Annotated in this window: 32 protein-coding genes (2 of these 32 cut by a window edge); 23 read left to right on the top strand and 9 right to left on the bottom strand. The window is 47.0% G+C overall.

Annotated elements, in window-relative coordinates:
- From DWZ67_RS11310 to DWZ67_RS11295, 3 genes are all read right to left on the bottom strand, one after another.
- Positions 1–3,686, bottom strand: the 5' portion of a protein-coding gene (locus DWZ67_RS11310) for a two-component regulator propeller domain-containing protein (RefSeq protein WP_120138853.1). The gene continues 358 nt to the left of window position 1, outside the view; 3,686 of the gene's 4,044 nt are visible here — the first part of the coding sequence; its start codon is at positions 3,684–3,686; its stop codon lies off the left edge, out of view.
- 173 nt (positions 3,687–3,859) lie between these two features.
- Entirely contained in the window at positions 3,860–7,564 is a 3,705-nt protein-coding gene (gene purL, locus DWZ67_RS11305; protein WP_120138851.1) for a phosphoribosylformylglycinamidine synthase, read from the bottom strand.
- Between the two features lie 187 nt (positions 7,565–7,751).
- Entirely contained in the window at positions 7,752–10,004 is a 2,253-nt protein-coding gene (locus DWZ67_RS11295; RefSeq protein ID WP_120138849.1) for a family 20 glycosylhydrolase, read from the bottom strand.
- 141 nt (positions 10,005–10,145) lie between these two features.
- Here DWZ67_RS11295 and DWZ67_RS11290 point away from each other — a divergent pair, with 141 nt between their 5' ends.
- The 9 genes from DWZ67_RS11290 (at position 10,146) to DWZ67_RS11250 (ending at position 18,783) form a co-directional block, all read left to right on the top strand.
- Complete coding sequence (locus DWZ67_RS11290) at positions 10,146–10,799, top strand: LysE family translocator (RefSeq protein ID WP_008663916.1); 654 nt, start codon at positions 10,146–10,148, stop codon at positions 10,797–10,799.
- A 51-nt stretch (positions 10,800–10,850) separates the two neighbouring features.
- Positions 10,851–11,396 carry a DUF4924 family protein gene (locus DWZ67_RS11285; RefSeq protein ID WP_009036564.1) on the top strand — a complete coding sequence of 182 codons (546 nt, stop codon included), beginning with the start codon at positions 10,851–10,853 and terminating at the stop codon, positions 11,394–11,396.
- Between the two features lie 74 nt (positions 11,397–11,470).
- Entirely contained in the window at positions 11,471–12,325 is an 855-nt protein-coding gene (gene rfbD / locus DWZ67_RS11280; RefSeq protein WP_009036565.1) for a dTDP-4-dehydrorhamnose reductase, read from the top strand.
- Between the two features lie 21 nt (positions 12,326–12,346).
- On the top strand, positions 12,347–13,921 hold the full coding sequence (locus tag DWZ67_RS11275; RefSeq protein WP_005835727.1) for a peptide chain release factor 3: 1,575 nt from the start codon (positions 12,347–12,349) through the stop codon (positions 13,919–13,921).
- Between the two features lie 221 nt (positions 13,922–14,142).
- Complete coding sequence (locus tag DWZ67_RS20590) at positions 14,143–14,277, top strand: hypothetical protein (RefSeq protein WP_005826323.1); 135 nt, start codon at positions 14,143–14,145, stop codon at positions 14,275–14,277.
- 451 nt (positions 14,278–14,728) lie between these two features.
- Complete coding sequence (locus DWZ67_RS11265) at positions 14,729–15,220, top strand: HU family DNA-binding protein (RefSeq protein WP_005835731.1); 492 nt, start codon at positions 14,729–14,731, stop codon at positions 15,218–15,220.
- Positions 15,221–15,412: 192 nt separating this feature from the next.
- A complete protein-coding gene (locus tag DWZ67_RS11260; RefSeq protein WP_005835732.1) occupies positions 15,413–15,670 on the top strand; it encodes an OadG family protein in 258 nt (85 codons plus the stop codon).
- Between the two features lie 39 nt (positions 15,671–15,709).
- A complete protein-coding gene (locus DWZ67_RS11255) occupies positions 15,710–17,548 on the top strand; it encodes a biotin/lipoyl-containing protein (protein ID WP_005826327.1) in 1,839 nt (612 codons plus the stop codon).
- Positions 17,548–18,783, top strand: coding sequence for a sodium ion-translocating decarboxylase subunit beta (locus tag DWZ67_RS11250; RefSeq protein ID WP_005826328.1), 1,236 nt, complete (start codon positions 17,548–17,550; stop codon positions 18,781–18,783). The genes DWZ67_RS11255 and DWZ67_RS11250 overlap by 1 nt, the downstream gene beginning before the upstream one ends.
- 89 nt (positions 18,784–18,872) lie before the next feature.
- Here DWZ67_RS11250 and DWZ67_RS11245 read toward each other — a convergent pair whose 3' ends face one another.
- The 6 genes from DWZ67_RS11245 to DWZ67_RS11220 form a co-directional block, all read right to left on the bottom strand.
- Complete coding sequence (locus DWZ67_RS11245) at positions 18,873–20,147, bottom strand: TolC family protein (protein ID WP_120138847.1); 1,275 nt, start codon at positions 20,145–20,147, stop codon at positions 18,873–18,875.
- Positions 20,148–20,181: 34 nt separating this feature from the next.
- A complete protein-coding gene (locus DWZ67_RS11240; RefSeq protein WP_009036568.1) occupies positions 20,182–23,211 on the bottom strand; it encodes an efflux RND transporter permease subunit in 3,030 nt (1,009 codons plus the stop codon).
- A 50-nt stretch (positions 23,212–23,261) separates the two neighbouring features.
- The gene (locus DWZ67_RS11235; protein ID WP_009036569.1) at positions 23,262–24,314 is read right to left on the bottom strand and encodes an efflux RND transporter periplasmic adaptor subunit; all 1,053 of its coding nucleotides are present in this window, start codon (positions 24,312–24,314) and stop codon (positions 23,262–23,264) included.
- Between the two features lie 157 nt (positions 24,315–24,471).
- Positions 24,472–26,790 carry a family 65 glycosyl hydrolase domain-containing protein gene (locus DWZ67_RS11230; protein ID WP_009036570.1) on the bottom strand — a complete coding sequence of 773 codons (2,319 nt, stop codon included), beginning with the start codon at positions 26,788–26,790 and terminating at the stop codon, positions 24,472–24,474.
- A 224-nt stretch (positions 26,791–27,014) separates the two neighbouring features.
- Complete coding sequence (locus tag DWZ67_RS11225; RefSeq protein ID WP_009036571.1) at positions 27,015–28,382, bottom strand: MFS transporter; 1,368 nt, start codon at positions 28,380–28,382, stop codon at positions 27,015–27,017.
- Positions 28,383–28,401: 19 nt separating this feature from the next.
- Complete coding sequence (locus tag DWZ67_RS11220) at positions 28,402–29,406, bottom strand: LacI family DNA-binding transcriptional regulator (RefSeq protein ID WP_009036572.1); 1,005 nt, start codon at positions 29,404–29,406, stop codon at positions 28,402–28,404.
- Positions 29,407–29,574: 168 nt separating this feature from the next.
- Between DWZ67_RS11220 and DWZ67_RS11215 the strand changes: the two genes are divergently transcribed.
- The 14 genes from DWZ67_RS11215 to DWZ67_RS11145 all read left to right on the top strand — a co-directional run.
- On the top strand, positions 29,575–33,522 hold the full coding sequence (locus tag DWZ67_RS11215) for a two-component regulator propeller domain-containing protein (RefSeq protein WP_034528576.1): 3,948 nt from the start codon (positions 29,575–29,577) through the stop codon (positions 33,520–33,522).
- 232 nt (positions 33,523–33,754) lie between these two features.
- Complete coding sequence (locus DWZ67_RS11210; RefSeq protein ID WP_034528579.1) at positions 33,755–36,823, top strand: SusC/RagA family TonB-linked outer membrane protein; 3,069 nt, start codon at positions 33,755–33,757, stop codon at positions 36,821–36,823.
- A gap of 36 nt (positions 36,824–36,859) precedes the next feature.
- The gene (locus DWZ67_RS11205; RefSeq protein ID WP_227238581.1) at positions 36,860–38,458 is read left to right on the top strand and encodes a RagB/SusD family nutrient uptake outer membrane protein; all 1,599 of its coding nucleotides are present in this window, start codon (positions 36,860–36,862) and stop codon (positions 38,456–38,458) included.
- An 18-nt stretch (positions 38,459–38,476) separates the two neighbouring features.
- Positions 38,477–39,646 (top strand): SusE domain-containing protein, encoded by a 1,170-nt coding sequence (locus tag DWZ67_RS11200; protein WP_009036576.1) that lies wholly within the window; start codon positions 38,477–38,479, stop codon positions 39,644–39,646.
- A gap of 28 nt (positions 39,647–39,674) precedes the next feature.
- Positions 39,675–40,784: an arabinogalactan endo-beta-1,4-galactanase gene (locus DWZ67_RS11195; protein ID WP_009036577.1), complete on the top strand. Its 1,110-nt coding sequence runs from the start codon at positions 39,675–39,677 to the stop codon at positions 40,782–40,784.
- 77 nt (positions 40,785–40,861) lie between these two features.
- Positions 40,862–42,037 carry an arabinogalactan endo-beta-1,4-galactanase gene (locus tag DWZ67_RS11190; protein ID WP_009036578.1) on the top strand — a complete coding sequence of 392 codons (1,176 nt, stop codon included), beginning with the start codon at positions 40,862–40,864 and terminating at the stop codon, positions 42,035–42,037.
- Between the two features lie 28 nt (positions 42,038–42,065).
- Positions 42,066–44,543: a glycoside hydrolase family 2 TIM barrel-domain containing protein gene (locus tag DWZ67_RS11185; RefSeq protein ID WP_009036579.1), complete on the top strand. Its 2,478-nt coding sequence runs from the start codon at positions 42,066–42,068 to the stop codon at positions 44,541–44,543.
- 719 nt (positions 44,544–45,262) lie between these two features.
- The gene (locus DWZ67_RS11180) at positions 45,263–48,292 is read left to right on the top strand and encodes a SusC/RagA family TonB-linked outer membrane protein (RefSeq protein WP_009036581.1); all 3,030 of its coding nucleotides are present in this window, start codon (positions 45,263–45,265) and stop codon (positions 48,290–48,292) included.
- A gap of 20 nt (positions 48,293–48,312) precedes the next feature.
- Complete coding sequence (susD, locus tag DWZ67_RS11175; protein WP_009036582.1) at positions 48,313–49,989, top strand: starch-binding outer membrane lipoprotein SusD; 1,677 nt, start codon at positions 48,313–48,315, stop codon at positions 49,987–49,989.
- 39 nt (positions 49,990–50,028) lie between these two features.
- Positions 50,029–51,201, top strand: a complete 1,173-nt coding sequence (locus tag DWZ67_RS11170) for a SusF/SusE family outer membrane protein (protein WP_009036583.1) — start codon at positions 50,029–50,031, stop codon at positions 51,199–51,201.
- A 34-nt stretch (positions 51,202–51,235) separates the two neighbouring features.
- Positions 51,236–52,693, top strand: a complete 1,458-nt coding sequence (locus DWZ67_RS11165) for a DUF5115 domain-containing protein (RefSeq protein WP_009036584.1) — start codon at positions 51,236–51,238, stop codon at positions 52,691–52,693.
- A 100-nt stretch (positions 52,694–52,793) separates the two neighbouring features.
- On the top strand, positions 52,794–53,894 hold the full coding sequence (locus DWZ67_RS11160) for a glycosyl hydrolase 53 family protein (protein ID WP_016273191.1): 1,101 nt from the start codon (positions 52,794–52,796) through the stop codon (positions 53,892–53,894).
- A 69-nt stretch (positions 53,895–53,963) separates the two neighbouring features.
- Positions 53,964–55,853: a glycoside hydrolase family 13 protein gene (locus DWZ67_RS11155; RefSeq protein ID WP_009036586.1), complete on the top strand. Its 1,890-nt coding sequence runs from the start codon at positions 53,964–53,966 to the stop codon at positions 55,851–55,853.
- Between the two features lie 727 nt (positions 55,854–56,580).
- A protein-coding gene (locus DWZ67_RS11145; RefSeq protein WP_009036587.1) for an AAA family ATPase crosses the window boundary here: on the top strand, positions 56,581–57,671 show its 5' portion. The gene runs 670 nt beyond the window's last position; only the first 1,091 of its 1,761 coding nucleotides appear in the window; its start codon is at positions 56,581–56,583; the stop codon falls past the right edge of the window.

Below are 57,671 nucleotides of genomic sequence, written 5' to 3'. Positions count from 1 at the left end.
TTGGAGCAGTTGATGCAATCCGTATTGTTCTTCTCGTCGTTCAGGTCCAGGCTGGCATATTTGTGGCGCAACAGTGCCCGGTTAGTCAGCAGGTTGGCAATGTTTGCCCGCAATATACCGATATTGAAGGGTTTCACAATATATTCATCCGCTCCGCTTTGCAGCCCCTCGATGATATTCTTGTCGGTATTCAGTGCTGTGAGCAGGATGATGGGGATATGTGATGTCTCGATGTCGTTCTTCAGGATATGACACAATTCGTCTCCTCTCATTTCCGGCATCATGATGTCTGAAATGACGAGGTTGGGCATATACTCCTTGACAATGGTCAGTGCTTCTTTTCCATTGGAGCATACTTGTATGTTGTATTGTTCAGACAATGTTCTACGCAGATATTCCCTTAATTCGTCATTGTCCTCTACAATAAGAATTTTCTGGTGGTTACTGTTGTTTTGTGACTGTTGCTGCGTCTTGTCGTAGATGCCACTGGAAGCAGGGGACGATGTAGTAGAGGCATTGATAGGCACTCCGGAGGCCGAATAAACAATCCGTTCGTTTTTGGGTTGAGGGCGTTGGATTGCTTTGCGGAAATGCTTGTTCCCTTTGGGGAACGTGATTTTGATGCAAGAGCCTTTCCCTTCCATGCTGCTGAAGTTGAGCTTTCCTTTATGTAAGCGTACAAGTTTCCCTACCAGAAGTAGTCCGATGCCGCTGCCGGTAACTTTGGAATTGATAGCATTACTGCCACGGAAATGCATCTTGAACAGCTTTTTCTGTTCTGAAGCCGGAATTCCGATACCGGTATCTTTCACCTCAATACTCCAGGTATCTTCTGTCTCGGAAGTAAAGACATGTACATTGCCGCCGTCCGGTGTATATTTCAGTGCGTTGGATATGATATTTTTCAAAATGGAATCCATCTTGTCCTTATCTAACCATACGTTCAGATAACGGAAGCTGCTTTCGTAGGTTAGGTTGATGTGTTTTATGTTTGCGTATGAACGGAAAGCATCGATCGTCTCTTCCATATATGTGCTCAGTTCGTATTCGGATACGTATAGACTTCCGGAATAGGTGTCTGCGCGTTCGAAATTAATAAGGTTGGTGGTCAGGCGCAACAAGGCATTTACGTTTCGCAGGGCTGTATTGATGTTACTCTGTCCGCTGGAAGTCAGTTGCTCGCGTTCGGTGATTTCTTCCAAGGGTGCTTTGATGAGCGTCAGTGGAGTACGTATATCATGCGCCGTATTGACGAAGAAGCGTATTTTCTCATCGGATTCTTTCCGCTGTTTTCTCAAGACTATTATTCGTAGAGTGATGCTTGCAATGGATATGATAATCACTGCATAGAGTATCAGCGCCCAGAAACTGAGCCAGAGGGGTTGCTCGATAATGATGTCCATACTGCGTTCCTCCAGGACAATACGACGGTCTTCGTTGGAGATGGCACGTACGCGGAGGGTATAGTTGCCCGGACTCAGGTTGGTAAAACGGATGACGTTTTCCTCTCCCGGACGGCTCCAACCCTCATAGAAGCCTTCCAGTTTCCAGGAGTACAGAATTAGGGAAGGATAGTCATAGTTGATGTCTGAGACCTGCAATGAGAAGATGTTCTGGTTGTACTTCAAACGCAAGGTTTTTGTCTCGTCAATATCCAGAATAAGTGGAGAACCTTCATCCTTGGGATAAACGGTCTGATAGAATACCCGCAGGTCACTGAATACCATTTTGAACTTATAGTCGCGAGGCAGGATCATGTCTTTGTTGAATTCTATGGCTCCATCCGTACTGCCGAAAATGAAATTGCCGTTTTTCCTCAAGGTGCCTGAGGCTGCGTTGAAATGGTCAGACTTCAGTCCTTGTTCTTTGGTCCAGTTATGGAATGTCTCTTCGACAGGATAGAAGGTGGACAGACCGTGTTCTGTACTCAGAAAGATATTTCCTTTACCGTCAGACAATAGTGTATAGATATTATTGGAAATCAAGGCGCAGTTGTCTCTATGATAATGTCTGAATGTGTTTTTGGTCGTATCATATACCAGTAAACCGGCATTGTTGGTACCGATATACAGCATTCCGTCGGAAGCTTGGCATAGGGAGTAGATGTAGTAGGATTCTACCGGCATCTGGATATAGGTATACTTACCGGTTGCTTTTTCCAACAGGTACAAGCCGGTGGAAGTGCCTATCCACATATGTGTGGAGTCTTTCTCTATGATGGCAGTGATACCATTCAAGCCCGGGAAATGGCGTATATTTTTTCTGGAATAATCTATTTCTTTTAAGTTATAATACCCTCCGGACCAGATGTTTCCTGAAGAATCTTTCATAATGGAACGGATATACTTGTCCGGCCGGATATTCAGATTACTGAATAAAGACGGAGTAAAGAACTCTGTGGACAGTAGTTTCTTGTTGATCTGGTAGATGCCGGAACTATATCCTCCGGCCCAGATGATGCCGGGCTCCACTTCGCACAATGAGATGAAGATATGGTTTTTACTATGGCTTGCGGTGTCGAAACTGCTGAGAAAAGAATGCCATTGTTTCGTCTTGCTATAATAAAGGCTGATGCCGTTATTGGTGGCAAACCATAAATCGCCGTCATGGTCTTCAATGATGGCATTTACCTGGTCATTGATGAGTGACTGTTTATTGCCGATAGAGTGTTTTATCCATTGATAATCGGCATATCGGTTGTTGCGTACAGTTATACCAATGGGATAATTAGCCATCCAGATGCGTTGTTCACTGTCAATGTAGATATCATTGATGGTATTTCCGTTCATTGAGTTGTACCGGTTATAGTCAGCAACAATGTATGGTATAGATTCATAGGTATCGGTATTCATTTTGTAGACACCGGCCCCGTCTGTAGCTATGAGGATTTCATTGTTATTGTAGGCACGGATACAGTTAATACTAACGTCCATCAGTCCGGATGGGATATGCATGACTTTGTGCTCATTCAGGTCATAGGTAAATATTCCCCGTTGGAAAGTACCGATAAAAACCTTGTGAGACGGTTTATGATAGTATAGTTCGTTGATTTGTATCTTCAAGGTGTCCAATTGGTTGCAGGGACTGAGGGTGAGGGTGTTGTTGGCCAGCTCAGCATAATGTATGCCGATGTCGGTCCCGATGAAGAAGTGGGTCGAATCAATCTGTGCGATATCAGTAATTCGTTCTCCTATTTCGTTTTGAATGAATGTCACCTTCTGGGTATTGCTGTCGTACAGATATAGGGCATCTTCATTGCAAAGCCATATTACGCTGTTGGCATCCACAAAACCGTAACTGATAGGGGTTGGACGTCCTTTCACTTCGCTTTCGGGTAGCTTGTATACCAGGACAAAACGGTCGTGTTTTGTATCATAGCGGAACACGCGTCCTTTCTTGCCAATTTCCCATATGGTTCCTTTGGCATCCACATAGAGCCAGTTCAGGTTCATCATGGAATTCACTTCCTCATCTCCATCCATCAGTTTGTACGGCTTGAATTCTTTTCCGTTGTATCGGTCGATGCCGTCGTGGGTAAGAAACCACATGTAACCTTTGGGTCCCTTTTGAATAGCATATACCCGTCTGTTGCTCAAACCGTCTTCCACACCGATGTATTTGTATGTTTGTGCAATGCCTATAATTGGCAATAATAGTAGTATGCAGAAAAAGAAGTACTTTTTCATAATTGTCGAGCGGTTTTTTTGAATGTTGTACTGAGGGAGAGTTGAAAATAAACACAAAAATAATGCTTTTGTTTGAGAAAAGCAAAAAAAGAAAGCGAAGAATAGAAATGTAACAAGCGCGGGATTATTCATAACCCGCGCTTGTTACATTTCTATAAAAAAGGAAGTTCAGTTCATTTTTTATTGGCTTCCACCCACTTGCGTGCATTGACAAATGCTTCTACCCAAGGAGTGATTTGGTCGCTGTTTACGCGGTCTGCGGGGTAGCAACCGTTCTGCCAGGGGAAGATGGCACGTTCCAAGTGGGGCATCATGGCCAGATGACGTCCGTCGGCACTTGCCAATCCGGCTATGGAATAATCTGAGCCGTTGGGGTTGGAAGGGTATTCGTCGTATGAGTATTTCAGCACGACGTTGTATTTGTCCTCGTCGTATGGCAAGGAGAATTTTCCTTCACCGTGAGCTACCCAGATACCCAGTTTGCTTCCACTCAGTGAGCCGAGCATTACGCTGCGGTTGGTGGGGACAGTAACACCGAGGAATCTGGATTCAAACTTGTGTGAGTCGTTATGAAGCATCTTGCCGTTTTTCTTGTGCTCGGGATTGATAAGATTAAGTTCCATCATGAGCTGGCAGCCGTTGCAGACACCCAGTGAAAGCGTATCCTCGCGTGCATAATATTTGTCGAGCGCCTCTTTCGCTTTCGGATTGAACAGGAAAGCACCGGCCCAACCCTTGGCAGAACCGAGGACGTCGGAGTTGGAGAAACCACCGCAGTAAACAATCATGTTTACATCTTCCAACGTTTCGCGACCGCTGATAAGGTCGGTCATGGTAACGTCCTTCACATCGAAGCCTGCCAGATAGAGTGAGTAGGCCATTTCGCGTTCGCCGTTGGTTCCTTTTTCACGGATGATGGCGGCGCGGATACCGGAAGGTGTGCGGCGGTCCGGGTCGATGCCGTATTGTGAGAACTTACCTTTGAAGTCCGGCATGAAGGCGAATTCCACCGGTTGCATCTTGTAGTTCTCGAAACGCTTCTTGGCACAGCCGTTCATGGACTGCTTACGGTCAAGGAGATAAGAAGTAGAGTACCATACATCACGCATATAGTCTATGCCAAACTGATAAGTAGCATCGCCTTTTGATACAAGAATATGGCGTTCGTCTGTCGGTTTGCCGAGCTTCACGTAACCTACGCCTGCATCTTCCAGGATTTGTTTCACTGCTTCCTTATGCTTGTCGCTCACCTGGATGACGATACCCGGGTTCTCTGCAAACAAAATCTTGATAAGGTCTTGCTCCTTGATTTTATCCAGGTTGATTTCCATACCGCCTTCCACATTGGCAAAGCACATTTCAAGCAGTGTAGTGATAAGACCACCGGCAGAAATATCATGTCCGGCAAGAATCAGTCCCTTGTTGACCAGCTCCTGCACGGCAAGGAAAGCATCGCGGAAGTATTCGGCATCTTGCACGCTGGGAACTTCGTCACCTACCTTGCCCAGGGTCTGAGCAAAGGCGGAACCGCCGAGTTTCAGGTTGTCGAAACTGAAGTCTATATGATAAATGGTAGTCTTTTCATTGTTAACCAGCACCGGAGATACGACTTTCTTGACGTCGGAAACTTCTCCACCGGCAGAAACAATTACCGTGCCCGGAGAAATAACTTTGCTGCCGTCGGGGTATTTCTGTGTCATGGAAAGAGAGTCTTTACCAGTCGGTACATTGATTTGCAGGGAACAGCAGAAGTCACTCAATGCCTTTACTGCCGTGTACAGACGGGCATCTTCACCTTCTTGCGAACGGCAAGGCCACATCCAGTTGGCAGAAAGGGAAACGCTGTCCAGACCTTCGGCAAGCGGTGCCCAAACCAAGTTGGTCAATGCTTCGCTGACGGAAAGAACGGAGCCGGCTGCCGGGTCGGCAAGTGCCGCCTGGGGAGCATGGCCCAGAGAGGTTGCGATACCCTTTTCGCCGCGATAGTCCAAAGCTACCACACCACAATCGCTCAGAGGCAACTGCAATTCACCCTGGCACTGCTGGCGGGCAATCTTGCCTGTTACAGAACGGTCTACCTTGTTTGTCAACCAGTCTTTACAAGCCACAGCTTCCAGTTGGAGCACATTGGTGAGGTATTCATGTAGTTGGGAAAGTTCGTATTGGGGCATTTCGTAGTGACGTTCCACGGTCTTGTCCACCATATAGGTCTTGGGGGAAGATCCGAACATCTGTTCTACGGCGAGGTCAAACGGACGTACACCATCAGCTTGCTGGAAGGCAAAGCGATGGTCACCGGTGGTTTCACCTACTACGTACATCGGAGCGCGTTCGCGTTCGGCTACCTTGCGTACATGTTCGATGGCCTCTTCCTGAATCAGCAAGCCCATGCGTTCCTGGCTTTCGTTGGCAATGATTTCCTTGGCGGACAGAGTCGTGTCACCGATGGGCAACTTGCTCATGTCAATCAGACCGCCGCATTCCTCTACCAATTCAGACAGACAGTTTACATGTCCGGCAGAGCCGTGGTCGTGAATGGAAACCACCGGATTGGTCTCTTCCTCACAAAGTGCGCGTACCACGTTGTAGGCGCGTTTCTGCATTTCGGCGTTGGCGCGTTGTACGGCATTCAGCTCAATGCCACTGCTGTAGCGTCCGGTATCTACAGAAGACACGGAGCCACCGCCCAAACCGATGCGATAATTGTCTCCACCGATGACAACCACTTTGTTGCCGGCTTCCGGTGTACCTTTCAAACAGTCACGCTGGGTACCGTAGCCTACGCCTCCGGCAAGCATAATCACTTTGTCGTAACCATAGACTTCATCTTTTTCCTTATGTTCGAAAGTGAGCACGGAACCGCAGATTAGCGGTTGGCCGAATTTGTTTCCGAAATCACTGGCACCATTGGAGGCCTTGATTAGTATTTGTTCGGGAGTCTGATACAGCCATTTGCGTACCGGCAGAATCTCTTCCCAGGGACGTCCTTCTTCCGCACGGGGGTAGGAGGTCATGTAAACGGCAGTTCCGGCAATCGGCCAAGAACCCTTACCGCCGCCCATACGGTCACGGATTTCACCGCCTGTACCGGTAGACGCACCGTTGAACGGTTCTACGGTAGTGGGAAAGTTATGTGTTTCCGCTTTGAGGGAGATGACACTCTTGATGTCTTTTACTTGGAAATAGTCGGGCTTGGAGTGGTCTGCCGGAGCAAACTGTTCGATAACCGGACCTTCGGCAAAGGCTACATTGTCTTTGTAGGCAGAGATAATCTTGTTGGGATTCTCTTGGGTGGTCTTCTTTATCATTTGGAAAAGTGAAGATTCCTGTTCCACTCCATCGATGATGAATGTTCCGCCGAAGATTTTGTGACGGCAGTGCTCGGAGTTGATTTGCGCGAAGCCGAATACTTCGGAGTCTGTCAGAGGGCGCCCGAGATCTTTCTCTACCTTCTTGAGGTAATCCATTTCCTCTTTGGAAAGTGCCAGACCTTCATTCTCATTGTATGCCTCCAGGTCTTTGATGTGTACAATCGGTTCCGGTTGCCGGTTGGTTGTAAATACATTCTGGTCCAGCCCCTTGTACATGCGTTGCAGCATCGGGTCATGGTCTGCATTCTCATCTTTTACGGGGAAGTACTCCTCGATGCGGATAATTCCGTCCAGTCCCATGTTCTGGGTGATTTCTACGGCGTTTGTACTCCACGGAGTAATCATCTCACGGCGCGGGCCGACGAAATGTCCTTTCAGGTTGTCTTCACTTTCGGGGGTGGCTTCTCCAAAAAGCCAGCAGAGTTTGTCACTGTCTGCCTGGGGGAGTTCATGATTACATTCTACGGCAATCACGCTCTTGGATGGGGTTCTGAAAAAAAGAATCATAGTTATATTTACGATTTTACGATTTACGATTTTACGATTGAAGTTACTTTTTTGAGTATCTTCATCTTTTCTTCTTGGGGACAAAGATACGCAAAATCGGTGGGGAGGAGAAAAAAAGAAAACAAAAAACGCATGCAATTTTACTTGCATGCGTTTTTTTGTTCTGTTTTATAAAGCCGGATGTGTATTATTGTATGACGATTTCATCCGTAAATAAGAATTGCTTCTTCCCTTGTATGGCGTGGAAACGTACATACCGTGCTTCAGTAGGGGTGCCGGTCCAGCCGAAATCTCTGAAAATCACGTCTTTTCCGGCCTCCTCCTCGCTGCAAGTATCACTGCCCAGCAGGGTGAATTCTTTGCCGTCCACTGATGCCCACACTTCTACTTTGGCTGGAAGAAAAACCTGTGGGGTACGGATTTGCATGAAGTTGGCCATGACCCGGTGTATAGCGGTCACTTCGCCCAAGTCGATGGTAGCATCCAAATCATTGGGGCAGAATCCCTGCCAACGTCCGTCCATATAGCTTTTACCGCCACGTAGTCCGTCAAGTAGTCCGGTATCGCCACCGCCTTTATACACATCTTTGTTCTGGTAGTATCCGCCATCCGGCGCATAGGTTATCTTTTTGCCTATGCCTTTGTGGTAGTCGGTGCGCAGCTCGAGGCTTTTGCCGAGTGGCTTATTTCCGTCGAAAAGACGGGCTGTCAGCAATATCGAATCTTTTACGGCAAATGGCTTTTTGTATAATTTGGAAGATGCGGTCGGTTCGGAGCCGTCTGTTGTATAGCGGATGTCAATCGGATATTTTTCAGAGGTGAGGGAGAGCATGATTCTCTTCTTGGCATAGTCAACGGTCTGGCTGGTCTGCACTAGTTCGGACAGGGTGAACGGGTTGTAGCCTTTTGCCTTGATATGGCGTATTTCGTTGTTGATACGTCTCTTGAAACTTTCCGGATGCTTGTTCTTTACGGGAGTCCAGCCTACTTCTGCCAGGGCGATGATACGCGGATATATCATGTATTCGGCATGCTCGTAGGTGGGCAGATATTCTGCCCACACATTGCCTTGCACACCTAATATATATTTGCAGATATCTGTTCCCAATGAATCGGGAGCCGGGTCGTAGGAGTAGGTCTGTCCGATGGGGACGCAGGCGCCAAACGCCAGAGGCTGTGTCTCAGGGTCATCCTGGTAGTGGTCCAGATAGCAGTGGCTCTCCGGTGTCATGATGGCATAATGCCCCATGCGGGCGGCGGCAATGCCACCCTCCGTACCTCGCCACGACATGACAGTTGCATTGGGGGCCAGACCTCCATCCAGTATCTCATCCCAGCCGATGATTTCACGCCCTTTGTCGTTGAGGTACTTCTCTATGCGGGCTATCATATAGCTTTGCAGCTCACTTTCATCTTTGAGTCCTTCTTCCTTCATGCGCTTCTGGCATTTGGGGCATGTCTTCCAGTGGCGTCTGCTGGCTTCATCGCCTCCAATATGGATATACCGGGAAGGAAACAGCCGTATCACTTCATCCAGCACGTCTTCGAAGAACTTGAAGGTCTCTTCGTTACCGATACAGACTTCGCCGGATGTATAAGGCTTGCCGGTGCAGGACAATTGCGGATAGGCAGCCAGCACTTCTCCTGAGTGTCCCGGCATTTCTATTTCGGGGATAACGGTGACATGCCTCAAGCGGGCGTATTCTAAAACTTCGCGTACATCTGCTTCCGTATAGTAGCCTCCATAGGCTCCTTCTTCATTCTTCTCGCAGAAGCGGTGGTCGTATTTCCCCCAATCCTGCAGATTGGCGGCTTTTCTCCAGGCTGCGAATTCCGTCAGGCGAGGGTAGCCCGGAATCTCCAGCCGCCATCCGGCACCGTCGGTCAGATGCCAATGCAGGCGGTTGATTTTGTAGGTGGCTATCAGGTCTATTTGCTTTTTGACATAATCCGTGTTGAAAAAGTGCCTTGAAACATCCAGATGCAGCCCACGATAGGGAAATCTGGGTTCGTCCTTGATGGTCGTGACTGGCAGTTCCTTTCCGTTACGGGCTAGTTGTGCCAGGGTTTGCAGGCCATAGAAAGCACCTGCTGCGGAGGAAGCCTGGATATTTACGCCTTGTTTGCTGACAGTCAGGTTGTAGCCTTCGGCAGCGATTGGATTATCCGTTGCGTCCGTTACTTCTATCGTTACAAAAGGGTTCTTGTCGACAAGCTTCATGGGGATGGCAAAGTCCGGCAGATAGGCCAGCAGGTCATCCATGTCTGGTTCTGTCAGATTGGTTGAAAAAGTTACCGTGGATGGCAGTTTGATTGTTTTTGACGTGGTTTGGGTGTACTGCGGATATGGAATCACATCGAGTTCCACGGGAGTTTCGCATGCCGTCAGTAGCAAGACGGTCATGGAAACGAGTGCTAAAGGTCTTTTAAATCGTTTCATTTTGGGGGGATTGTTAAGTTCGGGGGTAAATATACGGAATAATATGCAAAATGGATAATCTTTACTTCTTAAAATCCTTTTCCGTCGAAAAAACGTTAACACTATTCGTTCGTCTCATAAAAAAGTCCGATATTTGCAGCCATGATTCAGATAGAGACCATATTTGACATATTGTGGAAGGGGTTCATTATCGGCGTCATTGTGTCCGCGCCATTGGGTCCTGTAGGAGTATTGTGTATTCAGCGTACTTTGAATAAAGGACGGTGGTATGGTTTCGTAACGGGGATAGGAGCTTCGCTAAGCGATATTGCATATGCCTTGCTGACGGGCTACGGGATGAGTTTCGTTTTTGATTATGTCAACAAGAACATCTTTTACCTGCAGCTTTTCGGAAGCATTCTTCTGTTGGCATTTGGCATTTATACGTTCCGCAGCAATCCGGTACAGTCCATCCGGCCGGTATCCACCAATAAGGGTTCCTATTTCCATAACTTCATAACGGCATTTGCCGTCACACTTTCCAATCCACTGATTATTTTCCTTTTTGTAGGTCTTTTTGCTCGCTTTGCTTTTGTAAGTGAGGGTGTGCTGGTGTTCGAGGCCGTTACCGGATACCTGGCCATCGCATTGGGTGCTTTGGCTTGGTGGTTTGGCATAACCTTTTTTGTCAATAAGGTCCGTACACAATTCAACCTGCGAGGTATCTGGATACTGAACCGTATTATCGGGAGCATTGTCATTGTGGTGTCTGTGCTGGGACTGGTGTTTACGCTGATGGGTGAATCACTGTATTGAGTGGAAAGGTGAAAGTGGGAAGGTGAAAAATCATAATTCATACATTTTATCGTGAAGATTGCGCAACAACTGAAAGAGAAGAATATAGCCGAATACCTTATATATATGTGGCAGGTGGAGGACTTGCTCCGTGCCAACGGCTGTGACATAGACCGGATACGCCAGAACATCATCTTGCGCTATCCGGAGGAGGAACGGCCTGCGCTGGAAGAATGGTATGGAAACCTGGCAGGTATGATGCGTGCGGAAGGCGTAACGGAAAAAGGGCATCTGCAAATCAACCGTAATGTCATTCTGAATCTGACGGAGCTGCATGGCGAATTGCTGGCTTCTACGAAATATCCGTTCTATAATGCGGCTTATTTCAAGGCACTGCCTTTTATCGTGGAACTGCGTCAGAAGAACGGCCGGAAAGAGGAGTCTGAGGTAGACACTTGTTTCGAGGCGCTTTATGGAGTGCTGCTGTTACGCTTGCAGAAGAAGGAAATCAGTCAGGGCACGGCAAAGGCTATGGAGGCCATCAGTGGTTTCATCTCGTTGCTTGCCAACTATTATGACAAGGAGAAGCGGGGAGAACTGGAGTTGATGGATAATTGATAGTGGATGATTGATAATTATGAAGGAAAATATTGTTCATCGTAACATTCTATATATAAGTGTAACTTTATTAAATGAATATTCTGATAACCGGTGCCAACGGTCAACTTGGCAATGAAATGCGAGTGTTGTCGAAAGAAAACGGACAACATGCTTATTTTTTCACTGACGTGCAGGAATTGGACATTTGCGACGAACAAGCTGTGCACGGTTTTGTGAAGGACAACCGGATAGATGTAATCGTGAATTGCGCTGCTTATACGGCGGTGGACAAGGCGGAGGACAATCAGGAATTTTGCGACAAGCTGAATCATGTCGCGCCGGGCTATCTGGCTGCTGCTGCCGAAGCTTGCGGTGCTGCATTGATACAAGTGTCCACCGACTATGTCTTCGACGGAACCGGACACACCCCCTATACGGAAGAGGCGGCTACTTGTCCCAATTCAGTATATGGTTTTACCAAACTGGCAGGTGAGCAGGCGGTGATGAAGCATTGCAGCCGTGCCATGATTATCCGTACAGCATGGCTCTATTCCATTTACGGGAATAATTTTGTGAAGACGATGCTTCGTCTGGGACGTGAGCGAGAGACGCTGGGGGTTGTCTTCGACCAGATAGGCACACCGACATATGCCAATGATTTGGCACGTGCCATTTTTGCGGCTGTCAACCGGGGGATTGTTCCCGGTATCTATCATTTCAGCAACGAGGGTGTGTGCTCGTGGTATGATTTCACGTTGGCTATCCATCGCCTGGCCGGCATAAAGACCTGCAAGGTAAGCCCGCTGCATACGGATGAGTTTCCTGCCAAGGCGCCGCGTCCGCATTATTCCGTGTTGGACAAGACAAAGATAAAGAAGACATTCGGCATCGATATACCCCATTGGGAGGCGAGCCTTGCCGTCTGCATGAAGAATTTGGAAGAGTGATTATTACTGACTAATTGATATATGGCCAATAACAACGAAATAGAGAGACGGAGAACGTTTGCGATTATCGCGCATCCGGATGCCGGTAAGACATCATTGACCGAGAAGCTGTTGCTTTTTGGTGGACAAATCCAGGTGGCGGGTGCCGTAAAGAGCAATAAGATAAAGAAGACGGCAACGTCGGACTGGATGGATATTGAAAAACAGCGTGGTATTTCCGTTACCACTTCTGTAATGGAGTTCGACTACCATGACTACAAGGTCAACATCCTCGATACTCCGGGTCACCAGGACTTTGCCGAAGATACCTACCGCACGCTGACGGCTGTGGATAGCGTTATCATCGTGGTGGACGGTGCGAAAGGTGTGGAAACGCAGACACGCAAGCTGATGGAGGTCTGCCGTATGCGTAATACGCCGGTGATTATCTTCATCAACAAGATGGACCGTGAAGCCAAAGACCCGTTCGACCTGCTGGACGAACTGGAGGAGGAACTGCACATCCACGTGCGTCCCTTGACGTGGCCTATCGAGAGCGGTGTCCGTTTCAAGGGTGTCTACAATATCTACGAGCATAACCTCAACCTCTACCAGCCCAGCAAGCAGGTAGTGACGGAGAAGGTGGAAGTGGACATCCATACCGAGGAATTGGACAACCGGATTGGTGCCCAGCTGGCCGATAAGCTGCGTGGCGAACTGGAACTGATAGACGGTGTTTATCCCGAATTCGATAAGGAGGAATATCTGAAGGGTGAGCTGGCTCCTGTGTTCTTCGGTTCGGCACTGAATAATTTCGGTGTGCAGGAACTGCTGGATTGCTTTGTGGAGATTGCTCCCAGTCCCCGTTCCGTGAAGGCGGAAGAACGTGAGGTGGAGCCGGAAGAACCTAAATTTACCGGATTCATCTTCAAGATAACCGCCAATATCGACCCGAATCACCGTTCATGTATCGCTTTCTGCAAAATCTGCTCCGGGAAGTTTGTACGCAATGCCCCGTACTTGCATGTACGTCATGGCAAGACGATGCGTTTCTCGTCGCCTACGCAGTTCATGGCGCAGCGCAAGACAACTGTCGATGAGGCTTGGGCGGGAGATATTATCGGCCTGCCGGATAACGGTACGTTTAAGATTGGCGATACGCTGACCGAAGGCGAGGCGCTTCACTTCAAGGGGCTTCCGAGTTTCTCTCCGGAGATGTTCAAGTACATTGAGAATGCCGACCCGATGAAGCAGAAACAGCTTGCCAAGGGTATCGACCAGTTGATGGACGAAGGTGTGGCGCAGTTGTTCGTCAACCAGTTCAACGGGCGTAAGATTATCGGTACGGTGGGGCAGTTGCAGTTCGAGGTCATCCAGTATCGTCTGGAGAACGAATACAGTGCGAAGTGCCGTTGGGAGCCGCTCAGTCTGTATAAAGCCTGCTGGATTGAGAGCGATGATGCGGCTGAACTGGAAGCCTTCAAGAAGCGCAAATACCAGTACATGGCGAAAGACCGCGAGGGTAGGGATGTGTTCCTGGCGGACAGCGGATATGTGTTGCAGATGGCGCAGATGGACTTCAAGCATATCAAGTTCCACTTTACGAGCGAGTTCTAAGCTATACGATTTTTGCTGACTCACGGCTATAAATGATGCAAGTCGAAGAAAAAGAGGAGGTACAAAGTAATGAAAAACTTTGTACCTCTTTATTTATTGTGGGAAGAAAGTGTTACCTTTGTTTCTGCAACGATTAATATGCATTGATTATGAAAACTGTTGAAGTAAGCTCGTTCCTTACCGATTTTACACCTTACTTATTATAAACACAAAATTTCAAGATGAAACATACCTTCCTTTTTCTCCTGCTGATTCTCCTTCTGGGGCTGACAGCCTGCTCGAAACCTGCCGATAGAACTTTGGTGTATAGTGTGGTGAAAACCTATCAGGATTTGTATAATGCGGTAACAAAGTAAAATCAGCCAAACACGTAGAGAGGCACATTCTCTCTATGTGTTTATTCTTTCTTTTCACTGGCATAAACTCATAAATGATGTCATATTGCAAAGAATAACTTATAACAATTACCTTGTAGAGATAGGAAGATACAGGTGGCTTCATTATCAGGGGTTTGCGTGTGTCGCTTGTAGAGATTATCACCTTATTCCTCTTATTTAAGCTTTATTTCCCCCCTTCTTCTTGTAGAGATATGGTTTTTGTAATCCTTTGTTTTTGAGTGATTTGTGAAAATCGGTTGTAGATGCCATTTTCTTGTTTTCCCTTGTTTCCCACCCTAACTTTGCAACATCGAATTTGAGAAAAGCAGACGGCTGAATCGTTGAGGCCTCACGATGAAAACTTCTGCTTCTCGGGTGAGACAAGAGAAACAGAATATACCTATTATTAATCATTTAAAACATTACGATTATGGCATTTTTTAAAAGAGTTCAAAAAAAAGTAAACGATTTGTGGTATCCTCAATCAGTAACCTGGGGCAAGGCGGTTACTACCCGTGAAGTGGCAGATGAACTGTCTTTCATTTCTACCGTGACCCGTGGTGACACGTATGCGGTGATGGAGAACTTGGGGCGTGTATTGAGCAATTTCATGGGGCAGGGACGTACTGTGAAGATAGACGGTATAGGCACTTTCTACTATACTGCTACCTCTACCAAAAGAGGGGTGCCGACGGCTGAGGAGGTAAGCGCTTCGCTGATAAACGGAGTACGTGTCCGTTTCCTGCCCGAAGTGGAGCGTAATAGTGGCAATCAGGTGACTACCCGCAGCATGGTGAATACAAAGATTGTTTGGAAAGAGTGGGGTAAGACTTCTACCTCCACCGGTACTACTCCCGGCGACAATACCGGTGGAACCCCCGGCGGCAACGACGGCGACCAGGGTGAGAATCCGTTGGGCTGATTCTCCTTCCTTGAAAGCAATTGATGACTGACACCGTTTTATGCTAAAAGTTTCCTGTACCGCCTCATTGGTTGTGCGGGAAGCTTTACTTTTTAGCATCTTTTATCATTCTTCTCTGCCTTTCTTTAATGGATTATCGCTAATTTCGAGCGATTTTTCGTAAATTCGGCTGAATAACTAATAATTTATAATATGGAAAACTTGAATACAGCACTTTTGCTGATGGTGGTAGGTATGGCAACAGTCTTCGCTATCCTGCTGATTGTTATTAACTTAGGAAAATCTCTTATTGCATTGGTGAATAAATATGCGCCCGAAGAGGTGACACCGGCTAAAGCTGCGGCAAATGGTCCCGCACCTGTCCCCGGTAATATTCTGGCAGCTATCAGTGCAGCCGTAACAGTAGTGACACAAGGTAAGGGTAAAGTTGCTAAGGTAGAAAAAATCTGAAATAATAATCTTATATAAAAACACACCGAATAATTTAGTATGAAAAAGGAAATTAAGTTCAGTTTGGTATTCAGGGACATGTGGCAGAGTGCCGGAAAATATGTACCCCGTGTTGACCAACTGGTGAAAGTAGCTCCCGCCATCATTGAGATGGGTTGTTTTGCGCGCGTGGAAACCAATGGTGGAGGTTTTGAACAAGTAAATCTGCTGTTTGGGGAGAATCCGAATAAAGCCGTGCGCGAGTGGACGAAGCCGTTCCATGAAGCCGGTATCCAGACCCACATGTTGGACCGTGCCCTGAATGGCCTCCGCATGAGTCCCGTGCCCGCCGATGTGCGCAAGCTGTTCTATAAGGTGAAGAAAGCGCAAGGTACGGACATCACGCGTACTTTCTGCGGTCTGAACGATACCCGCAATATCATTCCTTCTATTGGCTATGCACACGATGCCGGAATGATTTCCCAATGCTCGCTCTGCATCACCCATTCACCCATCCATACCGTAGAATACTACACGGAGATGGCACTGAAGCTTATCAAGGCAGGTGCCGACGAAATCTGCATCAAGGATATGGCAGGTATCGGACGTCCGGTTTCTTTGGGCAAGATTGTGGCCAATATCAAGGCGGCGCATCCCGATATTCCTATCCAGTATCATAGTCATGCGGGTCCCGGTTTCAATATGGCAAGTATTCTTGAAGTGTGCGAAGCGGGTTGCGACTATATCGACGTAGGCATGGAGCCGCTTTCCTGGGGTACGGGACATGCCGACTTGCTCAGTGTGCAGGCCATGCTGAAGGATGCAGGCTTCCAGGTGCCCGAAGTCAATATGGAGGCATATATGAAGGTACGCGCACTCATCCAGGAGTTTATGGACGACTTCCTTGGCTTGTACATCAGCCCGCGCAACCGCCTGATGAACTCCCTGCTGATTGGTCCCGGACTGCCGGGTGGCATGATGGGCAGTCTGATGGCAGACTTGGAATCCAATCTGGAGTCCATCAACAAATACAAGGCAAAACGCAACCTGCCCTTCATGAAGCAGGATGAACTGCTCATCAAGTTGTTCAACGAAGTGGCATATGTTTGGCCGCGCGTGGGTTATCCCCCGTTGGTGACTCCGTTCAGCCAGTACGTCAAGAACCTTTCCATGATGAACGTCATTGCTATGGAGAAAGGCAAGGAACGCTGGGGTATGATTGCCGATGACATTTGGGATATGCTGTTGGGCAAGGCAGGTAAGCTGCCGGGTCAGCTGGCTCCCGAAATCATAGAGAAGGCCGAACGCGAAGGACGCAAGTTCTTCACCGGCAATCCGCAGGACAACTATCCCGATGCTCTGGACAAGTACCGCAAGCTGATGAAGGAGAACAAGTGGGAACTGGGCGAGGACGACGAAGAGCTCTTCGAATACGCCATGCACCCGGCTCAATACGAGGCTTACAAGAGTGGCAAGGCCAAGCAGGACTTCCTGGAGGATGTGGAGAAACGCCGTGCCGAACGTGACAAGTCTCCGCTGGACGATGCCAAACCCAAGACGCTCACTGTGCAGGTGGACGGTCAGGCTTACCGCGTGACGGTGGCATACGGTGACATCGACCTGCCCGCTTCGGCCACCGAAAAGGTGACAGCTCCCCCCGTAGGCGAAGGTCAGGACGTTCCGGCTCCGCTCGAAGGCAAGTTCTTCCTGACAAAGAATGCGCAGGAAACCCCGTTGAAAGTGGGTGACAAGGTGAAGAGTGGCGACCTCCTCTGCTATATCGAAGCTATGAAGACATACAATGCCATCCGCGCAGACTTTGATGGAACGGTTGTTGCCATCTGTGTCAATCCGGGTGACTCTGTTTCTGAAGATGATGTATTAATGAAGATAGGATAATGGAAGATATATTTGCAAAACTCTATGATATGACGGCCTTCAGTAACATCATTGCTGATCCGTCGTTCCTCGTGATGTATGCCATCGCTTTCATCCTGCTTTATTTAGGTATCAAGAAACACTATGAACCATTGTTGTTGGTACCCATCGCTTTCGGTGTGCTCATTGCCAACTTTCCCGGCGGCGAGATGGGGGTGATTCAGGCAGATGAAAACGGAATGGTCATGGTAGGCGGGGTGATGAAGAATATTTGGGAGATGCCGTTGCACGAGATTGCGCACGACCTCGGACTGATGAACTTCATTTATTATATGCTGATTAAGACCGGCTTTCTGCCGCCTGTTATCTTTATGGGTGTGGGTGCGCTGACAGACTTCGGTCCGATGCTCCGTAACTTGCGTCTCTCCATATTCGGTGCGGCTGCGCAGTTAGGTATTTTCACCGTACTGCTTTGTGCTGTGATGATAGGGTTCACTCCGCAGGAAGCAGGTGCGTTGGGCATTATCGGTGGTGCCGATGGTCCTACGGCTATCTTTACTACCATCAAGCTGGCTCCCCATCTGTTGGGACCGATTGCCATTGCTGCTTATTCTTATATGGCGCTGGTACCGGTCATCATTCCGATGGTGGTGAAGCTGTTCTGTACCAAGAAGGAATTGATGATTAACATGAAGGAGCAGGAGAAGCTGTATCCTTCGAAAACCGAGATTAAGAATCTGCGTGTATTGAAGATTATCTTCCCGATTGCAGTGACTACGATTGTTGCTTTATTTGTGCCCACAGCAGTACCTTTGATTGGTATGTTGATGTTCGGTAACTTGATTAAGGAAATCGGTTCGGATACAAGCCGCTTGTTTGATGCTGCTGCTAATAGTATCATGAATGCAGCTACCATCTTCTTAGGATTGAGCGTTGGCGCCACGATGACCAGTGAGGCATTCCTGAATTGGACGACTATCGGTATTGTGATTGGTGGTTTCCTGGCATTTGCATTGTCCATTACGGGAGGTATTTTCTTTGTGAAGCTGTTCAACCTATTCAGCAAGAAGAAGATCAATCCGCTGATTGGTGCTACCGGCCTGAGTGCCGTACCCATGGCAAGCCGTGTCTGCAATGAAATAGCAACGAAGTATGACCCGAAAAACCATGTGCTGAATTACTGTATGTCCAGTAATATCTCCGGCGTAATCGGCTCGGCTGTTGCGGCGGGTGTGCTGATTTCATTCCTGGGATAAACGGTCAGTAGGAAAAATATAAAGAAACTCCGGTATGGCTTTGTAAAGCTATGCCGGAGTTTTTTGTATGTTTTTCTTTGAGGGGCATTTCATTCACTAACCACCTTCCAATATTCAGCCATCGCCATCTTCTCCGCCAGATACGCATCAATCAGGTTGGTGTGTGCCTGCGTCCACGAGAGTTGTGCGGACAACACATCTGCCATGCTGGCTTTTCCTTCATTATAAGAGAAGGTGACAAGGCCCAGATTCTCTTCGGCGAGTATCATATTCTCCCGGGCCGTCTTGACTTGCTGTTCAGTTTCCGTCAGTTTTGTGGTGGCTGCGGAGAGCTCTTCCAGAATATTGTCCGTTACATAGCTTTGTTGCAGCTTCTGTATGCCGATATAGGCTTTCTGTTGGCGGTTTGTCTTGAAGCGGGCTCCCCAACGGAAGATGGGGATGCTGACATTGACTCCTACGACGGGAGTATGAGGTACATCCTGCCCCATATAGGTGATTCCCGTATCCCAACCGGTAGCGAGGAACATGTTGACTTGTGGGTTGTAGCGGCTGAGGGCGGCATGCCGTTGCGCTTCACTGCGGGCGATGTTCACGGAGGTACTGGCATATTCTGCCCGGCGAAGCAGCACATCATCCAGGCCCAGAGGTATGATGGAGGCAGTCGGTATATCTATTTCGGCTATGCTGTCTATGGGAGCGTCCGGTTCCGAGCCCATAAGGATATTCAGTTTTTGCAGGGCAAGGGTATGGTTTTGGCGTGCCTTGATGTACTGCAATTCGGCCTCCTTACGCCGGGTGGAAATCATCAGCAAGTCTGTGCGGCTGATGGCACCGTCATCAAAGCGGTCTTGGATGATGTCGTACTGCTGTTGTACAATATCCTGAAAGGTAGCCGCGGCTTTCAGACCGGCACGGGCGGCAGAGGCATTCCAATAGACGGCGTCACTTTGATAGTGTATCTGGTCGAGGGTCAGCTCTGTGGTAAGTTGGTCCAGTGCCTCTTCGGCTTGCGCCACTTTCTTTTGGGCTATTAGGGAACCTCCGGTATAAAGCGGCTGCGTCAAGGTGGCAAGTGCCTGATAGGTATAAGGGTGGTAGTCTCCTTTCGGACTGTTCCATTGGTCCAGATGATTGAGATTGGCGGTACCCTCGGCAGTGATGTCAATCTGGGGCAGGAAACCGGTGGAGGCAATCTTGCGTGCCTCGGTACTGGCGAATGTTTTCAGATGCTGTTGTTTCAGAATCTGGCTGTATGCTTCTACCTTGTCGCGGTATTCTTCGCGGCTCAGATATGCTTGTTGTGCCCCGGCATTCAGTCCTGAGCACAGTAATGATAGAATAAGTATATTTGTTTTCATCATTCAATTGGTAAACTGTAAATTGTTGAATGTTCTCTCACTTGATTTTATGAATGGCGCAATAAGCCACCGGCAGCACGAATAGTGTCAATGCCGAGGCTACCAGCAAACCACCCATGATGGTTGCCGCCATGCCGCCGAACATGGCGTCGAACAATAACGGCAACATTCCCAGGATAGTGGTACCCGATGCCATGGCCACCGGGACAATACGGGTGGTCGTTGCACTGATAACGGCTTCACGCGGTGCTTTTCCGGCAGCGGTTTCCGTATCAATCTGGTCCACCAGCACGATGGCATTCTTGATATTCATTCCAATCAGCCCCAGCAAGCCGAGGATGGAGAAGAAGTCGAATGATTTCCCCAATACCACCAGTCCCAGTACAATACCTATAAAGATAAGCGGCAGCATCAGCAGGATAACAATCGGCTTCCGGTAGCTGCGGAACAGAAACAGCAAGGTGACGAACATAAGGAAGAATGTCAGCGGCAGGTTAGCTGCCAGTGCGGCATTGCTTTCTGCCTGGCTTTCCTGCTCTCCGAAGTATTTCATGGTGTAACCTTCGGGCACATCAATCTCTTCTTGCACTTGCTTCCATATACGGTTGAAGGCGGCAATGGCATTCACACCGCGGCGTGGGTCGGCCTGCGCCATCATCACCATCTGCCGGTTGTAGTCTTTCACATTGGAGAACTTGTACTGGAAGTCGAACCGGCTGACGACTTGTTCCAGAGTGGTTGTTTCGCGTGCAGTGCCGAATACGGGGAGTGTACGCAAGTCGTTGATGCGGAAAGAGTCGATAGTTTTATCCTTCAACAGAACGGGAAGTACCTGGTCTCCTTCCCTGTATTCCCCAAGTGTCATGCCGTTCGTACCGATCTGGATACTCTGTGCCATGCTTTGACGGGAGATACCCAACGGTTGTGCACGCTCCTGACTGTAAACGGGATGCCATACCGGTATCTTATTGCCCCAGGAGTTGCGCACGTTGATAAGTTCGCCGTCACGGTGCATGATGTCCAGAGCCTTGTTGGTCAACATGACCAGCGTATCCGTGTTATTGCCGATGAACCCGATTTCAATGGCGGCATCTACAGCAGGAGAGAGTTTGAACAACATGGTACGGGTGATGGCATTGGGATAGTTGGCCTTCATGTAGGCATCAAGGTTCTCTTCCTGCTTCTTGGTATATTTGCTGTCCGTTACTTCCACCAGGATATTGGCGAAGTTAGGTTTGGGACCGACGGAAGTGGAGGCCAGATAGTAACGCAACGGTGTGCTGCCGAATGTGACGGATACCCGTTTCACTTCCGGCTGCTGCATCAGATGCGCTTCCACCTTTTTCATTTCGGTTTCTACTTCGCGGATGCTGTACCCGTCCGGATAGAATACATCTGCCCGAAAGTAGGGCTTGTCCAGAGAAGGGAAGAAGTTCTGGGGCATCAGCCCCATGACGATGAGGGAGAGGATGAACAGTGCTGTAATGCTTCCAAGGGTCAACGCCTTCTTGCGTATCAGTGTGCTGAGGATGGAGGCGAATTTATGGTAGAAAGGCTTGTCGTATGGGTCCTTGCTACCATCTTTAGCCTTTGCTTTCAGTATGAAGTTGCCGAATGTAGTGGTTTGTGTCAACGCCAGCACCCAACTTAATCCCAGGGAAATGGCCAACACTACGAATAGCGGTTTCACGATTTCGGCTACGGAAGAGGGAGCCAGATACAGTGGCAGAAACGAACAGATGGCAATGAACGTTGCTCCCAGCAATCCCCATTGGGGACCGGTGGCACCGTCTATCAGCGCTTTTCGGCGGTCGATGCCGCGGGCAATGGCAATTTGGGCATTATCTGTCACCACGATGGCATTGTCCACCAGCATTCCCATGGCTATGATGAATCCGGCGAGGGAGGTCCGGTTCAGACCTACGCCAAGAAACGACATAATGAGCAGTGTGCCTCCGATAGAGAATATAAGGGAAGAGCCAATCAGTACTCCTGCACGCATGCCCATCACCAGCATGATGATTACAATCACAATCAGGATGGATTCTATCAGATTGATGATGAACCCGTTGTTGGCTTCTTTGGCAATCACGTTTTCGGGATACAGACTTTCCAGTTCCAGCCCCACGGGGATGAGGGGCATGAGTTCGGCAAGCCTCCGGTCTACCAGTTCACCGGTTTTTACCACATCCTTTGTCGGGTCGGTGGAGATGCCGATACCGATGGCGCGCTTTCCGTTGACGTGCATGATATTGCCGGGAGGTTCCATGTATCCCTTTTCAATGATGGCGATGTCACCCAGCTTGACTTGTCCGCCGGAGGTAGTGATAACCTGGTTGCGGATATCATCGACAGTCGTGTAGGTACCGTTGGCCACAATGCGTAACTGTTGTTCTCCGGCGCTGATTTCACCCGTATTGATAATCTGGTTCTGCGATTGTAGCAGGCTGGCCAGCTGCTTGGGGTCGATACCCATTCCTGCCAGCTTGTTTACGGAGATGAATATATGGATGACCTCTGTCTGTGTACCGAAAAGGGCTACCTTCATCACACCGTCTGCCGTGATGACTTGTGTCTTGATTCGTTCCGCCCAGTTTCTCATTTCTTCATAAGAGAAACCGTCGTCACCCACCAGGCCGTAATAGATGCCGAAAACGTCTCCAAAATCATCCGAGACGGTCGGTACAGAAGAGCCTGCGGGCAGTTGGGGCTGTATATTGAGCACTTTACGCCGCAGTTCGTCCCACTTCTGCGGAATGGATGCGGCAGAGAGTGACGGTTGCAGTTCGAAGGTTATCTTGGAGAGTCCGTACATAGACTCTGACTTTATCTTGTAGACGCCGCTCATCGACTGTATTTCTCGGGAGATGGGTTCGGTGACGAGCCGTTCCACTTCTGCCGGCTCCGCTCCCGGGTAGCGTGTCATGATGACTGCCGACTTGATGACGAAAGGTGCGTCTTCCTTCTTTCCCAACCTGCCGAATGACAGTATACCGCCGATAAGCAGCACAGCCAGAAAGAAGTAGACTATCTTCGTGTTGTCTAATGAATATTGGGCTAGATTCATAATGAATATTTTTTAGATAAATGGGGAATGTAATGTGCCAATGTGATTAATCACATTAGTACCTTTATTGCTTCTCCTTCTGTCAGCTGGTATACTCCGGCCGTCACAACGGTTTCTCCCGGTTCCAACCCTTTAGAAATAAGCAGGTTTGCCTCTCCCGTTGGAGAATAAACGGTCACTTCGCGGCGACTGACTTTATTACCTTCCACCACCCATACATACGTTTTCCGGTTTTCACTGTCGCCAAATACGGCGCTTAACGGTACATTCATCAGCTTTTCTTCCAGAAAGGGAGCGACATCCGATGCCAGCTTTATTTTGCATGTGAATCCCGGTTTTACGTCATAACGTGTACGGTCAAAGTGCGGGTCGTCAATTGTTATTGTCACCGGAATACCCGTCCCTGCTGTGGAGATGTCAAGATACTCTTCCAGTCTGGCATCGAAAGCCTCTGTGGGGTAGCTGTCGAACACCACCTTGAACTTTACGTCTTTGGCACGGAGCAGATAGAGATAATCATCCGGTACGGTGAACTTGATTCGTAGCTTCTGTGTATTTACCAGCTGTACAACCCCTTCTCCTGCATTGACACGCTGATAGTTCTCTACCAGCCGTTTTTCGATGGAACCCTCGAAAGGGGCTGTCAGCCGCGTATCCCGCATATTGTTGCCGGACAACTCGTAAGTGGATTTTGCTTTCTGATAGTTGGCTACGCTGATTTCGTATTCCTGCACGGAGATAGCCTGGCGGCCAAGCAGCCGTTTGTTACGTTCCACTTGTGCGGCAGCTGTTTCGTAGGCAGCCTTGTCGGCTGCATATTGCAGGGAGATGTCGCGTGGGTCGATGGCGGCAATCAGTTGCCCCTTTTTTACCCGCTGTCCCTCTACAACCGGGAGGCTGATGATTTGTCCGCTGACGCGGAAGGCAAGTCTCACATATTCCACGGCTTCCACTATTCCGGAGAAGTCTTTGCGGATAACCGACTGTGAACTGACTTGCGCAGTCTTCACCGGTCGGATAAGGGTATTGCTACCCTTTTGTTTTTGCCCGCACGACGTGATGAGCAACGCCATGACCAGGGCGAAAAGAAACATCTTTTTCATTGGTAAACAAGTATATAGTTATTCGTTCAGGTATATATAAAAACATAAAACCGGGAAAACAACCAAATGTTCTCCCGGTTATAGGATAAATGATGATTTAATGTGCCAATGTGCTAATTGGCTGCGCAATGTTTATGCTGCGCTATCACGCCGCAGGTCATTGGCACATTGGCATATTAATTTTCAATTCCGTCCCCCGTTCCAGCGTATATGGGTGTCCGTAGACTTGTATGTCCACTTTGCTGCCTGCTGTAAGCGAGATTTCGATTTCTTTTCCTACCCGTATGTGAAGTGTGTTTTTCAGATAATTCACCTTGAATGAATAGCTGTCCCATTTTTGCGGTATGACAGGGGAGAAACACAACGTCTCCTTCAGCACCTGCATACCTGCAAATCCGCGTACAATGGCCAGCCAGCTGCCGGGCATACTGGTTATGTGCAGACCTTGGTCTGCTTCGTTGTTGTAGTCGTCCAGGTCAAGCCGTGTGGCATGCAGGAAAAGCTGGTAAGCTTTTTCCACTTTGCCGATGCGTGCAGCCAGGATGGAATGGATGTGGGGAGAAAGGGAGGATTCGTGTACGGTCATCGGCTCATAGAACTCGAAATTGCGGCGGACGGTTTCCGTGTCAAAATAGAAATAATAGAGGTAAAGTCCGAGCAACACGTCACTCTGCTTGATGTAGCAAGAGCGCAGAATGCGGTCCCATGACCAATGTTGGTTGATGGGGCGTTCTTCGGCAGGAATGTTATCTGTACTTTCCAGTACTTTATCCATATAGCCGTCATTTTGGATAAAAATACCCCGTTCCTTGTCTTCCGGCAGATACATGTGTTCGATGATGTCTCTCCACCGGGCACTTTCCTTCACTTGGTCGAGATTGGTGATGCGGCGTATGTGGGCATATTCATCTGGATATTGCTGTGCCACCATTTCCAGAAAACGGAGGGTCATCTTGAGGCACTGTATACAGGAATAGTTAGTGTACCAGTTGTTGTCCACATTGTTTTCGTATTCATCCGGGCCGGTAACCCCCAGTATGACATATTTCTGTTTGGGTTGGGAGAAGGATACCCGTTGTCTCCAGAAACGGCTGACGGCAATCATTACTTCCAGGCCATATTTAGCGATATAGTCCATATTGCCCGTCAGCGCTGCATGCTGAACGATGGCATAGACAATGATATTGTTACGGTGGATTTCCTCGAAGGTTATTTCCCACTCACTGTGGCATTCCTCTCCATTGTTGGTTACCTGCGGAAACAACGCTGCACCGTCCTTGAAACCCAGTTTACGGGCGTTTTCGATGGCTTTGGGAAGCTGGTTGTACCGATATGCCAGCAAGTTCTTTGCAATCTCTTTGGGAGTGGAGAGCAGAAAAAACGGTACACAACACAGTTCCGTGTTCCAATAAGTATTTCCGCCATATTTTTCTCCGGTGAATCCTTTGGGGCCGATGTTCAGGCGCGGATCATCTCCCCGGTAAGTCTGATACAGCTGGAATATGTTGTACCGGATACCTTGTTGTGCTTCCGGGTCCCCTTCGATGACGACATCCGTTTCGTCCCAGATTTCCTGCCAGGCCCTTCGATGCTCTTCTACCAGCGTATTCCAGCCTATGCTCTTGGCTTCGCGTGCCTCGGTCATGGAGTGCTCCACCAATTCACTCCGTTCGTGGTAAAGAGAAGAAGCGATGGCGGTGTATTTGATGAGTGTCACGTTGTCTCCGGGTTTTACGTCGGCACCTACGCTGAAACCGGTCTGCTTTTCCTTTTCTATCCGTATGGGGTTGGCAGTGGTTTCCTTGTTGTTTTTGAAGAATTGGTAAGTCATGGCGTAGCACACTTGTGCATCTTCCCGGCGGGTCTGTGTCCAGAGATAGGCACAGCTGCTGGTAGAACCGGAACGCAGTATGTTCCATATTTTCAGGTTTGGCAGGTCGGCATCGTCTACTATATTCCCGTCAAGGATGGGCACGAGTGAGATTCTGCCGGTATAGTTGATGGAAGACACGCTGTACTTGATGAGACAGAGGTTGGGTCTTGCCATATTTGTGATATGCTCTACATGGATGTGGAGCTGGTTTCCGCGAGGAGACGTCACTTCCATGTCCCGGTAGGAGATACCTTCCTTCATATCCAGGCGGCGGTTGAAGCTGTCGACATCCCAGCCTGCCAAATCGAGTTCCTCATCGATGAGGCGCAGGTTGATGCGGCTCCAGTCAGCAGCCTTGGGTATACGGGTGTAATATGGGGGAAATCCGTTCTTCCACCATCCTACGCGGGTTTTGTCCAGGAAAGTGATGCCGGCCACAAATGAACCACGGTAACTGTCACTGCTGTAAGGCTCCTCAAAATACCCCCGTTGCCCGAAACGTCCGTTTCCGAGACTGAATATACTTTCCGACATCCGTTGACGGTCGGGGTGGAATTGGTCTTCGATGATGTTCCATTCATCGGTCTTGAGGTATTTTTTCATGGCGACGTGTTTTCTGTAGTTATCGCCGTAAAGATACGCAATATGCGGAAATAAAAGAGAAGAGTGAGGACAAAAATAGTGAAAGGGGAAGGGAGGGGATTAAAAAAGATAATATAGCACACAGATGACACAGATAAGGCAGATGAACATGGATAAGTTTGTCTAATAATCCATGTTCATCTGCCTTATCTGTGTCATCTGTGTGCAGAAGTAGGAGCTTGGTTCTATTTCTCTCCCTTAGTCTCTTTAATTAAATATACACAGAAAGCACCTATTATCAGCATCACTCCTGCCAATACAAGCATATTGATTTCGGGGGGCAGTACTCCTTTCGGAGTAAACAAGGACAGAATACTGCCGCCCAAAGCTGCCGCAATAATCTGTGGAATACAGATGGTACCATTGAAAAGACCTAAGTAGGTACCCATATGTCCTCCGCTCAGTGCATTGGTCAAGATGGTGAACGGCAGTGCCAGCATGGCAGCCCATGCACAACCTATCAGCAGGAAGGAAATGAACAACATATACGGATTATGCATAAAATAGGTGGAAATGAAACCTATACCTCCCAGAACAAGGCTGAGTGAGTAGACGCGGCGGCGGTCCTTGAACATCGGTATGCAGATGGCCCAAAGCACAGAGCCGATGGCTTGCACGGCAAACAGTACGCCTACCCAGTCGGCGGCATTCTGATATTGCAGGCTCTTGGTGTCGAGTACTATTTTGGTCACACCATCTACCAGGTGCTCCACTGTAGGGGCGTCAAAAGCATTGGCAGCGATACTGCCGTTGGTATAGGTCCACATGAACATAAAGGCAAACCAGCAGAAGAACTGTACCAGTCCGATAGTCCAGAATGCTTTCGGAGCCTTGATGAGCAGCTTCAGCATGTTGGTCTTTTCATGTTCCTCTTCTTCGGTGATGCCGTGATACTCTGCATATTCGGCAGGCGGCATCTCTTTTACTTTGATCGAAGTGTAGATGACGCAGAAGATAAGGATGGCTGCTCCGATGTAGAATGAGTAAATCACCGAGTCGGGGATTACTCCTTGGGGAGCTGTATTGCTGATGCCAATCCATGCAAAGATGAACGGGAAGAGATAGCCTACCAGGCTGCCTGCATTGCAGAGAAAACTCTGGATGGAGTAGGCGAGCCCTTTTTGTTTCTCATTCACCATGTCACCCACCATCATTTTGAAGGGTTGCATGGCCATATTGATGGAGGTATCGAGGAACATCAGCGATACCAGTCCGAAAATCATGGCTGTACTTACTGCCATGCCGAAGCTTCCGGCATTGGGTAGCAGGCACATGACGAGTACGGCCACCAACGAACCTATAAACAGATAAGGGATGCGCCGTCCGAAGCGTGTCCAGGTCTTGTCACTGGCGGCTCCCACAATGGGTTGTACAATGATACCTGCCAACGGCGGCAGTATCCAGAAATAGCTCAAATTATGCGGGTCTGCACCCAAAGTGGAAAAGATACGGCTGATGTTTGCACTCTGCAAAGCATATGCAATCTGTACGCCGAAAAAACCAAAGCTGATGTTCCACAGCTTCCAGAAACTTAAATCGGGTTTTACTTTCATGATGGTTTAATATGTTTTATTATTTCGTTGTTCCTCTTATCACCAGATTGGTACGTACTATCTTGTTGTTGCTTTTCTCTTCTCCCTCCAGCCTTCCGGTCAGAATGCTGAAAGCGCTTTTACCTACTTCCTCGCCATGCTGCTCCACGGTAGTCAGCTTCGGGTCGGTGCTTTGCGCAATGGCTCCGTCGGTGAATCCGCAGATGGATACTTCGTCGGGAACTTTTACGCCGACCAGTTTGCAGGCATACAGTATGCCCGAAGCTGTCTCGTCGTTGATGGCAAAGAAACCGTCAGGGCGGTCTTCGCTTTCCAGCAGGTCGGGAGTGATGGAGATGGCGCGTTCACGGGTGTCGCACAACAGAATCATGCTGTCGTCCACCGGAATTTTATACTTCTTCATGGCATCCAGGTAGCCGTTCCGGCGATTTTTGGTAATCTCCAGGTGGGGAGCCGCACCATAGAAAAGGATACGCTTGCATCCGGTCTGTATCATGTATTCCACGGCGGCAAAGGAGCCGGCATAGTCGTCCACCACCACTCGCTCGGTTTTCAGTCCCGTGCAGATACGGTCGTAAAAGACGATGGGAATGTCGTTGTTCAGCAGTTCCTGGTAATGGTCGTATTGGGAAGTGTCCTTGGCAAGTGAAGCGATGACTCCGCAGACACGGGCGGCAAGGAAAGAATGCACAATCTTCACTTCCTGCTCGTACGATTCGCTGCTCTGCGCCACTATGATATTATATCCGGCATCTGCCGCCGCTTTCTCAATTCCGCTCAATACGCAGGAAAAGAAGTGGTGTACCAGCTGGGGAACAATGACGCCGATGGTATTGCTGCGGCTTGCGCGGAGGTTTACAGCCAGTACATTGGGCTTGTAGTTATGTTCGCGCGCATAGGCATGTACAAGGTCACGAGTTTCCTTGCTGATGTCCGGATTGTCTTTCAGCGCTCTTGACACGGTGGAAGGAGAGACATTCAGCGCCCGGGCAATATCCTTGATGGTAATCTGCGGTTTATTCATGGTATAGTTTTGAGGACAAAGATAAGGTAAACTTCCCTAATCCGATTGCAAAAATAACGTAATATGGTAAATTGTGCTTATTCGTTGAGGTTTATCGGGTTGTAAGTTTGTGCAAACGATTGCGGTTTCTTATCTTTGTCCGGACCTTTAATGAATATAACCTTGAGTATGTACAAATATATTCTTTTTGTTTTTATACTTTTACAGACTGTCCTTCCTTGCCATATGTGGGCACAGAAGCCCGATTACCGGTTGTTTCAGAATATCAGTTTAGGGACAGAGGCATCTGTCATCAGCTGTTTTCTGCAAGATACACAAGGACTGATATGGATAGGTTCGGATAAAGGTCTGTTCAGCTATGACGGCTATTCCACCCAACCGCATTTCATTTTTGGCGAACGTAGCAATACGCGTATTTATTGCGGAGAAGTAGTAGACAGTACCTATCTTTATCTGGGAGCAGACAACGGGTTATTGATATACAATTACCGGACAGATACTTATGAGGAACCGGGAATTGATTTTCCGACGGACATCCGTACACTGGTGATGTACGATGGGTTGCTGTGGTTGGGCACACTGAACGGGCTGTATACGTATCATCCACAGACCCGTGAGATTTCTTCCGTAAAAGAAGGTATCCCTCATCAGACAATTTACTCTCTTATCCATTCTTCAGACCATCAGCTTTACATTGGTACCTATAATGGCTGTTGCCGCTATACATCCGTTACCGGACGTTTTGAAATGATAGAACTACCTGCTAGCAGGAATAAAAGTAATCTGTTTGTAAACTCTTTGTTGGAAGATGCGGTGAGGAAATGTATTTGGATAGGTACGGAAGGATGTCTTTTCAAATATACTCCTGCCGACGGGCAAATACAGAGAATTGATGCTTTTCATGACAATTCTGTCAAATCAATGGCTTTGGATGGATATGGGCAATTGTTGGTGGGGACAGACAATGGACTGTACATATACGGAGAAGATTCACCTTTACAGCATATCGTGCATGATTCGCGGAACCTCCAGTCACTGTCCAACAACATTGTATGGACTGTTTATGCGGATTGTGAACGGAATATCTGGCTGGGGACGGACTATGGCATATCCATGGCACGTTGTAAAGAGACATTACGCTATGTTCCCATATCGCGGATTACCGGGACGGGGGAAGGAAACCAGTTTTATTCCATGTTGCGTGATGTGCATGGTAATTTTTGGTTTGGGGGAACAAATGGACTTATCCGTTTCACGTTTTCTGAGGAGGAAAGGCCGGAAGGCCGGGTGCCGGGAAAGGGCAGGGATGTTACCTGGTACAAGATGGGAGATAAGAATTTTCCTTTGACCCATAACCGGGTACGACAGTTGTATGAAGACCGGGACGGATACCTTTGGGTGGCAACAGACGGGAGCATCAGCCGCTATGATGAGGAAAGCCGCCAGTTTATACCTTATAGTATAGTAGACAGTACCCGTCGCTACAATACTAACTGGGCATATGGTCTTTTCGAAGACAAGAATGGAAAGTTATGGGTAGCTACTTGTTTGGGCGGTATTTTTGTCGTGGACAAACATAAACTGCTGCATGCCTCTACACACCCATATGTAGCCGAAGGAACCTATTCCATACACAATGGTTTGTCGGGTATGTTCATCAACCAGATGGTTCCCGACAGTGAAGGAAATGCACTGGCCCTGCTCAGTAGTGCCAACAGTGTTGAGAAAATAAATTCTTCTACCAATAATATTACCCATATTGCTTCAGGAGAGTTCAAGGAGGGGCAAAGGCCCAATTTTGTCTTGTGTGCCGAGGATGGTTGTATTTGGATTGGCTTTCCCGGTGGAGTAATGCGTGTGGAGCCTTCGGATAATAGGGTAAAGGTTTTGCCGTTCGATGCTTTCAATCATTATGAAGTGCTTTCCATGATAGAGGCTGAAGGAAAGATATGGATATCCACTACTGACGGATTTTGGGTGGCAGACCAGCGGACATTGGAAGTGCGACGCCTGAGTATTGCCGACAAACGTTTTACCAGCTTGTTCTTTGATAGGAAAGAGGGTGAACTATACTTGGGCACAGCGGATGGCTTTGCCATTTCCTCCCCGGATGCATTGCTGGCGGAACATCCGGAACGCCCGTTATTGCTGACAGCCCTTTATGTGAATAACCGGCTTTATTTGCCCGGTTCGGAGAAAAACTGCCGGAGCATCCGTCTTATGGAACAGATAAACTTGGAGTACAACCAGAATAATCTTGCTTTTGAACTGTCGGATTTGCCTTACTCGCTGGAGGAGAAAAGCAGGATTGTATATCGTCTGGAAGGGGTAGAGCGTGAGTGGACTCTTCTGGCTCCCAATACCAACCGCATCATTTATAATAATCTGGATTATGGAAACTATCGGTTAATGGCAAGTAAGCTGGATTCCTATGGCAAACCCTTTGAACAAATATATAGTCTGGATGTCCATATCCTTCCACCATGGTACTATACTTCGTGGGCGAAGGCATTTTATATGCTGTTATGCTGCGCTTTGATTGTTTGGACCATTCACTTTTTCCGTGTGAAAAACCGCTTGAAGCTGGAACATTTGGAAAAGGAGAAGATTTTGGAACAGTCGCGTGCCAAACTGGAATTCTTTACCAATCTTTCCCATGACCTCAAGACACCTTTAAGTATGATTATTGCCCCTATCAGCAGGATGTTGCCGGAAATTAGGAATCAGCAGGAGAAGAAGCAGCTCGAATTGGTTCAGCGCAATGCCATGAAACTGAATTCATTGATTCATCAAGGGCTGGACTTGAACCGGGTGGATAGCGGCAATAGGACTTTATTGATTTTATCACAGATAGAACTGGTCTCTTTTGCACGTGATTTGCTTGCACTCTATACAGAAGGAAAAATGAAGGAAAAACAGCTCGCTTGTGAATTTCGGACGAATCGGGAACAACTATACATTCAGATGGATGCCATCAAGTTGGAGTCTGTTTTGGATAATCTGCTTTCCAATGCTGTAAAATATACGCCGGAAGGCGGAACCGTTACTCTTTCTTTGGATGCTCCCGAAGGTGGGAGGGAGGTGTATATTTCTGTGGCAGATACCGGTACCGGAATACCAGTTCAGGACCAACCGTATATTTTCCAGCGTTTCTTCCAATCATCCAAGACTGCGGGAAAAAATGAGGGAACTGGAATCGGACTTTATTTGGTGAAAACCTATACGGAATTGCATGGTGGCAATGTTCGGCTGATGTCAGAGGAGAATGTTGGTACTACGGTAACCCTGACTTTGCCGGTTGTGAATCAAGAGCAGACAGCTCCGGTAGGGGTACCTGATTCATCACCGGATATTCTTTCACCGGATGCTCCTCTTGTATTGATTGTAGATGATAATGCGGAAGTGGCGGAATTCATTTACCAGATTCTGCATGCCAAATATCGCTGTCGTGTGGCAGAAAATGGCAAATCCGGATTGGAGCTTGCCATGGAATTGCTGCCCGATTTGATTGTTTCGGATGTAATGATGCCTGTAATGGATGGGTTAGAGATGGTACGGCGTTTGAAAAAACATATCCCTACATCCACCATCCCGATCATTCTGCTGACGGCTAAGAGTGATAAGGAGACAGAACTTGAGAGTATACAGTTACACGTTGATACCTTCATAGCCAAACCTTTCGAGCCGGATATCCTGCTCTTGCGGGTAGAGCAGTTACTCTCCAGCAAGCAGACTCATGAGGCCAAGGCGCGTATGGAGGTACTTGCTACTCCGAAAGCGATAGAGGCCGTTTCGTATGACGAGAAATTTCTGGCAAATGTCACTCGCTTGATAGAAGAGCATATTTCGGATTCCGAGCTGAATGTGAATACTCTTTGTGACTGGGCGGCGACCAACAACAAGCAGATGTACCGCAAACTGAAACAGCTGACGGGAATGACCCCTGTGGAATATATCAAGTCCATCCGCATGAAAAAAGCAGCCATGTTGTTGCAGCAGAAAAAGTTTACAGTGGCAGAGGTAATGTATATGGTAGGCTTTTCCAATCACTCTTATTTTTCTAAATGTTTTCAGGCAGAGTTCGGACTTCCCCCTAAACAATACGCGGCAGAATAATGCCGCTTTTACAAGGACAAACCCTCATCAGAATATATCTGGTGAGGGTTTGTCCTTTTTTTATCCTCTTATGTCCGATATCTGCTTTCGGGGAAAATGATGTTGCTCTAAATTTGCCGGTGAAAGGCAAGACTTGAATTTGATAGCGGAAGAATAGACTCCTGGTTACAGATACTTTCTTACGTACAAATATACAGATAATTGATATTGTTAACTTTAATTTATTGAATGCATGAAGCAAGTTAATCTTAGAATCTATCGGATGATTCTGCCCTTAATCCTAGGGCTATTCTTGTCAGTAGGCACTTATGCACAAAGCATCACTGTGAAAGGGCATGTTAAAGATGCCCTGGGTGGAGTGATAGGTGCAAGTGTAGTAGAAAAAGGAAATACCACAAACGGGACTATCACCGATCTTGACGGTAATTTTTCACTGAATGTACCCAAAGGTTCTACTTTGGTAGTTTCTTTTATCGGTTATAAGACTCAGGAGGTGGTTGCAGCTTCCAGTGTAGTCGTGACCCTGCAGGAAGACAGTGAATTGTTGGATGAGGTTGTGGTCATCGGTTACGGTGTGGCTAGGAAAAATGATTTGACCGGGTCTGTAACGGCAATTAAACCGGATGAAATGAACAAGGGGCTGACGACATCTGCCCAAGACATGATGCAAGGCAAGATTGCCGGTGTCAGTGTTGTTAACAATGGTGGTGAGCCGGGTGGCAGTGCCACTATTCGTATCCGTGGCGGTTCTTCATTGAATGCCAGTAATGACCCGTTGATTGTAATTGACGGACTTGCCATGGATAATTATGGAGTGCAAGGAATGTCCAATCCATTGGCTTTGGTGAATCCGGCTGATATAGAGAGTTTTACTGTGTTGAAAGATGCTTCGGCTACAGCTATTTATGGTTCCCGTGCCTCCAATGGCGTTATCCTGATTACTACTAAGAAAGGACAGAGTAACTCTAAACCCCGTATTTCTTATAATGGTAATGTGTCCGTCAGCATGGTTACGGACAAACTGGATGTACTGAATGCCAAAGAGTTCATGAAACTTGTACAGAACACATATGGTTATTCTGATGAAGAGTTTCTGGCGAGTGCGGAATATCAGGCATTAGGATATATGAATGCTCAGGGCGAGCATCTTTTTGCCGATACCGACTGGCAGGACGAGATTTATCGTACGGCAGTCAGTACCGACCATAATATCACTGTTTCCGGTGGATTGAAAAATATGCCTTATCGTGTTTCCCTGGGCTACACCAATCAGCAAGGTATCCTGAAAACATCAAGTTTTGAGCGTTATACGGCCAGTGTGAATCTTTCCCCTTCTCTTTTTGATGAGCATTTGAAGGTTAACTTCAACGCAAAGGGCATGTATTCTGTGACAAGCTATGCCAATACCGATGCCATTGGAGCTGCCACTTCAATGGACCCTACCAAGCCGGTTTATGGCGGGACGGAATTTTATGATAAAAACTTTGGTGGATATTGGGAATGGCCCGAAGCAGTAGACTGGAAAGATTCTGAATGGGGATACAACATCAATACTTTGGCTACAGCCAATCCCGTCGGGATGCTGAATAACCGTTCGGATAAAGGAAAGTCAAAAGTGCTGATGGGGAACATTGAACTGGATTATAAGATTCATGGTTTCGAGGATTTGCATTTGCATGTTAATGGTGGTATGGATGTGGCAAGCGGCAAGTCCAACAAGAATTACAACCGTTTTGACCTTGACAATTATTATTATGGACGTGTCGGTTGGAATACACAAGATACATACAATTTGTCATTGAACATGTATGCACAGTACATGAAGGACTTCGGGAAAGCGCACCATTTTGATATCATGGCCGGTTATGAATGGCAGCATTTCCACAAAGAGACAGATTACTATTATTATGGAACTTACCCTGATACGAACCTTGAACATGCCGGTGAAATCTATAATCCGTCAGAAAATACACTCTACAAGACGGAGAACTATCTGGTTTCTTTCTTTGGCCGTATGAACTACTCTTTACTCGACCGTTATCTGCTGACCTTCACCTTGCGTGATGATGGCTCTTCCCGTTTCTCCAAAAAGAACCGTTGGGGATTGTTCCCGTCCGTTGCATTGGCATGGAAGGTGAAAGAGGAGGGTTTCTTGAAAGATGTGGATGCTGTTTCCGATTTCAAGTTTCGTGCAGGTTATGGTATCACCGGACAGCAGGAAGGCATTGGCGATTATACCTATTTTGCTTCATATACCCCCAATTCGGAAGGAGCATATTATCCAGTTTTGGGTAATGGCATCACTTACCGTCCGGATGCCTATAATAATGACTTGACCTGGGAAAAGACCACTACTTATAACATTGGGGTTGATTTGGGATTCCTGGACAACAGAATCACTGCCAATTTTGATTATTACTATCGCAAGACGAAGGATTTGATTAATGATGTTTATGTAGCTGCCGGTTCCAATTTCAAGAATAAGGTGACGAGCAATATCGGTTCACTGCATAATAAGGGTTTTGAATTTGCAGTGACATGGAGAGCCATTCAGCAGAAGGATTGGCGTTGGGAGTTGGGATTCAATCTGACACACAACACTAATGAAATAGACGAGCTGGTGAAGAGTACAGGTGACAAATACATCATTCGTCATGGAGGAATTGCCGTTGGTGATAGTGGTTCCAATGGAATCAAGGGATATTCCGTAGGCGAAGCTGTCTCTGCCTTCTACACCTATCAGCAAGTCTATGATGAGAAAGGCCAGCCGATAGAGGGCGAATTTGTAGACCGTGACAATAATGGCATCATCAATGACAACGACCGTTATTTCTATAAGAAATCAGACCCGGACGTATTGATGGGACTTTCCTCGAAATTGATTTATAAAAATTGGGATTTTAGTTTCTCGCTGCGTGCCAGTCTGGGTAATTATGCTTATAATGCTGTTGAATGTAGCCGTTCTGATTTGTCGGTTACCGGTATTTATTCGGGCAATGCATGGCACAATGTGCCTCAGATGTCACTGGCCAAGAACTGGAAGAAAGTGGATGCCCTGGATGCCCTTTCTGATTATTTCATCCAGAATGCCTCTTTCTTGAAGTGTGACAACATTACGCTGGGCTATTCTTTCGACAAATTGTTCGGGCAGAAAATCAGCGGGCGTGCTTATCTCACGGCCCAGAATGTGTTTACGATAACCAAGTACAAAGGTCTGGATCCTGAAATCAACGGTGGATATGATGGCAGTATCTATCCTCGTCCTCTGGTGGGAATTTTCGGACTCAGCCTTAATTTTTAATCCTTTAAAACTAAGAATAGTATGAAATTCAACAATATGAAATCATTAATTCCGGTTGCTGCCTTTACACTTATGATAGGGTTTTCGTCTTGTGTGGGAGATTTGGATGTAAAGCCTATCAATCCGCAGCAAACCATGACTTTGGATCAAAATGCTCTTTTTAACAAGATATATGCAAGCTTCTGTTTGACCGGACAGACCGGCCCAAGCGGTAATGCGGATATTGACGACATGGACGAAGGACGTTCAGAATTTTTCCGCATGGCATGGAACTTGAATGAGCTCACTACGGATGAGGCACACTGGATATGGCTCACAGATACCGGTATGGATGAAATGCTCCACAATTCTTATGGAGCGAGTGCCGCATTCTCTATCGGACTATATTATCGTCTTTATTTTACTGTCACGTTGTGTAACTTTTTCTTGGAGCAGATTCCGGATGATGGCGGGACGTCTTCCATGCAACGTGCGGAAGTCCGTTTTATCCGTGCTTTACAGTATTATTACATCATGGACTTGTATGGTAACGCAGCATTTACGGAAGAAGTCTCTTCTGAATTGGCAGAACGCTATACACGTACCCAGTATTTCGATTATATTGAGAAAGAACTGAAAGAGTGTGAGGCTGATATGGCAGAACCGGGACAGAATACTTATGGGCGTGTAGACAAGGTAGCTGCATGGAATTTGCTGGCCCGTCTCTACTTGAATGCTGAGGTTTATACCGGTACTGCCCAGTGGCAGAATGCCATGGATTACGCAGAAAAGGTGATAAACAACGGGTATTATCATCTGTGTACGGAGGGAGCTACCAATCCGGTGACTGGTGAGGTTTATTCCGCCTATCAGATGCTTTTCCTGGCAGACAACAATACGAATGGGGCACAGTATGAAAACATTTTTCCGATACTCTTTGACGGGGTTACTACAAAAAGCTATGGTGGGATGAATTTTCTGGTTCTTGCCACTTATAATTCAACAATGGATGTTACGATTCCTTCTGGCACGAATTGCAGCTGGGGAAAGTGCGCCCGGGTCCGCAAGCAATTGCTTGACAAGTTCTATACGGCAACTCCTCCTTCGGGAAAGACGGTTGCGGAAATGACAGCTCCGGCCAATGATGACCGTGCTCTTTTCTATGGTGACGGCTTTTCCGCTTCCATTAAAGACGAAACGGATGCGACTGCAGGTTTTGCATGTGTGAAGTTTCGTAATGTCCGTTCGGATGGACAATCCAATCAGGTGGTCGATTATGTAAATGCGGACCTTCCTTTTTTCCGTGTTGCTGAGGCTTATTTGATTTATGCAGAAGCTTCTACCCGTTTGAACGGGTCTAATACGGATGCAAAGGAGAAAATCAATGAACTTCGTTCCCGTGCCAATGCTGCCCAGAAGAATCTATATACGTTGGATGATATTTGTGATGAGTGGGCGAGAGAATTCTGGTTTGAAGGCCGCCGCCGCATGGATTTGATACGGTTCAATAAATATGCCGGTCAGGCATCCTATAAATGGGAATGGATGGGAGGCACTTATGAAGGTGCGCAATTCAGCAATATCAGAGCGATTTTTGCGCTTCCTGAAAACGATTTGGCGAACAATTCCAACTTAATTCAGAATCCGGGTTATTAATCAAAAAAAGAACAGAATATGAAAAGATATTTATTCACTTTGTTGTTGGCGGGATTGGCGATGTTCACTGCATGTACAGATGATAGAGATTCCAATCCGACAGTACAGCAACCCAGTACTTTCGAACTGAATATGCCTGCCTTGGGAGGCGGTGTATATGACTTGGCTAACACAGACTCCATTAGGTTGACCTATGAACAACCAGACTATGGTTATACGGCTCCCGTCAAGTATTATGCGCAGATTTCTGTCTCCGGTACCTGGAATGACGCCACTTCTGCAGAAGCGGATGACGCTACATATATCGAAATGGACGGCTCTGTCACAGTATGTGAGTTTGGTGCGGCGGCTGATTTGGTGAACAAAGCTATCATGAAATTGGGCAATTATACTGACCCGAGCCAACTGCCTGCTGAAGGGATATCCTTGTACGTGAGAATGAGGGCAAGGCTGAATGCCGGTTACGAGTGCTATTCAAATGTCATAGAACTTTCTGTTGCTCCCTATTATGTAGCTTTGGTATCAGCTGCTCCGGAACTGTGGTACCTGATTGGAAGCTGTATCGGTGATGGTTCTTGGGGAAGCGAAGTAGGTACGGGAGTCATTCCATTGTCACCGGTGGAAGGTGCCAAGTATGATGATGTTACGGGTAAGGGAGAATTGACCTATACCGGTTACTTCCCATCCGACAAAGGTTTCAAGATTGTAAGGGTACCCGGTGAGTGGGATGACCAGTGGGGAGCTGATGGAGGTGACTTCAACAAACCGCGTCTCAAGGATGCCGATGGTGAGGGAAGTGATTTTTATGTTCCTGCCAGTGGATATTATAAGATTTCCTTGAACACGAAAGAGAACACTCTCTCCATCGTTGCCACTGATGAACCGAAAAATGTTTATGATGGATTATTGATTTCCGGTGACTTCAACGGTTGGGGTACTGATACGAAGATGATTCCCGTAAATACGGTTGAAGGTGTGGTCAATCATGTCTGGAAGTATGAGTTGGATGCGACAAGTGGAGATACCACGGCAAAATTCTTATATGCTGGATGGACCCCCAACTGGGGAGCTTCCACTTTCCCATATGGATTCGGAGTGAACGGAGGTGCCAATATTCCGGTAGTTGCCGGCAAATACGTAGCTATCCTGAATGACATTGACGGTTATTATCATTTCTTCAGCAAATAATTAATGAAATAATAAGGTAAGATTCGATATGAAGAAAAAAGTATTGTTTTCAGGAATTCTGCTGGCTTTCCAAGTTTTGTTGGGGCATGCCCAGCAGCGTCTTTTGGGGGGAGATATTTCTTTGCTCCCCTCTTACGAGGCGGCAGGAACTGTATATAGAAATGCAGTTGGAGAGCCGGTTGCTCCCCTTGACTTTTTCAAGGAACAAGGTTGGAATGCTGTTCGTGTACGGCTTTTCGTTGAGCCTTCCAAAGCCTCCGCGGAGCATAAGGGAGAAGGAGTATGCCAGGATTTGGATTACGTAACCAAATTCGGACAACGGATAAAGGATATGGGTTATCAGTTCATGCTCGACTTTCATTATTCCGATACATGGGCTGACCCGGGGAAACAGTTCATGCCGGACTGTTGGCTGGATGCCGAAACGGCCTCATTGCCTGACAGTGTGTACCGATACACTAAAAACACCCTTCGGTCTATGGTGGAAGCCGGTGCATGTCCCGATTTGATACAAGTAGGAAATGAGATAACGAATGGGATGATGTGGCCTGCTGCCAAAGTCGATCCGTTGGGAAGTGATAACTGGGATTTGTTAGTGAGACTTTTGGAAAGTGGCGCCAGGGCTTGCCGTGAAGTCTGTCCCAAAGCAAAGATAATTATCCATACCGAGAAAGCCGGCGAATGGAATAAAACCAGGACCTACTACAATCGTCTGCAGCAGCTTGATTATGATATTATCGGACTCAGTTATTATCCTATGTGGCACAAGGCGGTGGGGGTACTTGCCGCTACGCTCGATTCTTTGGCAGTCCACTTCCCGAATAAGGAGGTGATGATAGTGGAGACTGCAGCTTATTATTCGCACGAGAATGACAGATGGGCAAAAAGTGCGGACGAATATTCCGAGTTTTATCCGGTCAGTGCAGAAGGGCAACGTATCTTCACTCGTGAGCTGGTAGCTGAACTGCGCCGTCATGCCAATGTAACCGGGCTGTTCTGGTGGTTTCCCGAGGAGAATGCCAGTGGCAATACTGTGACGGAGGGATGGTTGAACCGTGGACTCTTTGATAACCATACGGGAAAGGTGCTTCCGGCAATGGAAGAGCTCAGACGGTTTGTACAGCCGATTGACCGTTGATTTCAAATTATTGGGAACCTCATCCCTTAGTAAATGTGCTAAATTATTATATTTGCGGAAATAATTAAGATAACGCCATGAAACACATGAAGTTTTTGACTTTCTTTTTTTGTATTGCCTTTGCTGTATTTGCATGCAGCAGCAATAATGAGACAGACCCCAACGCAGGTGGACTTCCCGATAAGGAAGAGCCTCTTACTACGGACTTTGCTAAAGGTGCCGACATAGGCTGGTGCACCGAATATGAATCCAAAGGATACGACTTCTACAATGCTAAAGGCGAGAAGCGTGAATGTACGGCTTTGATGAAAGAGCTGGGACTCAATGCCATCCGCATCCGTGTATGGGTAGACCCGAGCGACAACTGGTGCAATACTGCCGACGTGGTGGTGAAGGCCCAAAGAGCCAAAGCGCTGAATATGGATGTGATGATAGATTTCCACTACAGTGACTGGTGGGCAGACCCCGCCCAGCAGAATAAACCTGCCGCATGGGTTGGTAAGAATCTGGCGGACTTGAAGAAAGCTCTCAGCGACCATACGGTGAGTGTGCTTCGGGAACTGAAGGCGGTCGGTGTCACTCCCAAATGGGTGCAAGTGGGCAATGAAATCCGTCCGGGCATGCTGTGGGATAAAGACAAGGCTTTGAGCGGCGCATCCTATGACGTGAAGGAATCCGACTTGAAAGATGCTCCGGCAAACGCTTCTTCCGAGGTGGTATATCCCATGAATTGGGCCAATCTCGGCGCATTTATCACTACCGGATATGATGCCGTGAAGTCGGTCTGCCCCGATGCCATCGTCATTGTTCACCTGGACAACGGATGGGACAATGGTTTGTTCAACTGGTTTTTCGACGAACTGAAGAAGAACGGAGGCAAGTGGGATATGATAGGTATGTCACTCTATCCTTACTGGTCGCGCGATGCCAAGCCGGAATATACAGCGGCTGATGCCGTTATTACGGACTGCATCAAAAATATCAAAGCGGTAAGTGCGAAGTATAACTGTGATGTGATGGTGGTGGAAACCGGTATGGAGTGTGCCGACGACAAAGGGAACCTGGCAAGTGCTTCCGTACTGGCAGAAGGGAAACGCCAACTGGCCCGTGTCCTGAAAGAGTGCAAAGAGAATACTGACGGACGCTGCAAGGGTGTGTTCTACTGGGAACCGGAATGCAGGCCGAACCAATATCGGCTGGGGGCATTCACTGAAGACGGCCGCCCCACTGTGATAATGGATGCTTTTAAATAATTATATTAACAAAATCTTTTAAAGAAGAATGAGAAAGACAATACTTATCTTTTCCTGCTGCGCTTTTTTTGCCTTGGCGGCAATGGCGCAGCGTACAGAAGCATTGTTGGAAAAGAACTGGAAGTTCACCAAGGGAGATGTTCCCGAAGCAACACAAACAAATTTCGACGACAGTAAGTGGGAAACAGTGACCATTCCTCATGATTGGGCCATCTTTGGTCCGTTCGACCGCAACAACGATTTGCAGGAGGTAGCGGTTACGCAAGACCTTGAAAAGCAAGCTTCCGTAAAGACCGGGCGTACCGGAGGGTTGCCTTATGTGGGTGTCGGTTGGTATCGTACGGCTTTTGATGCTTCTGCAGACAAGCAGGTCACTCTGGTTTTCGATGGTGCAATGAGTGAGGCTCGGGTCTATGTCAATGGGAAAGAAGCTTGTTTCTGGCCTTTCGGATATAACTCTTTTCATTGCGATGTTACCGGTTTGCTGAATGCCGACGGTAAAAACAATGTGCTGGCTGTCCGTCTGGAAAACAGACCCCAGTCCTCCCGTTGGTATCCGGGGGCGGGATTGTATCGCAATGTCCGCCTGGTTACTACGGAACGTGTCCATGTTCCGGTTTGGGGTACACAGCTCACCACACCGCATGTCTCTGCTGAATACGCTTCCGTGCGTCTGCGTACTACAATACGGAATGCCGGTGATGCGGATGTTCGTATTTCTACTGATATTATTGCGCCGGACGGTAAGATAGTAGCCCGTAAGGATAATAGCCGGAAAATTAATCACGGACAGCCATTTGAGCAGAATTTTCTGATAAATGCTCCGTCTCTGTGGTCTCCTGAGACACCTTATTTATATAAGGCAGTATCTAAGATTTATGTAGATGGCAAACAGACTGACGAATATACCACGCGTTTTGGTATCCGCAGTATTGAGATTATAGCTGATAAGGGATTCTTCCTAAATGGTAAGCACCGTAAATTCCAGGGGGTATGCAATCACCACGATTTGGGTCCGTTGGGTGCGGCTGTCAATGTGGCTGCTCTTCGCCGTCAGTTGACATTATTGAAGGATATGGGATGTGATGCAGTCCGTACCTCCCACAATATGCCTGCCCCCGAATTGGTGGAACTCTGTGACGAGATGGGCTTCATGATGATGCTGGAACCTTTCGATGAATGGGATATTGCCAAATGTGAGAATGGATATCACCGCTATTTCAACGAATGGGCAGAAAAGGATATGGTAAATATGCTGCATCAGTATCGGAACAATCCTTGTGTGGTAATGTGGAGTATAGGAAATGAGGTTCCTACCCAATGTAGTCCCGAGGGCTACAAAGTGGCTTCTTTCCTGCAGGATATTTGCCATCGCGAAGACCCTACACGCCCCGTTACTTGCGGTATGGACCAGGTGACTTGTGTGCTTGCCAACGGGTTTGCGGCAATGATTGATGTACCCGGTCTTAATTATCGGGCTCACCGCTATGTGGAGTCTTATGAGACTCTTCCACAGAATATTGTGCTCGGTTCGGAGACGGCTTCCACTGTAAGTTCCCGTGGTGTCTATAAATTTCCCGTACAGAAGGGAGCCAGTGTGATGTACGATGACCATCAGTGCTCCGGTTATGATGTGGAGTGTTGTTCCTGGTCGAATCTTCCCGATGAGGATTTTGCTTTGGCTGATGATTATGACTGGACAATCGGACAGTTCGTCTGGACAGGTTTTGATTATTTGGGTGAACCTTCTCCTTATAGTACGGATTCCTGGCCCAGCCACAGCTCCGTTTTCGGTATCATAGACTTGGCAAGCCTCCCCAAAGACCGTTTCTATCTGTACCGCAGCCTATGGAACAAGCAGGCAAATACCTTGCATGTCCTTCCGCACTGGACGTGGCCGGGCAGGGAAGGGGAGAATACTCCGGTTTTTGTTTACACCAGCTATCCCAGTGCCGAACTGTTCGTCAACGGAAAGAGTTATGGCAAACAGCGGAAACTTACTGCTGATGAAAGCCGTGCTTTGGAAGGTCAGGACTCCCTTGCTTTGCAGCGTCGCTATCGCTTGATGTGGATGGATGTTCCTTATGAACCGGGCGAAGTGAAAGTGGTAGCTTATGATGCTTCCGGTAAGCCTGCAGAAGAAAAGGTGATTCGTACCGCTGGCAAGCCCCATCATCTGGAGCTGGTTGCCGACCGCACCCGCTTGTCTGCCGATGGTAAGGACCTGGCATATATCACAGTCCGTGTCGTGGATAAGGACGGTAACCTTTGTCCGGCAGACAGCCGCATGGTAAACTTCTCGGTGAAGGGTGCCGGAAAATATCGTGCTGCTGCCAATGGAGATGCTACCAGCCTCGATTTGTTCCATTTGCCCAAGATGCCGGCTTTCAGCGGTCAGCTGACGGCTATTGTGCAGAGTGGCGAGCAAGCCGGTGAGATTGTGTTTGAGGCAAGGGCTAAAGGATTGAAGTCCGGAAAGCTGGTACTTTATACTTCAGAGAAATAAATAGCACTATTTGCTTCCACTCTACCACACCTGCTCTGTAACCCTTTGTTCATCGGTGTTTGAGGTGCGGTGGAAGCAACAGAAAAAGGTGGAAGCAAATTTTGCTTCCACCTCTGTTTTTAGGGCCGACATGATGTTAACTTATTGTAATGTAACAAGTTAATATCATGTCGGCCATTTTGTTAATATCGTGTTAATGGCATATTAATATTGTGCAGACACGTTATTCATATCCTGAAAGTATGTTGCTTGGTTTATACATGCATGGCATTTCTTCAGTAAAAGCTTTGTGTTTCTTTTGTTTTGTCTTGATGTTGTGTAGTACTTAACGGTCGTAAAGCGATTTGTTGACGGCCGTAAAGCGATCTGTCAACGGCCATCGACAAATCGCCTAACGGCCGTTAGGCGGTGAAAATCTCTGTACTTTAGCAGAATAAACATATATGTTATGTGCAAGAATGCCACATGTAGAGTGGAGAGAAGCGCTGTATTATGATATATCAAGTGATTTTTCTATCTTGTGCAACCGCATGCAATCGTTTGCACTGTTCGTTTCCCACATTTTACACTCTCTTTATACTTTACTAAGGTAATAAAGCATATTTTTGTTGCGTCATGCTTTGGGTACTTGAAAGACGTTAGAAAGCGAAAGTACGAAAATTATTTTTCGAATAATATATATAGGTAATTAATATTGTTAACTTTAATTTATTAAATGCATGAAGCAAGTTAATCTTAGAATCTGTCAAACGATTCTTACCCTAATCTTAGGGCTATTCTTGTCTGTAGGCGCTTATGCACAGAACATCACTGTGAAAGGGCATGTGAAAGATGCCTTGGGTGGCGTGATAGGCGCGAGTATAGTGGAAAAAGGGAATGCTACAAATGGTACTATTACCGATTTGGATGGTAATTTCTCATTAAATGTTCCGAAGGGTTCCACTTTGGTTATTTCTTTCATCGGTTATAAAACTCAGGAAGTGGCTGCGGCTCCCAGTATCATCGTAACTTTAGTAGAAGATAGCGAATTGCTGGACGAAGTTGTTGTTGTGGGCTATGGCCGCACTAAGAAAGATGACTTGACTGGTTCGGTTACTGCTATTAAACCGGATGAACTCAGTAAAGGTATCACCAACAATGCGCAGGATATGTTGGTCGGTAAAGTTGCCGGTGTGGACGTTATCACTGCGGGAGGTACCCCGGGCGCCGGTGCGCAGATTCGTGTACGTGGCGGTTCTTCTCTGAATGCTTCTAATGACCCGCTGATTGTAATCGATGGTTTGACTATCGATAACGAAACTCCGAAAGGCATGAGTAATCCTTTGGCGATGGTCAATCCGAACGATATCGAGACTTTCACCGTTTTGAAGGATGCTTCGGCCACTGCCATCTATGGTAGCCGTGCATCCAATGGCGTTATCATCATTACTACGAAGAAAGGTAAGAGCGGATCTGCTCCCAAAGTATCCTACAATGGTGACATGACCATCTCTATGGTCCAGAAAAAGTATGATGTGCTTGATGGCGATGAATTCCGCGATCTTATTAATAACATGTGGGGCGACAAAGCCGGTGAAGTCGGTATGGGCAAGGCCAATACCGACTGGCAGGACTTGATTTTCCGTACAGCCATCTCTCACAGCCACAATGTATCGGTGTCCGGCGGTTTGAAGAACATGCCTTACCGTTTGAGTGTGGGATATAATTCTTCTGACGGTATCGTCGAAACCTCTTGGATGCGTCGTGCCAATGTCGGCTTGAGCCTTTCTCCCTCTTTCTTTGACAATCATCTCAATTTGAAGATTAATGCCAAGTATATGTACGAAAAAGACCGTTATGCTGATGCAGGCGGTGCGATAGGAGCAGCCCTCTCAATGGATCCTACGCAGCCTGTTTATTTCGACGCTGATGATGAGCGTGCTCCTTTCTTTGGCGGCTATTTCCAGCATACGCAGGCACCCAAGGACCTCAATCCCGAGTGGAAATATACTAATAACCCCAACGCTCCCCAGAATCCCTTGGCTCTGCTGATGCTCAAAGAAACGAAAGCTGTAGCCAATGACTTTACGGGTAATTTTGATGTGGATTATAAGGTACATGGCTTTGAGGATTTGCGTCTGCATGCAAGTTATGGAGGTCAGTACACAGAGAGCAAGCAGGACGATATAACTTCTAAATATGCTTATAGCCCCAACTACTACGGTTGGAACGGCGTGACTCAGACTTATAAATATAGTATCACTGCCAATGCTTATGCCCAGTATGTGAAAGAAATCGGTGCACATAACTTTGACATTATGGTTGGTGGTGAAGAGAGCCATTTCCACCGCAGTGGTTATGACTACGGGCAGGGTACCGACCCTTACAATGGTGAACCTCATGACGCTAAGCTGAGAGAAGAACAGGCATGGGCCACTCACAGTTCTTTGGTTTCTTACTTCGGCCGTTTGAACTATACTTTACTCAACAGATACATGCTTACGGCTACGTTCCGTGCCGACGGTTCCTCTCGTTTCTCTGATGACAACAGATGGGGTTACTTCCCTTCAGTGGCATTGGCATGGAAAATCAATGAAGAGACATTTATGAAAAAGCTTACCTGGTGGAACGAGTTTAAGCTTCGTCTGGGTTGGGGTATGACCGGTCAGCAGGATATCAAAACTGACTTCGGTTATGAAACTCATTATACTTCAAGCGACTCTTTTGCCCAGTATCCCTTTGGTGATACTTACTATGGTACAATGCGTCCATCGGCTTATAACCCCGACTTGAAGTGGGAGACTACTACTACTTATAATGCTGGTTTCGACCTCGGCTTTTTGAACAACCGTATCACTGCTAATATTGATGGTTACTATCGTGAAACGAAGGATTTGCTGAACTCCATCACTATTCCTGTTGGTATGCAGTTCGGTTCTCAGTTGACCAAGAATATCGGTTCGTTGAAGAATTATGGTGTGGAATTCTCCATCAATGCAAAACCCATTGTTACAAAAGATTTCACTTGGGATGTAAGCTATAATGTCGCTTGGAATCACAATGAGATTACTGACCTGGTAGATGGTGAAGCCGGCTATTATGCATGGGCCGGAGATAAGATCGGTCGTGGTAACAATACTTTGATCCAGGCCAATACTGTAGGTGAATCGACTAATTCATTCTTTGTGTATCAGCAAGTATATGACGAGAATGGCAAACCCATTGAAGGTATGTATGTGGACCGTGACGGTAACGGACGTATTGACAATGGCGACCGCTATTTCTACAAGAAACCCTCTGCCGATGTCATCATGGGCTTTACCACTAAATTCCTCTATAAGAATTGGGATTTGAGCATGTCTTTCCGTGCTTCCCTCGGTAACTATGTTTACTATGACTTTTTGTCCAACCGTGCAGTGGTCAGCCAGTCTGGTCTGTATTCCAACAGTGCTCTGCACAACTCTACTCCCGAAGCTGTGGCATTGGGCTTTACAGGTGTAGGAGCCGGCAACGACAACTATTTGAGTGACTATTTCGTACGTAATGCTTCCTACTTGAAGTGCTCCAACATTACTTTGGGATATTCTTTCCCCGCACTGTTCAAGGTCGCAGGTCATGAAACATGTTCCGGCCGTGCATTCGTTACTACTCAAAATCCATTCATTATATCCAAGTACAAAGGTATCGACCCTGAAGTGGCAAGCGGTATCGACTCCAATCCTTATCCACGTCCTTTCAGTATTCAAATTGGCTTGAGCCTGAATTTCTAATCCGTTAAATGTATATAAAGATGAAACATATATTTTTGAAAACAGCCCTTGCCGCCCTTCTGATAGGTGGAGTGGCAACGTCGTGTATCAACGACTTGAATATTTCGTCCATCGACCCGCAATCCAGTTCGTCTTATGAAGATATGGAATTGCTGGCGAAAGTTTACAGTACGCTGGGCCTGACAGGGCAAAAAGGTCCTGCCGGTAGTGGCGATATCAGTAGTGATGAAGGTGAAAGTGGATTTTACCGTACTACATTCAATTTGCAGGAACTCTGTACTGATGAATGTCTTTGGGCTTGGCAGACTGACACCGATATTCCTCAAATCACCAATATCGACTGGACGGCTTCATCTCCTCGTGTGCAATGGACATTCCAACGTTTGGCATTTGATGTGACACTTTGCAACTTCTATCTTACTAACACTGAAGATAAGGCTGATGACCCCAATTACAAACTTTATCGTGCTGAGGTTCGTTTCCTGCGTGCTCTTCATCTGTGGTATTTCCTTGACCTTTGGGGCAAAGCTCCTTTCAAGACTACATACGACATTTACGAGTTGCCGGTAGAGAAGGCCGGTAAAGACCTTTACGACTGGATTGACCAGGAATTGACCGATATAGAACCGCAGCTTGCTGAAGTGGGTGAGTTCAATAATTCCGCCAATTTTGGCCGTGCCGACAAGGGAGCTGCTTATATGCTTCACGCCCGTTTGGCCTTGAACTCGGAGGTTTATACTAAAGGTGCCGTGAAAGATTACCAGAAGGCTATCGACTATTGTAACTTGCTTGATGGAAAATACGAGCTTTCTAAAGCAGAGAAGAATGGCTATACCGGCTACGAACAGGTATTTATGGCCGACAACGATCAGAACGTACAAGCCATGAAAGAAATCATTCTACCCATTCGCCAAGATGGTGCCAAGACAAAGTGTTATAGTGGTGCCAACTATTTGGTAAGTTCCACTCGTATCACCGGAATGCCCTATATAGGTACTTCCAACGGCTGGAGTTGTAACTTCTCTCGTGCTGCTTTGGTTAAGAAATTCTTCTCTACTATCGAGGATTGTCCGCTTGCTACTGAGGCTGCTCCCAAAGATGCTACCGAAGCTGATATTATTGCGCTTGATAAGGCGGCAGGTACTACAACCAAAGATGTGCAGGCGAAAGCGAATGATGACCGTGCATTGTTCTATTCCGGTTGCGGTGGCGGACTCCGCAAATTGCAGGCCGATCAGATTGCAGGCTTCAATTCCGGTCTTTCTATCGTGAAATGGAGCAATATCCGCACAGATGGTGCAGCCACCTCACACAATGAATTCCCTGATGTGGACATTCCTTTGATTCGTTATGCCGAAATGTATCTGACCCGTGCCGAGGCTAAGTTCCGTTTGAGCGGTGACCCACAGCAGGCTCGCGATGATATTAAAGTTTTGCGCGACCGTGCAGGCGCTTCTACTCCAGCCACCATCACCGAACAATATATCATTGACGAATGGTGCCGTGAGTTCTATATGGAAGGCCGTCGTCGCAGTGACTTGATTCGTTTTGGCCTTTTCACAGGTGATGGGTACCTCTGGGATTTCAAGGGTGGTGTAGCCGAAGGCAAGAGCGTGGAAGATTTCTTCAACGTGTATCCTATTCCGGCTGATGACATCAATGGTAATAAGAACTTGACTCAAAACCCGCGTTACTAATAGAATAATTGTCGAATTTATTAAAATCGAAACAATAATATGAAAAAAATATTGTTAAGAATGTTGCTTCCCGTCCTTGCATTGGTGTTGGTCACCTCTTGTGAGAAGGATATAGATAGCAATCCTACATTCCACGAAAATACTACAGGATTTGTATTGAATATGCCTGCCAACGCAGCCAATAATGTATTGGACTTGCTGACTGCCGATGAACTCACTTTTACTACCAGCCAGCCGGATTATGGTGGTATACCTTTGAGCGTTAACTATGATGTGGAGATTTCCTTTGACGATTTTAGCGCAGAAGAACCTGTGTATAAGGTAGTGACAAGTTCCACTTCTACTTCCATCAAAGTGTCGGGCAAGAGAATGAACGATGCTGTAGTTACTATGTTCCAGGATGCTAATGAAGGTGTGGAATATCCTTCTAACGAGGTGAAAGACCTTTATGTGCGTTTGCATGCTAACGTGAATAAGTTGGAGTTGGGCAGTTGCTACTCTAACGTAATCAAACTGCAAGTGAAGGCTACCTATCAGGCCCCGAGCATCACGTTGCCCGAAAAGTTGTTCATTGCAGGTTCTGACATTGGTGAAGCTTGGAAGACTTGGAAGCCGTTTGCCGGTGTGTTCGGTCTGGACGGTAATTATTTTACAGTGGTATATATTGCCGACGGAGGCGCTTTCAAATGGGGTACTTTCGCTGAACAATGGTTGGGCTATGCCGATGTGAAGACTTACGCTGACGAGGCCGGAGCCGGAATCTCGGATGATGGTGGTAACATCAAGTTTGCAAAAGGTGGCTGGTATACACTTTGCTTCAAGGCTAAGATTAACGGTGAAGCCATTGACTATACTCTGACCGTATATCCTGCGGCTCTTTATATCATTGGTAATGCTACCGGTGGATGGGATGAAGCAAGTCCTGCCTTGCAGTTGACGGCTCCTGCCGATGGTAGTGGCATTTGGGTGTCTCCGGCATTTGTAGGCGGAGGCGAAATGCGCGCTTACGTAAAAGCTGGTACGTTCGAGTGGTGGCGCACAGAGTTTACACTCTTCGAAGGTAATGTATTCTGGCGTAATCTCAACATTCCTGACAGCTGGGCCAACGACAAGGGCTCTGATTACAGTGTGGTTCCTGCTGCAGGCCAGAAGCTGTACGTCAAGTTCGGTACTCCGGGTGTAGATGCCAACGAAACGGGTGAGGTGAAATAACCTGAATGATAATCTATTTTAAAAGAAAAACATTATGAAGAAAAATCAAATACTCGCAGGTATGTTCCTTGCCGGAATTACCTTAGGTGCTTGTACGGATGATTATACGGATTGGGCTAACCCCCAATCCAATTCTCCGGAGGATGCTGCTGCCAAATATGAGATTAATTATGCGGCGGGTACTGACGCTGCCATTGTGATGGACGATGTATATGCCAAATACGCTGATGATGCAGAAGGTCTTAAAGTAGATTCGGTTGTGATTGCTTCATTGTCAAGCAGCAATGCGAATATAGCTTCCATTGCCTTCAAAAGCGTAAATGTGAATGGCGTCGCCATTGATGCAGCGTTTAAAGACGGGAAGGTTAAGGTAAACACGTTGGAACTTGACTTGGCTGTTCGAAAAGCTTTTAACAGCCGTGCCCACGTGGAGCGTACTCTGGATGTAAATGTGGATGCCGCAGCCAAATTGACTACCGGTGAGGCTGTATCTACATCGGGTACTGCACAGGTGAAGTTGACTCCGGTTACTACTCCCGCTATCAGTGAGAAGGGATATTGCATGATGGGTGATTTCCAGAAATGGAATGCAAATGAACCTATTGTGATGGAGAAGATTGGGGATGGTCTTTACAAGGCAGTTGTGACAACTACTGCCGAGAAGTCTTGGTTCAAGTTCTATCGTGCTTACGATACAACGAATCCTTCTTGGGACGACGACATCAATCCCGGTGTATTGGGAACTTTCGAAGATGGCGATGTGGCGACTGAAAACTTCCTGACGTGGGTTGGCGATCCTTCTTGCCCCAGCCCACAAGCACCTGCCATTAGCGGCATCAATGATTTTATAGTTACGCTGGATGTTGTCAACATGAGCTTTAAAGTTGCCATCAAGACAATCGACCTCTTTATGACCGGCAGCAACTATGGTTGGGGTGATACATGGAAACAGTTAACTCCGATTCATAGTGCCGAAGGCGAATTCTGGACTATTGTATATCTGGAAGCTGGCGAACAGATTAAGTTTGCTCCGCAAGCCGGTTGGGGAAATGACTTTGGTGGCGAGGCAACGATTAATGACGAAGCCGGTGCCGGCTTGACTGCTGATGGCACCAATCTGTTAGCTAAGAATGCCGGTTGGTACTTACTGCACGTAGTGAACACAACCGACCGCATAGTCAATGTGCTTGCTCCGAATATTTATCTGATTGGCGGTACTGCTGCTGATGGTAAATGGGAGGTTGCAGACGTTAACAAGTTCACCGTTCCTACGGGAAAAGACGGCGAATTCGTTTCTCCCGCCTTTGGCGCTGCCGATGAAGTGCGTATGTGTGTGAACTTTGGCGGTTACGACTGGTGGAAGACTGAATTCATCGTTCTCGATGGAAAGATTGTATATCGTGGTAGTGGTAATGATCAAGAACGAGTAAAGGTTGCTGCCGGTCAGAAAGCTTACTTGAACTTTACTGACGGCATAGGTTCTTTCAAATAATCTTTTTTTTAAATAAGAATAAAGCCCTTTTTCTCGCAATGGAAAATACGAGGAAGAGGGCTTTTATGTTTTCGTTAAACAATCATTTACAGATATTGATATGAAGACTTTTAGATTAATGTCCACTTTGTTTTTTCTGTTTGTATTGTGCTTGGGAATTCATGCACAGCAGCGTCTTCTTGGTGGGGACATCTCTTTGTTGCCAAGTTACGAAGAAGCAGGAACCGTATATCGTGACGAAGCAGGAAAAGCTGTCGCTCCCCTCGAATATTTCAAGGAAGAAGGTTGGAATGCCATTCGTGTACGTTTGTTTGTGGAACCGGACAGGGCTTCGGCAGAGCATAAGGGAGAAGGCGTGTGTCAAGATTTGGATTATGTGATGAAACTGGGGCAAAGAATAAAAAAAGCCGGGTATCAGTTTATGCTTGACTTCCACTATTCTGATACGTGGGCCGACCCTGGCAAGCAGTTCATGCCGTATCGTTGGAAAAATAGCGGTGTAGCATCGCTTCCCGACAGTGTCTATCAATATACCAGAAAAAGCCTTGAAGTGATGGTGAAAGCCGGTGCATGCCCCGACTTGATACAAGTGGGGAATGAGATAACCAACGGGATGATGTGGCCTGCGGCGAAGGTGGAGCCGCTTGGAAAGGATAACTGGGACATACTTGTAAAACTATTGGAGAGTGGTGCCAAGGCCTGCCGTGAAGTATGTCCACGGGCAAAGATTATTATTCATACAGAGAAGGCGGGCGAATGGGACAAGACGAAATCTTATTATAACCATTTGCGACAGCTCGATTATGATGTTATCGGACTTAGTTATTATCCTATGTGGCACAAAGCGGTGGGAGTTCTTGGTGCTACGCTCGATTCTCTCGCTGTAAATTTTCCCGATAAGGAAGTCATGATTGTGGAAACTGCCGCCTATTATTCGCATGAGAAAGACCAATGGGCAAAGAGTGCGGACCAGTATTCTGAGTTTTATCCCATCAGCACTGAAGGGCAACGTATCTTTACTCACGAACTGGTAGCCGAATTGCGCCGTCATGCCAACGTGACCGGCCTATTCTGGTGGTTTCCCGAAGAAAATGCCTGCGGAAATACGGTGACGGAAGGTTGGCTGAATCGGGGGCTTTTTGATAATCGCACTGGTAAATCGCTTCCGGCGATGAAGGAATTCAGTGGGTTTATCCGTTAACTTCATCCAAAGTCGTCAATGGATTGAATTGTATTCTAATTATAATGAACGCGCAAATCTAAAATAGATATGAAAACCAGATATTTTATTGCATTATTCGCTTTATGCTTGTGCCAATGGAGCGCTGCATGGCAAGGTTTATCTTCTGCTGATTTGGTGGAAGTAAAATCCACATCTTCAATAAAAGTAGAACCGGCCTTTTGGTGGTGCGGTATGAAAAATCCCCAACTGCAATTGATGGTTTATGGTGATGATATAGGCGCTTACAAACCTGTCATTAATTATCCGGGAGTTGTGCTGAAAAGTGTGCATCCAATGGAAAGCCCCAACTATCTGGTATTATACTTAGATGTGGAAGAGGCAATGCCGGGGAAGTTCGATATTGAGTTTGTGAAAGGAAAGAAGAAACTGAACTGCTCTTATGAATTGAAACAACGTCAAGGAAATGGTGATGAAAAGGTTGGATTTAATTCTTCTGATGTTGTTTATCTATTGATGCCGGATCGCTTTGCTAATGGCGATGAAAGCAATGACCAAATAAAAATGAATTATCCCTATGCTGTAAATCGTAAAGATGTCAATGCCCGGCATGGCGGTGATTTGGCGGGTATTATGCAACATCTTGATTATTTGGATAGTTTGGGAGTTACTGCCATCTGGACAACACCCGTGTTGGAAAATGATATGGGAGAAGGTTCTTATCACGGTTATGCCGCAACTGATTATTATAAAATAGACCCTCGGTTGGGGACAAATGAAGATTATGTCCGGTTGGCAGAGTGCCTGCATCGGCGTGGAATGAAATTGATAATGGACATGGTCTTCAATCATTGTGGAAGCAAGCATCCTTGGTTGCTTGACCCGCCAATGCATAATTGGTTTAATAATTGGGATAAGGACAAATATGTTGAGACCAATCATGATAAAACCGTCTTTTTTGATCCTTACGCCTCGGATATAGATAAGGAGGAGATGACAGATGGCTGGTTCGTTCCCACAATGCCCGACTTGAATCAGAGGAATCATTTTGTGGCTGATTATTTAATTCAGAATTCAATATGGTGGATTGAATATGCCAATTTGGATGGTGTACGTCAAGATACATATGTATATCCCGATCCGGACATGATGGTACGTTGGTGTCGAGAAGTGTTTGAGGAGTATCCCAATTTCAATATTGTGGGCGAAGTGATGATTCCTAATAATACGGTTGGTGCTGCATATTGGCAACAAGGCAGTTTGGTTAATGAGAAGGCCGATACGGGACTAAAGTCTGTGATGGATTTCCGTTTAAGGGAAGTGGCAAGTAAGGCTTTTCATGAAGAAACCTCCTGGAATACCGGTCTGCAACTCGTTTTTGAACATTTGGCTTATGACTTTTGCTATTCTGATATTAATAATGTGATGCGTTTGCTTGAGAACCATGATTCTGATCGTTTCTTATTGGAAACTCCGAGTTCTTTGGATGCCTATAAGCAGGCAGTTGTCTTGTTATTGACAATTCCTGGCATTCCGCAATTGTATTATGGGCAGGAACTGTTGATGACTGGTACTACAAAAATTGATTTTGGATATATACGTCCGGATATGTCGGGAGGATGGAAAGAAGATGCACTCAGTGTTTTCGAAGAGAGTGGGAGAACGGCTATACAGCAAGAAGCTTTCGGTTTTATGAAAAAGTTACTGCATTGGCGTAAGGGGAATGATGTTATTTCCAAAGGCAAGATGAAGCACTTTATGCCTCGCAACAATATATATGTATATGAACGTTCGTACAATGGGAAAAGTATATTGGTCGTGATGAATGGGGTAAATAAAGAGGTCGATTGGGATTTGGCTCATTATAAGGAGGTAATAGGAAATAAAACCGATGCAAGGAATGTGCTGACAGATACTGATGTGAAGTTAGGAGCAATTATCCGACTACAACCGAAAGAAGTGCTTATGCTTGAATTATGATTGCGTTGCGGATCAAATACTTTGTTTGTCTTGCTTCAGAAGACATTTTCAGGGCCAGCTAAGAGTTGAATGCAGTTTTACCCTCATGCTCTCATAATGTACTGCATCCCTTTATTCATCGGGCATATAGCTATGAGAGTAACCATGAGGGCAAGGCGTTACTATGCTTGATTACAGATGTTTGTTGTATTAAAACACCTTGTATGTCAACAGTTCACTATAGTGAGCGTTATTGTTCACGTAAATGAATAGTTCGGCTTACTGCCGAAAATGTGTGTTTTTGCACAAAACTCATATCAGAAATGTGAGAAAGTTCACGTTTCTGATATCAAAAACGTGAAATGCTATGTTTGGAAGAGAAGTATTTAAGCATCTGTCAGCATGGAAAGCAGACTTTGTGACATCTTTAGAACGACGAAAGATTCCTAACGAATTATCCGGCAATTATCTTTTTTGCATGGAAAAAGAATCAATTCACAGACAACGAATCTGCTGAATATTCCGTTATTCTTGGCAGACAAAACGAAAGAACTGCTTGCCATGCAAATTTTCCGTAACCTTACTGCTGTTTTCCATCTTGTTTATAGCCCTATGTAATCCTTGAGCAGGGCAATGACTCGAAAATCTGATGGCATGAAGAAGATAAAGTTTATTTCTTTTGTTATCTTTGTGTCGTTAACGGCAGAAAAGGACGGATTAAATAGAAAAAATAGCAGGAGGACAGCAGATGGACCCATTGAAATACATAGTACCCGGCAGAAAGAGACTTCCCTACGGCATGATGAACTTCGCGGATATCCGCCAAGACAATTATTATTATGTGGACAAGACCCGCTTCATCCCCATGATAGAGGAGGCGGACCGCTTCTTCTTCTTCATCCGTCCGCGCCGCTTCGGCAAGAGCCTCACGCTGAATATGCTGCAACACTACTACGACGTGCGCACCCGCGACAAGTTCGAAGCCCTTTTCGGTGACCTGTACATCGGGCAACACCCCACGCCGAGCCGCAATAGCTATCTGGTGCTCTATCTCAACTTCTCGGGCATCAGCGGCGAGCTGAACGACTACCGCAAGGGGCTGGACGCGCATTGCGGCATTACTTTCGAGAACTTCTGCAAGATATACGCCGACCTCCTTCCGCAAGATACTCTGGAAGGACTGCGTGCGGTGAGCGGAGCCGTGGAGCAGTTGGATTACCTCTATCAGGCTTGCGCACGTGCCGGACAGGATATGTATCTCTTCATCGACGAGTACGACCACTTCACCAACGCCATCCTTTCCAGTCCCGAAAGCCTGCACCGCTATACGGATGAGACGCATGGCGAAGGCTATCTGCGCTCTTTTTTCAACAAGGTGAAAGCAGGAACTTATTCCAGCATCAAGCGTTGCTTCATTACCGGCGTAAGCCCCGTGACGATGGACGACCTGACCAGCGGTTTCAACATCGGCACCAACTACTCCCTCGCGCCGAAGTTCAACCAGATGATGGGATTCACCGAGGAGGAGGTGCGCGGAATGTTGGCCTATTATTCAGCAAACAGCCCCTTCCACCACAGCGTGGACGAGTTGATAGAGATGATGAAACCGTGGTACGACAACTACTGCTTCGCGCAGGAATGCTACGGTGAAACCACGATGTACAACTCCAATATGGTGCTTTACTTCGTCAAGAACTACATTGATGATGGCAAAGCACCACGCAACATGATAGAGAGCAACATCCGCATTGACTACGAGAAACTGCGTATGCTCATCCGCAAGGACAAGGAGTTTGCCCACGATGCTTCCGTCATACAGACTCTCGTGAGTCAAGGCTT

Source organism: Bacteroides sp. AF34-31BH (assembly GCF_003602795.1).
GTDB lineage: Bacteria > Bacteroidota > Bacteroidia > Bacteroidales > Bacteroidaceae > Bacteroides > Bacteroides uniformis.
Note: the sequence above shows the minus strand (reverse complement) of the source record. Positions and strands in the feature narration are given on the sequence as shown.

What these genes read in the sequence shown, in the direction of transcription:
- DWZ67_RS20590 (WP_005826323.1), top strand. Translation starts at nt 14,143, where the DNA reads ATGAAACATACCTTCCTTTTTCTCCTGCTGATTCTCCTTCTGGGGCTG.
- DWZ67_RS11180 (WP_009036581.1), top strand. Translation starts at nt 45,263, where the DNA reads ATGAAGCAAGTTAATCTTAGAATCTGTCAAACGATTCTTACCCTAATC.
- DWZ67_RS11230 (WP_009036570.1), bottom strand. Translation starts at nt 26,790, where the DNA reads ATGAAAAAATACCTCAAGACCGATGAATGGAACATCATCGAAGACCAA.
- DWZ67_RS11265 (WP_005835731.1), top strand. Translation starts at nt 14,729, where the DNA reads ATGGCATTTTTTAAAAGAGTTCAAAAAAAAGTAAACGATTTGTGGTAT.
- DWZ67_RS11160 (WP_016273191.1), top strand. Translation starts at nt 52,794, where the DNA reads ATGAAGACTTTTAGATTAATGTCCACTTTGTTTTTTCTGTTTGTATTG.
- DWZ67_RS11290 (WP_008663916.1), top strand. Translation starts at nt 10,146, where the DNA reads ATGATTCAGATAGAGACCATATTTGACATATTGTGGAAGGGGTTCATT.
- DWZ67_RS11295 (WP_120138849.1), bottom strand. Translation starts at nt 10,004, where the DNA reads ATGAAACGATTTAAAAGACCTTTAGCACTCGTTTCCATGACCGTCTTG.
- DWZ67_RS11210 (WP_034528579.1), top strand. Translation starts at nt 33,755, where the DNA reads ATGAAGCAAGTTAATCTTAGAATCTATCGGATGATTCTGCCCTTAATC.
- DWZ67_RS11240 (WP_009036568.1), bottom strand. Translation starts at nt 23,211, where the DNA reads ATGAATCTAGCCCAATATTCATTAGACAACACGAAGATAGTCTACTTC.
- rfbD (WP_009036565.1), top strand. Translation starts at nt 11,471, where the DNA reads ATGAATATTCTGATAACCGGTGCCAACGGTCAACTTGGCAATGAAATG.
- DWZ67_RS11215 (WP_034528576.1), top strand. Translation starts at nt 29,575, where the DNA reads ATGTACAAATATATTCTTTTTGTTTTTATACTTTTACAGACTGTCCTT.
- DWZ67_RS11190 (WP_009036578.1), top strand. Translation starts at nt 40,862, where the DNA reads ATGAAACACATGAAGTTTTTGACTTTCTTTTTTTGTATTGCCTTTGCT.
- susD (WP_009036582.1), top strand. Translation starts at nt 48,313, where the DNA reads ATGAAACATATATTTTTGAAAACAGCCCTTGCCGCCCTTCTGATAGGT.
- DWZ67_RS11170 (WP_009036583.1), top strand. Translation starts at nt 50,029, where the DNA reads ATGAAAAAAATATTGTTAAGAATGTTGCTTCCCGTCCTTGCATTGGTG.
- DWZ67_RS11245 (WP_120138847.1), bottom strand. Translation starts at nt 20,147, where the DNA reads ATGATGAAAACAAATATACTTATTCTATCATTACTGTGCTCAGGACTG.
- DWZ67_RS11260 (WP_005835732.1), top strand. Translation starts at nt 15,413, where the DNA reads ATGGAAAACTTGAATACAGCACTTTTGCTGATGGTGGTAGGTATGGCA.
- DWZ67_RS11220 (WP_009036572.1), bottom strand. Translation starts at nt 29,406, where the DNA reads ATGAATAAACCGCAGATTACCATCAAGGATATTGCCCGGGCGCTGAAT.
- DWZ67_RS11225 (WP_009036571.1), bottom strand. Translation starts at nt 28,382, where the DNA reads ATGAAAGTAAAACCCGATTTAAGTTTCTGGAAGCTGTGGAACATCAGC.
- DWZ67_RS11205 (WP_227238581.1), top strand. Translation starts at nt 36,860, where the DNA reads ATGAAATCATTAATTCCGGTTGCTGCCTTTACACTTATGATAGGGTTT.
- DWZ67_RS11235 (WP_009036569.1), bottom strand. Translation starts at nt 24,314, where the DNA reads ATGAAAAAGATGTTTCTTTTCGCCCTGGTCATGGCGTTGCTCATCACG.
- DWZ67_RS11165 (WP_009036584.1), top strand. Translation starts at nt 51,236, where the DNA reads ATGAAGAAAAATCAAATACTCGCAGGTATGTTCCTTGCCGGAATTACC.
- DWZ67_RS11155 (WP_009036586.1), top strand. Translation starts at nt 53,964, where the DNA reads ATGAAAACCAGATATTTTATTGCATTATTCGCTTTATGCTTGTGCCAA.
- purL (WP_120138851.1), bottom strand. Translation starts at nt 7,564, where the DNA reads ATGATTCTTTTTTTCAGAACCCCATCCAAGAGCGTGATTGCCGTAGAA.
- DWZ67_RS11275 (WP_005835727.1), top strand. Translation starts at nt 12,347, where the DNA reads ATGGCCAATAACAACGAAATAGAGAGACGGAGAACGTTTGCGATTATC.
- DWZ67_RS11185 (WP_009036579.1), top strand. Translation starts at nt 42,066, where the DNA reads ATGAGAAAGACAATACTTATCTTTTCCTGCTGCGCTTTTTTTGCCTTG.
- DWZ67_RS11255 (WP_005826327.1), top strand. Translation starts at nt 15,710, where the DNA reads ATGAAAAAGGAAATTAAGTTCAGTTTGGTATTCAGGGACATGTGGCAG.
- DWZ67_RS11250 (WP_005826328.1), top strand. Translation starts at nt 17,548, where the DNA reads ATGGAAGATATATTTGCAAAACTCTATGATATGACGGCCTTCAGTAAC.
- DWZ67_RS11200 (WP_009036576.1), top strand. Translation starts at nt 38,477, where the DNA reads ATGAAAAGATATTTATTCACTTTGTTGTTGGCGGGATTGGCGATGTTC.
- DWZ67_RS11195 (WP_009036577.1), top strand. Translation starts at nt 39,675, where the DNA reads ATGAAGAAAAAAGTATTGTTTTCAGGAATTCTGCTGGCTTTCCAAGTT.